Origin of the sequence: Nonomuraea solani (genome assembly GCF_900108335.1) — a bacterium.
Classification (GTDB): Bacteria; Actinomycetota; Actinomycetes; order Streptosporangiales; family Streptosporangiaceae; genus Nonomuraea; species Nonomuraea solani.
Map to the genome: position 1 here is coordinate 780,016 of NZ_FNVT01000004.1, position 56,405 is coordinate 836,420.

A 56,405-nucleotide genomic window follows, 5' to 3' on the forward strand; every position below is an offset into this window, starting at 1 on the left:
CCTGCAGTCCACCGCCCGCGTGACGCTGCTGCTGGTGGTCGCGCTGGCCAACCCGGTGGCCGCCATCTTCGGCGAGCACACGCTGACGCTCGGCGAGTTCGCCTACCGCTTCGACGGGACCAACCTGGTGCTGGTGGTCGGCGGCGCGCTGGCGATGGGCGTCGGCCTGCTGGCGCTGCGGCAGATGGACGACAGGAAGGGCGTCTCGCTGGCGGCCGACCTGCTCGCGGCGGTGCGCGGCGAGCAGTTCGCCACCAAGGCGGCCGAGCACGTGCCGGGGCTGTTCGTGGCGTTCGAGGGCGGCGAGGGGTCGGGCAAGACGACCCAGTCGCGCCTGGCCGCCATCTGGCTGCGCGACCAGGGCTATGACGTCGTGCAGACCCGCGAGCCGGGCTCGACCAAGGTCGGCATGCGGCTGCGGGCCATCCTGCTCGACGCGGCCGAGCGCGGGCTGTCGGCGCGCTCCGAGGCGCTCCTCTACGCCGCCGACCGTGCCGAGCACGTGGAGAAGGTGATCAGGCCGGCCCTCTACCGGGGCTCGCTGGTGGTCACCGACCGCTACGTGGACTCTTCGCTCGCCTACCAGGGCGCCGGCCGGGCGCTCGACCCCAAAGACGTCTCCAAGATCAACGCCTGGGCGACCGGCGGGCTCGTGCCGCACCTGACCGTGCTCATCGACACGCCGCCGGAGATCGGGCTGACCCGGCTGGGCGGGGCGGCCGACCGGATCGAGTCGGAGCCGCTGGAGTTCCACCAGCGGGTGCGCAAGGAGTTCCGCGCGCTGGCGGCGGCGGCGCCCGAGCGCTACCTCGTCGTCGACGGCACGCTGTCGCAGGACGTGATCACCCGACAGATCCAGGATCGGATCAGGGACATCCTGCCCGACCCGGTGCCGCGAGAGTCAGAAGACATCACGGGTACGATGCCCGCCATCCGCGACTAGCCTTACCCCGTGACGGTTTTCGATGACCTCGTAGGGCAGGACCAGGCGATTGCCGTGCTGTCGCGAGCCGCGGCGGCGGCGCGCGAGGTCGTCGGAGGCGGGCGCGGCGCGGGCATGACGCACGCCTGGCTGTTCACCGGCCCGCCCGGCGCCGGTCGGGAGGTCGCGGCCCGCGCCTTCGCCGCGGCGCTGATGTGCCCGGAGGGCGGTTGCGGCCACTGTGACCAGTGCCACCAGGTGCTCATCGGTTCGCATCCCGATCTGGAGTCCGTACGTCCCGAGGGCCTCTCCTACAGCGTCAAGCAGACCCGGGAGCTGATCCTGCGCGCGGCCGGCGCGCCGACGCAGGGCCGTTGGCGGGTCATCCTGTTCGAGGACGCCGACCGCGCCACGGAGTCGGCGGCCAACGCCCTGCTCAAGGCCATCGAGGAGCCGCCGCCGCGTACGGTCTGGCTGCTGTGCTCGCCCGCCCCCGACGACCTCATGATCACCATCAGGTCGCGGTGCCGCCTGGTCAACCTGACCACCCCCGGCGCCGAGGCCGTCGCCCACGTGCTGGCCACCCGCGACAGCGTGCCCTGGGAGACGGCCAGGTTCGCCGCCAGGGCCGCGCAGGGACATATCGGCAGAGCGCGGGCACTGGCGCTCGACGAGGGCGTCAGGCGGCGCAGGGAGGCGGTGCTGAGCATCCCGCGCTCGCTGACCGGCGTCGGCGAGTGCGTCTCGGCCGCCGAGCGGCTGGTGAAGACGGCGGAGGAAGAGGCGGCCGCCGCCACGATCGCGCTCAACGAGAACGAGACGTCCGAGCTGCGCAAGCTGTACGGGGAGGGGTCCACCGGCAAGGGGCTCAACCGGGGGCTGGTGCGCGGCGGGGCCGGGGCGCTGAAGGAGTTGGAGGACCGGCAGAAGTCGCGGGCCACCCGGATCAAGCGCGACTCGCTGGACTCGGCGTTGCTGGAGCTGGTGTCGTTCTATCGGGACGTGCTGGCGATGCAGTTCGGGGCCGGGGTCGAGCTGGCCAACGACGACATTCGCTTCGAGCTGGATCAACTCGCGAAGTCGTCCACCCCTGAGGAGACGCTGCGGCGCATCGATGCGATCATGCGGTGCAGGGAACGGCTGGCCGCGAACGTCAATCCGCAGATGGCCGTCGAAGCGATGATGCTGGCCCTGCGGTCCTGACAGGAGTGGGTTCGTGAACTGGTTATACGTTGCTGCCGTCGTGGCGCTCGGCGGGCAGTCGTTCGTGGCGCAGGATCCGGTGCCTTCCTCGGAGATCCGGGTCACGGACGAGTGGGGGATCAACGTCTTCCTGTGTACGCCGGCCGGCTACGGCTGTGGCAAGCGGTATGCCACCGCGGCGCAGAGGCGGAAGGTCGAGAGCCTTTTGACGAAGGTGCCGGGGGTCACCGACGTGCTGTTCGTCGATCGTGCCAGTGCCTACGCCTGAAGGGCGTGTTCTCTGTGTTCAACGAGAGGTGTCACCGCGCCCAGGTCAAGCTGTTCGTGACATACGGGATGAGCGGGGTCGACGGCAAGGTGTGCGCGCCGAAGCGGTAGCCGTGCGGGGTTGAAGATGACCGTGTGACCCGAGCAGCAGATGAGGTTCCCAGGCGTCTCTGTTACGTGGAAGCCGAACTACTCAGCCAACAACAGGCCCTGACGCGGCAGCGGGTCGATGTGGCGTCGATCTTCGCCGAGCATCATGTGGGGCTGGTGCGACTGGCCCTCATCATGGTCGGCGATCAGGCGACCGCCGAAGACGTCGTCCAGGACGCGTTCGCGCGCACGCACGCCGGCCGTGGCCGGTTGCGCGACGCCGACAAGGCGCTGGCCTATGTGCGCTCCGCGGTGCTCAACGGGTGCCGGTCGGTGCTGCGCAGGCGGGCGACGGTGTTCAGGAAGGCGGTGCCGTACGAGCCGCCCGTCTGGTCTGCGGAGAGCGCCGCGTTGCTGGGTGAGGAGCGACGCGAGGTCCTGGTCGCGCTGCGCGGGCTGCCCCGCAGGCAGCGCGAGGCGCTGACGCTGCGCTACTACTTCGAGCTCGCCGATCAGGAGATCGCCGAGACGATGGGCGTGAGCGCGAGCACGGTCCGGTCAACGATCGCGCGGGGGCTGGCGGCCCTCGGCCGAGTGCTTGGGGAAAATGCATGAACAGCCCGGTGGAAGACAGACTGCGCGAAGCCCTCAGTGAGGCGGGGGCGGCGGTGGACACCAGCGTGCTGAAGCCGCTGAGGGCGCCGGAGCGGCGGTTTCGGATGGATCTCCGGTGGGTGGCGGTGCCTGTGGTCGTGATGCTCGCGGGGGCGGCGACCGCGGCGGCGCTGGGCGCCAGGTCCGATGACGAGGATCGCGCCACGGCGGTGAGCCCGCCGACGACCGTGACGGCGAAGGTGTCCGTCTTCCTGTGCACCGGCTCGGACCTCGGGATGCCGCCGTGCAAGGCAGGTGCCGCCACCCCCCAGCAGACGAAGACGATCGAGCGCGCACTGAGGGAGTTGCCACAGGTCGAGCGGATGTTCTTCGTGAGCCGGACGAGCGCCTACGAAGACTTCAGGAAGAAATACGCCGCCAACAAGGTGCTCGTCGATCACGTCAAGGTGACCGACCTGCCTCCGTTGTTCAGTTTGCAACTCAAGCGGGGCGCCGATTCCAAGCAGATCCAGACATCGGTGGGAAGGATGGCCGGGGTCAGGGAGGTCGTGGATCATGCGGCCGCCGCTGCCGTGCGGCCCGAGAAGCCGAAGTGGCACCTCAACGTCTTCCTGTGCGGCAGCAAGGGGCCGGAGCAGCCGCCGTGCGCGGGGAGGAAGAAGAACGGCGCGGAGGGCAAGGCCATCACCAGCGGCGAGAGGGTGGCGCTCGAAGAGCTGATCATCGAGACGCCCGGGGTCGAGGAGTTCGTCTTCGAGACCCAGGCGGAGGCCTACAAGAACTTCAAGGAGTCGTTCGCGAAGAATAAGGAGCTCGTGGATGCGACTCGGTTGGGTGACATGCCGCAATCGTTCAGGATCAGGCTGAAGAAGGGCACCGAGTGGTCCGATCTGGCCGGTGAGCTGAAGAAGCAACCAGGGGTGGCCCAGGTCATCAGCGGCATATGCAGGGCCGACCTTCACTCGCTGTCGGTCGATTACGGTTTGGAGCCGCTACCGGAGGAGAAGGTGTGCCCCGTCATCAAGTGAGGCGGCGAAGATCCGCGCGCTAGCCCCTGACCTCCGGTGTACGGACACACGTAATGTGGCTACGAAGGCCGTAAGTAACCCCTAGGCCGTCAGGAGGCGAGCTCGAGCCCATGGGAATGATCATGGCCGTGAGCTTCACCCGCTACGGGAGGCTCTACTACCTCGATCCCGGCGAGCACACCCCCAAGGTGGGCGACAAGGTGCTCGTGCCGACGGACTCGGGTCCCGAGGTGGCGGAGTGCGTGTGGGCGCCGCAATATACGAGTGACGACATCGACGGGCTGCCGGTGTGCGCCGGCCCCGCGGGGGAAGACCATCTCACCCGCGACGAAACCAACAAACGCCGCAGGGCCGAGGCCCGGAGCGTGTCCAAACGATTGATCAAACGGCACACGTTGCCGATGAAGGTCGTCGGGATCGACTATCTCGACCAGGACAACGTCTATACGGTCTACTTCTCGGCGCCGCACCGGGTGGACTTCCGCGCTCTCGTGCGCGACCTGGCCCGCAACCTGCGGGCCAGGGTGGAGCTGCGGCAGATCGGGCCGAGGGACGAGGCGCGGCTCCAGGGCGGCATCGGCCCCTGCGGCCGTGACCTGTGCTGTGCCACGTTCCTGAAGGATTTCGAGCCGGTCTCGGTGCGCATGGCCAAGGACCAGGACCTGCCGGTCAACCCTCTCCGGATCGCGGGCGCGTGCGGGCGGCTCATGTGCTGCCTGAAATACGAGCATCCGCTCTACCAGGAGTTCCGTGCCTCGGCTCCCCGGGTGGGGGCCGCCGTGGAGACTCCTCAGGGGGCGGGGACGGTGGTGGGGCACAACGTACCGTCCGACTCCGTGGTGGTGCGGCTCAACGACGGCGGGCGGCGGTGCGCGTGTTCGAAGGCCAGCGTGTGCGGGCCGCGGAAGGCGTACGACTCGACGTACGGGGGTGAGGCGGGGGAGACGGTCTGACGGGCGCTGTGGCGGCGCGCGGCAGGTGTCGTCGGGCGGGTGCGGTCGCCGTGGCGATGGCGATGGTGCTCGCTTCCGGCTGCGCCGATCCGCGACCGTCCGGTCCGGTAGCCGGGGGACCGGCCTGGACGGACTGCGGTGACGGGTTCGAGTGCACGACCTTGCGGGTCCCGCTGGATCACGGGGCGCCCGGCGGTGAACGGGTGGAGCTCGCGGTGATCCGGCTGCCGGCCCGGGGCGGGCAGCGGATCGGGTCACTCGTCCTCAATCCGGGCGGGCCGGGCAGTTCGGGCGTCGAGTATGCCAGGGCGGCCCGGATCGTCGTGAGCGAGGAGATCCGGGAGCGGTTCGACGTCGTGGGGTTCGATCCGCGCGGGGTCGGAGGGTCGGCGCCTGTCGAGTGCCTGGGCGACGAGGAGCTGGACACGTTCTTCTCCCTGGACGCCAGCCCCGACTCGGCCGCCGAACGGACAGACCTGGAGACGGGGGCGCGTCGGTTCGCGGAGGGGTGCCGGCGGGGGGCCGGGCGGTTGCTGCCGTACCTGGGGACCGTCGATGTGGCGCGGGATCTGGAGTTGCTGCGGCAGGCGCTGGGGGACCAGAAGCTGACCTATCTCGGGAAGTCGTACGGGACGTTTCTGGGTGCGGTTTACGCGGATATGTTCCCTGGCCGGGTGCGTGCCCTGGTGCTGGACGGGGCGCTCGACCCGGCGGCCTCGCGGGCGCGGCTCAACTCGGACCAGGCGGTGGGGTTCGAGGAGGCGCTGCGGGCGTACGCGGCGGAGTGTTTGAGGGAGGCAGGGTGCCCGTTCAGAAGCCGGGACGTGGACGGCGCCGTGGCGGAGGTGGGCCGGCTCCTCCGGCGTACGGACGAGCGGCCCTTGCCCGGGGACGGTCGTCGTCCGGACGGGCGACCGTCGCCTGGGAGCGGGCGTCGCACGGATGGGCGACCGTCGCCTGGGAGCGGGCGTCGCACGGATGGGCGACCGTCGCCTGGGAGCGGGCGTCGCACGGATGGGCGACCGTCGCCCGGGGACGGCCGTCATAGGGATGGGCGGCCCCTACCCGGGGGCGGGCGGGAGGTGACGCAGGCGCTGGCCACCCTCGGCCTGCTGACGCCCCTCTACGACCGCGAGCTCTGGCCGGAGCTGACCGAGACCCTCCGCCAGGCGTTCCACGGCGACGGCCGGATGCTGCTCCACAACGCCGACCAGCTCATCGGCCGGGACGAGGACGGCACCTACTCCAACCAGAGCGAGGCCAACATGGCCATCAACTGCGTGGACGGCACCCATCCGGCCGACTACGAGCGGGAAGCGGCCGCGTCGTCGGCCCGGGCGCCCAGGTTCGGGCCGTCCATCATGTGGTCGTCCTTGCCCTGCGCCTACTGGCCGGCCCCGGCCACCTTCGACAGCCACCCCCTGACGGCCCACGGCGCCCCACCCATCCTGGTCCTCGGCACCAGGCGGGATCCGGCGACGCCGTACAGGTGGGCGCGGGCGCTGGCGGGAGAACTGGAGTCGGGCGTGCTACTGGGCTTCGAGGGGGACGGGCACACGGCGTACTTCAACGGGTCGCCGTGTGTGGACGGGGCGGTGGAGCGGTATCTGGTGACGGGGGCCGCACCAGAGGACGGGACGGTCTGTCCGGGGATCGGATGATCGAGGGAGCGAGAACCCCTAAGACTCCTGTAGACTCTTCCAAGCTGCTGAACAGCACGCCGCCTTAGCTCAGTCGGCCAGAGCACTTCACTCGTAATGAAGGGGTCTCGGGTTCGAATCCCGAAGGCGGCTCCAGCACTGAAGCCCTCCGCAGGATCGCGGAGGGCTTCTGCGTGTCTACGTTCCAGTTCTGGTTGTGACAGTCAAGGTCTTTCTGCGCGTCCTGGGGTGTCGTGCCAGACCTTGCCGCTCGTCGTGAGTCACCATCACGAGCCGGCGGTGTCGCTATCGGAAGACGCCCCCGTGGCTTGTCGCGGACCCGCGGCCAGGAGCCCCGGTAGCGGGTCCCGGCGCAAACGACCGCCCGGCGCCGTCCTGGCGGAAACGACCGTCCGGCGCCGGCATGTCCTCAGCAGGTGGCCAGACCTCACCGAAAACGACCCGTTGACCACACTGCTCTGGGCACGCATCGCGGGTAATGCAGGTGCATCGACGAACTGCGAGCCCTAGATTGCGTGGGGTGGATCTTTCACATCTCGGGACGCCGATCGGTCCGATGGTCCGTGTCCACGGCGGGTTCGCCAACCGGATGTACCGGCTCGACACCGACCAGGGGTCATTCGCGGTGAAGGAGTTGAACCTCCTCGATCGCCGCTGGGCCTACTGTGCCGAGGACGTGTTCAGGTTCGAACAGGCGGCCTTCGCCGCCGGCATCCCGATGCCGGAGCCGATCTCGGCCGGCCATCACACGCTCGTCCACCGGTGGGTCGAGGGCGAGAAGATGCCCGAAGCACCCGTGTCGCCGGCGTACGCGTTCGAGATCGGTGAGATTCTGGCGCGCATCCACGCGCTCGACGTCGCGTGGACCCACGTCTCGATCGAGGACCCGACGTCACGGGACTGGCCCGAACTCGCCGCGCGGGCGACGGCGACCGGACAGCCGTGGGCCGGCGAACTCACCTCCCAGGTCGAGACGTTCCTCGCAATTGCCGACTTCGTCGACACCTGTGAGCGCCCAGGCCCCGTCGTGCTGACCCACAAGGACATCCAACCGTGGAACCTCCTCGCACGAGAGGGCCGGCCGGTGGTGCTCGACTGGGAGCTCTCGGGGATGCTCGACCTGTCCAGTGAGCTCGGCTCGACAGCGCTGAGCCTCGCGAAGGGACCCGGCTTCGACGACGTCAAGCCTGCCATCTTCCGTTCGGTCCTCAACGGCTACGTCGCAGGAGGCGGAGTGCTGCCGCCGCCGGGTCCAAGCTGGTTCGTGTTCATGATCAGCGGCTGGCTGGGGCACACGAGGTGGAACATCCTCCGCTGCCTCGCCGGTGTCGAGCCCGGCACCGGCCCTGACCTCGCGCTGTCGCACGAGTCCGTGCGCAACGGAGTGCGCGGCCTCCCCGAACTGTTCGGCCGACTTCCCGAGCTCGAGGCGCTGCTCAGGTGACAGTGACCCGCTTCTGCGCTGGGTGCGCGGCGCGAGTTTGAAGCGCTGCTCAGGTGACAGCGACCCGCTTCCGCGCCGGGTGCGCGTCCCGAGTTCGAGGCGACAGTCGATGACCCCCACCGACACCGACACCTGCCTCGGGCCTGGTCAGACGCCAGAGGCGCGATCGGGATCGCGGGCGTCGCCTGGCGGTTGCGCGCTCCTGGCGGGTGCCGGCTGCGGCAAGTCTGCTCTTCGCTGTGCGGCCTGGTGCGGGGATCTCTTGTGGACCATCATGGCGCGATGAGTGTTCGCTATGACGATGTGATCGGTCCGCTGCGGGCGGCCTACGATGATGGTGCCGAGCGGCGTGACGCGAGCGGCAAGGCGGCGTGGAAGCTGGCGGAGCGGGAAGCGTTTCTGAGCCGTCTGCGGGGCCACGAGTGCGAGCGGCTGCTGGAGATCGGTGCCGGGACCGGTCAGGACAGTGCGTACTTCCAGGAGAACGGCAGGGAAGTGGTGGCTGTCGATCTGTCTCCCGCCATGGTCGCACTGTGCCGGGAGAAGGGCCTGGACGCCCGTGTCATGGATTTTCTGAGTCTCGATTTCCCGTCGGGTTCGTTCGATGCGGTCTATGCCGTCAACTGTCTTCTGCATGTGCCCAACCGGGATCTTCCCGCGGTGCTGGATGAGGTCCATCGGTTGTTGCGTCCTGGGGGGCTGTTCTTTCTGGGGGTGTACGGGGGCGGCAAGCTGACGGGAGAAGGTCCGTTCGAGGGGGACGATCATCGGCCTCCTCGGTTCTTCTCATTTCGGACTGATGACGAACTCAAGGGGTACGCGCGCGGAAACTTCGAGATCGTTGACTTTCATGCTGTGGGTGCGGATGAGGTCCGGTTTCAGTCGCTCACTCTGCGTCGGCCCAGGCCGAGCGGCTGACGGCCCGGGCTCTCGTGCGTCACGGTGATTCCCGCGACGCCTACTTCACGCTCTACCGGCGTTTCCTTTTTCTCAGGCCGGAAAGGCGGGAGCGGGCCGCCGTGGTCGGGCTTCGTCACGACGGATGGTCCGAAGAGAACGTGGCCGATCTGCTCGGCTGGGGTCACGGCGGTGGTCGCGCTCCTGGCCCTGGCGTCGCCGGAACTGCCTCAGAGCGTCGAATACCCGCCGCCTTCCCCGCCGTACGTGCGGCCCACCCTGCCCGTGGGCCTCCCGAAGGGCCCCATTCGGTACGCCTACCTCCCGGCCGACGGCGACTGGGTGCTCGTCACCTCCTCCGGCGCCCGCGGAACCATGCCCGGCCGGCATGGAGACGTCCTGAGAATCAGCCGGAACGGCCTGAGAATCGCTCACTACGCCTGAGGAACGCTCACCCTCATCGATGGGAGACGACCAGATCTGGCTGGACGGCTCCAAGACGGAGATCGACGTCGCCTCCGGCGGCCGCGTGATGCTGTCGGCCGACGGCACCATGTACGCCCACGCCTACGACCGGCGGCCGGAGGTGGACGTGGAAGGCTTCGACGGAAAGAGCCGCACCTTCACGATGAAGGACGACAACGTCCTCGCAGTGGAGGGCTGGGCCGGCTCATCCGGAGTGATCGTCAGAATGCACTACGGCGGCTACCGCCTGATCGATGTCAAAACGGGCAAGGTCAGCACCCTCGACGCCGACCATTCGCCCGTGGTGTTCGGCAAGCTCGTCTAGGGTCTGGCGCTCAGGCGGGCGTCGAGTTCGGCCTGCTGCTCCGGGCTGAAAGCGCGCCTGGGGAGAAAGGCCGCGGGCTGCCGCTTGATGAACAGCAGCCAGAACTCGGGCCCGGTCACGATCTCGTCGAACAGGGACCAGCGCATGGTGGTGGTGACCTGCTCGGTACGCCATTCGTAGTGGTCGTCGGTCATGTGAAGCGTGCCGGGCACACAGAGGTGGTCGATCTGCGGCCGGGCGGTCCGGCGAAGCGACCAGGTGGCCACGAAGGGGGTCAAGGCCGCGGTGACGAGCAGTCCGATCCCCACGGCGCTGCTGGTCGACAGCAGGAGGCTGATGATGCCCAGCGCCGCCGGCAGTGTCGGCAGCAGCCAGAGAAAGACCTTCAACCTCCGCTTCAGCGCCTGCTCGAACGCCCGCATCACTTCGTCGGGCGTGGGCCGGTAGTCCACGGTGAAATCCATCCTGCCGCCTTTCGCCGAGAACGCGGCTGCCAGGAATTCTGGAGGAGAGATCGGTTGATCGGCCGCGCGTGAGGAGATTAGCGTCGTTCACCGGCAACCCTGATATCCCAAGAAAGTCAAAAGAGGCAGTCATGTCCGTGACCCGAAACGTCCGGAGAAGCCTGGCGATGGCGTTAGCCGTCGTCCTGGCACTGACCATGACGTCGCAGGCCGGCGCCAATACGGTGCAGCCCAAGCGGCCGAACATCATCTTCTTCCTCGTTGACGACATGTCGGCCGACCTGCTCCCGTACATGGACACCGTCAGCGCCCTGGCCACCGACGGCACCAGGTTCACCGACTACTACGTGTCCAACTCGCTCTGCTGCCCCTCGCGGGCCTCCATGTTCACCGGCCAGTTCCCGCACAACACGGGCGTCGCCACGAACAAGGGCTCCGACGGCGGCGGCTATCAGGCGTTCCAGAAGCACGAGGGCCGTACGTACGCCGTCCCTCTCGACCAGGCCGGCTATCGCACGGGTTACCTGGGCAAGTACATCAACGAATATCCGGTCGCCACCGACTATCACGTGCCGGCCGGGTGGGACGAGTGGCATGTGGCGGCCGGGGGCGGATACAACGAGTTCAAATACCAGCTCACCCGCTACATCAGGGAACAGGGCCAGAAGCCGATCGACCCCGGTGGCGGCAAATATCTGGTGGACGAGCTCGGGCAGCGGGCGTGGACTTCATCGTGCGGTCCCGCGAATACGCGCCGGGAAAGCCGTTCTTCCTGCAGGTCGCGCCGTTCGCGCCGCATGCCCGCCTCGGCGTCAAGCCGGGCGACAAGGAGCCGCGCTTCCCGCCCGCGCGCCGCGACCGGCCGAAGAACCAGTTCCCGCACGGGGACTGCGGTGGGCCCGACTGCGCGGGCATCGACGTGACCAAGCTGCCCGCGTTCAACGAGGACACCGCCGACAAGCCCGCCTGGGTACGCCGCGCGCCCATCGGAGCCCCGCTGACCAAGGAGCTGCGCAAGGACTTCCGTGACCGGATCCGCATGGTGCAGTCGATCGACGACATGGTGGAGCGGGTCATGGGCACGCTGACGGACGAGGAGCGGCGCACCACGTACGTGGTGTTCACCAGCGACAACGGCTTCCACCTCGGCCAGCACCGCCTCCCGCGCGGCAAGTCCACCGCCTACGACCACGACGTCCGGGTGCCGCTGCTGGTCAAGCGCCCGGCGGCGGGACGGCAGGGTGACCTGGTGAGCTCGAACATCGTGCAGAACGTGGACCTGTTCGCGACGTTCCTCGACATGGCCGGCATCGAGCATCCGGCCCGCGACAAGCGCGACGGGCACAGCCTGCTGCCGCTCATCGAGGGGCACAAGGCGCCTGACTGGCGCGAGGTGGCCCTGATCGAGCACGTCAAGCCGAATCCGGCCGCGCCGGGCGAGCCGGACCCGGACGCCGAGGACCTCCAGGCGGACAACGCCGAGCCGCCCACGTACGAGGCGATCCGGACCGCCGGCGACCTGTACGTCGAGTATCAGGGCGACCCGAAGCCCGAGTACTACGACATGGTCGCCGACCCGAACCAGGAGTCCAACGTCCCGGACCACGCCAGGACGGCCGAGCTGAAGCCGGTGCTCGAACGGCTGGCGGGATGCGGCCGGCCGGGCGCGGCCGACTGCTGGACCGCCGCGCGGCTCAACTAACCGGTGCCCGGATACGCCAGGATTCCTCCATGCAAGGAGCCAAGCGGCAATTCGCCGAGCCGGAACAGGTCAAAGATCTCGCGAGGAAGGCGCTCGGCCGTGACCTCGTCCACGTCGAACGGCTGAAAGGCGGCAGTAAGAAGGGCGTCTACCGGCTGGAGTTCGACCGCGGCGACAGCGCGGTGCTCTATTCGTGGGCCGAGGACGAGAACTTCTGGGACACCGAGTCGCCCAGCTCCGGGCTGCGGTTCTTCGAGGCCGCACAGAGGCGCCTGCGGGAGATCGGCGTACGGGTCCCGCACCTCTACCACGCCGACGCCGGCAGGGAGCACTACCCTGCCGACGTCGCGCTGATCGAGGACGTGCGTACCGGATCGCTGGAGGACCGGCTGGCACGGGACCCCGAAGGGGGCCGGCGGGTGATGGACCGGCTCGCGGCGAGCCTCAGGGCGATGGCGGAATGCCGGTCACCGGAGCACGGCACGGTCGCCGCGGTCGAGAGCGGGCAGGGGCGGCGAGACTGCGTGGAGCTGGTGCTCGGCTGGGCGCTGAAGGACCTCGCCCAGGCGGCCGCGCGGGTCGAGCGGATCGGGCAGGTCGAACAGGAGCTGGGCGAGCGCGTCCGCGAGCTGGCCGCCGGCATCGAGGAGCGCGCCGACTACGGGCTCATCCACGGCGAGCTGGGGCCCGACCACGTGCTGGTGGACGATCAGGACGAACCTGTGCTCATCGACATCGAGGGCACGTCGTTCTTCGACGTCGAGTGGGAGCACGTCTTCCTGCGCATCCGCTTCGGCCCCGACTACGAGCACCTGCGGATCGACGGGCTCGACGAACGGCGGCTGACCTTCTACCGGTTGGCCCAGCACCTGTCGCTCGTCGCGGGGCCGCTGCGCCTGCTGGATGGCGACTTCCCGGACAGGGAGTTCATGATGGGAATCGCCAGGCACCACACGGAGCAGGCGCTCGCGTTCGTGTAAGGGCCCTTGCGCGAGCTGGCAGATTCGATTAGGAAGGTTTCCTATTAGTTAAGGAGCGGCTGGTGCGCGTAAGGCATGCGATGGCGGCCGTGGGCATCCTGCTGGCCGCCGCCTGCGGTCAGCGGCCCCAGGAGGCCCCGGTCAACGCCGAAGACGTGATGTTCGTGCAGATGATGGTCCAGCATCACCGGCAGGGCATCGAGATCGCCAGGGTGGGAAGCTCCCGCGCCACCAACGCCGAGCTCAAGAACCTGACCGCGGCCATCGAGAGCACGCAGCAGGACGAGGTCGAGATGATGCTGCGCTGGCTGCACTCCTGGGACCAGCCGCTCACCCCCGCCACCAGCGCGCACGACCACCATGGCGGCATGCCGGAGACCGACGTCAAGCGCATCCAGGCGCTGAAAAAGTCGAAGAACTTCGACTACGACGTGCTCAACCTGCTGATCGCGCACCAGGACGACGCCGTGCAGATGGCCGCCGGCGAGGTGTCGGGCGGGGCCAACCCGGCCGTCCAGCAGTGGGCGGCCCAGGTGCAGGCCTCCCGAAGGTCGCAGATCGACCTGATGATGGACCTCATCAAGAAGTAGCCAGAACATTCTGCTCGTAGACGTCCTTGGCATTAAGTGATTAGATCACTTGATATGTCCGAGGTAACGCGGCCCACGCTGTCCGACGCTCTGACCGAGCGCATGCTGGAGCTCATCCGCACCGGAGGGCACCGGCCGGGCGACAGGCTGCCCTCGACCAGGGAGCTGTCCCAGCGCTTCGCCGTCACCACCCCGACGCTGCGCGAGGCACTACGGCGGCTGGAGGCCACCGGGGCCATCGAGATGCGGCACGGCTCCGGCATCTATGTCGGGGCCGACATCGAGCGGCTGGTCCTGCCCAACCCGAACATGCGCGAGATGCACGGCGCCCAGCTCCTCGAACTGCTGGGCGCGCGGATCGTCATCGAGCCCCCGCTGGCCGCCATGGCCGCCGAGCACGCCGGCCGGGAGGAGCTGGCGGCGCTCAAGCGGGTGCTCGACGAGGCGGGCAGGCATCTGCGCGGCGAGGACGCGGAGCTGCACGACGCGAACATGTCCTTCCACCGGGCGACCGCCCGGATGGCGGGCAACAGCGTGCTGAACGAGGTCGTCGACTCGCTGCTCACCGTGCACGGACCGGAGCAGCGCGAGATCCTGCAGATCTTCGACGACCGGCGCCGCGACTACGACGAGCACCTGGCCATCCTGGAGGCCATCGAAGCACGCGACGCGGCGCAGGCCGAGGCGCGCATGCGGGCCCACCTGGTGGACGTGAAGACCGTTATAGAGCACAGGTTGCAATCCCCCCGATAGAACCAAGGAGGCCGGCCCATGTTCCGGTCACGTGTTGTCACGCTCGGCGTGGCGGCGCTCGTCCTGACCGCCTGCGGTGGCAATGGCGCCGCAGCGCCGCAGAAGAAGACCGAGCTGACGCTGTACAACGACAAGGGCGCGTGGACGAAGTACTTCGATGAGATGGGCGCCCTGTCCAAGCAGAGCATCGGCCTGGGCATGAAGCCGACGGGCTATACGGACTCCGCTCAGTACCAGGCGTTCATCAAGGCGTCGTTCCGCACGAACGTCAAGCCCGACCTGTTCACCTGGCAGACCGGGGGGATGCTGGAGGAGATCGTCAAACAGAAGCAGGTGGCCGACACCACGGCCATCTGGCAGGAGGCGATCAAGGCAGGCGACCTGTCGCAGGACCTGGCCCCCTATTACACGATCGGTGGCAAGCAGTACTGCGTGCCGATGAACGTCGCGTACTGGGGCATGTTCTTCAACAAGAAGGTCTTCGACAAGTACGGTCTGAAGCCGCCGGCCACCTGGGACGAGCTGATCACCGTGGCCGAGACGCTGAAGAAGAACGGCGTGAAAGCCTTCTACCACACCAGCGTGCTGTTCTCCTTCGTCTGGTTCGAGCAGCTCATGGCCGGTATGGACCCCGACCTGTACGACCGCCTGTCCACCGGCAAGGCGAAGTACACCGACCCGGGCGTGGTCCAGGTGATGGAGAAGTGGAAGACCCTCATCGACGCCGGATATTTCGTTAATCCGGGCGACAAGACGGACCCGGGTGACGTGCTCAAGAACGGCAAGGCCGCCATGGTCTCGTTCGGCACCTGGTTCAACACCAGCATGAGCCAGCGGAACCTGAAGCCGGGCACCGACTACGACTTCTTCGTCATCCCCAACGTCAACCCGGCGCTGCCGAAGACCTCGATGATCTTCGAAAGCGGGCCGCTGTGCTCGCTCACCAAGGCGGCCGACCCGGATGCCGGCCTGAAGTATCTCAAGTGGTGGACCACCTCGCAGGCCCAGGAGAAGTGGGCGACGAGCCGGGGCGACGTCAGCGCCAACCCGAAGGTGGAGATCGCCGACAAGGCCCTCGGCGCGGTCACCAAGGACGCCGGCGGCGGTAAGTATCGCCTGGTCAACCGCTACTTCGAGGCGACGCCGCCGCCCATCCTGACCGCCGCGCTCGACGGGTTCAGCAAGTTCGTCACCGAGCCCGGCACGTACAAGGAGGTCCTGGAGACGATCCAGAAGGCGGCCGACGAGTACTGGAGCACGCATCAGTGACCCGCGCGCCCATGCTCGGCCGATTCAGGTACGGCTACGTGGCGCCCGCGGCGCTGCTGGTCGCGGGGCTGCTGTACGCGCCCTTCCTGTGGACGGCCTACCTGAGCCTCACCCGCTACGACGGGCTTGAGCCGCCGGCCTTCATCGGCCTGGCCAACTTCACCAAGTTCTTCGACGACCCCGCGCTGCTCACCTCCACCCGCAACACGCTGTTCTGGGTGATCGGCACCATGGTGCTGCCGGTCGGGCTCGGGCTGCTGGTCGCGGTGTTGTCCTACGACATCAAGGGCGGCGCGTGGTATCGGGTGCCGTTCATGCTGCCGTACGCGCTGAGCGGCGCCGGCCTCGCCATGGTGTGGAGCCCGATCCTGTCGCATGACGGCATCGCCAACCTGCTCCTCGGCGTGGACACCGCGTTCCTGCAGGAGGCGCCGTACAACACGCTCGCCATGTTGCTGGTCTGGACGTGGCAGCAGCTCGGCGTGAACACGCTGCTGTTCGTGGTGGGCCTGCAGTCGATCCCGAAGGAGCCGATCGAGGCCGCGCGGCTCGACGGGGCCTCGGGGTGGGGGCTGTTCCGGCACGTGATCTGGCCGCTGATGCGCCCGCTGACCGCCGTCGTGGTCGGGCTCGCGCTGGTGGCCAGCCTGAAGACGTTCGACATCGTGTGGGTGATGACGCAGGGCGGCCCGGGGCGCAACTCCGAGACGCTGGCGGTGACCATGTACAAGGAGACGTTCGTGGCCAGCGACTACGGCTACGGCTCAGCGGTCGCGGTGATGCTGACCGTCGTCACGGGGCTGGCCTCCTACCTCTACCTGCGCAGGCAGGTGACCGCCACGTGATCAGGCGCGCCGTGCTCATCGTGCTCGGGCTGATCTGGCTCGGGCCCACCTACCTGCTGCTCGTCAACGCCTCGCGGCCGGCCGACGCCTACGATCCGGGCCGCGCGTGGGTGCCGTCCGGCGACTTCGCGCTGCTGGAGAACTTCGGCCGGGCCCTGGAGAGCGCGAACCTGACGCAGAGCCTGGCCAGCACCGCCCTGTACAGCGTCGTCTCCCCGCTGCTCGGAGTGATCATCGGGGCGCTGGCCGGGTACACGATCGTGGTGCTGCGGCTGCGCGGCGGTTTCTGGTGGTTCCTGCTGATCTTCGGCGGCACCGTCTTCCCCACGCAGATGCTGCTCGTGCCGCTGTTCGTCGGCTACAGCGACGCCGGTCTGTACGACAGCCGCGTCGGCATGATCCTCGTCTACACGGCCGTCAACGTGCCGCTGGCCGCGTTCGTCCTGCGTAACTTCTACAGCGGCGTGGCCTTCTCGATCTTCGAGGCCGCGCGCATGGACGGCGCCTCCACCTGGCGCATCTTCTGGCGGATCTACCTGCCGATCTCGTTCAGCGCGCTGATGGCCGTGTTCATCCTCGAGTTCACCTTCATCTGGAACGACCTCATCTTCGGCCTGACCCTGACCCAGACCGAAGAGGTACGGCCCGTGATGACCGCCATCGCGGGCCTCATGAGCGACGTGTACGCCGGCACCCCGGTCCCCGTCGGCCTGGCCGCGGGCCTCGTGGTCTCGCTGCCGACGGTCGTGCTGTTCCTCGCCACCCAGCGCCTCTTCGCCAGGGGCCTGTCTCTAGGGAGTGTGTAATGACCAGCCGGTTGCTCCAGCGCAGCCTGGGAAGCCCCGACTACGACGGGATCAGGCAGGCGCTGCGCGACGACACCTCGACGCCGGTCATCCGCGTGCGCGGGCTCGAAGTGCGGGTCGCGGTGCTGCCGCTGTTCACCCACGACGGCCGCCAGGCGGTCCGGGTGTCGAGCACCGAGCCGCTCACCCACGTGCTCGTGGGGGTGGACAGCGCGTCCGGCACCGACGTGACGCTGCTGGTCCCCGAGGTGGACGCGCCGCGCGTGCTGACCCTGGAGTGCCGCGACGACGCCGGGGTGATCGGCAGCGCGCCGATCACGGTGACGCCGCAGCGCAAGTGGAGCGTGTTCGTGGTGCACCACTCGCACCTGGACATCGGCTACACCGACCCGCAGGGCACGGTGCTCCGCCACCACCTCGACTACCTCGACGCGGCGGTACGGCTGGCGGAGGAGACCGAGTCCTGGCCGGACGACGCCAAGTTCCGGTGGACGGTCGAGTCCTCGATGCCGGCGCTGAAGTGGCTCGACGCCCGGCCCGCCGAGCGGGTCGAGTCGTTCGCCCGGCTGGCCAGGGCGGGCCTGATCGAGGTGACGGCGCTGCCGTTCCAGTTGCACACCGAGGCGTGCTCCACCGAGGAGCTGCACCGGCAACTGCGCTTCACCCACCAGCTCGAACGGCGGTTCGGCTTCGCCACCAAGTCGGCCATGCACACCGACGTGCCGGGGGCGGTCGTCGGGCTGGTGGACGCGCTCAACGCGGCCGGCGTGCGCTACCTGGCCGCGGCCCACAACTGGGCGGGGCGCTCGGTGCCCTATCTGCACGGCGGTGACAAGCTGACCAGGCCGTTCCGGTGGCGGGCGCCGAGCGGGAACGAGATTCTCGTGTGGTTCACCGACACGCCGCACGGCATGGCGTACATGGAGGGCAACACGGTCGGGCTGACCGACTCCTACGAGCTGGCCGACGACCTGCTGCCGCGCTACCTGTCGGCGCTGGCCACGCGGGGCTACCCGTACGGGCCGGGGACGTTCGGGTGGCAGGGGCCTGACGCGCCGCGGGAGCCGTACGAGCTGGACGCGCTGCACCTGCGCGTGCAGGGCGCGCACGCCGACAACGCGGGCCCGTCGATCGTGCCGGCGTCGATCGCGCGCCGCTGGAACGAGGAGTGGGCCTTCCCGCGCCTGCGCTCGGCCGTCAACAGCGACTTCTTCGAGCACGTCGAGGAGCGCTACCTCGACCGGCTGGCCGTGCACGAGGGCGACTGGACCGACTGGTGGGCCGACGGGCTCGGCTCGGGCGCGCGCCCGCTGGGCTACGTGCGCCGGGCGCAGTCGGCGCTGCGGGTCGCCGAGACGCTGCACACGCTCGCGGGCGTGGACGCCACCGAGCAGATCGACGCCGCCTACGACAAGGTCGCGCTGTTCAACGAGCACACCTGGGGCGCGGCCAACCCGTGGGAGGACGCCGAGGAGGCGGGCGACTCCGGCGGCCTGCAGTGGACGCGCAAGTCCTCCGGCGCCTACGACGCCCAGGACGACGCGGCCGACCTGCTGCACGCCGCGACCCGCAGGTTCGGCGCGGCGCTGTCGGAGGTGGGCGCCGAGGGCGGCGCGCTGGCCTCGTTCGCCGTCTTCAACCCCGGCACCCGGGAGCGGACCGACGTCGTACGCGCGTTCCTGCCGAGAGACGTGGTGGGCGCGGACGTGCCGATCGCGCTGGTGGACTCGCGCACCGGGCGGACGCTGCCGCACCACGAGGAGTTCGTGGACCCGGTGGACTGGCCGACCCGGCCGATCGGGCGGCACATCCACGCCCTCGTGCCGGACGTCCCCGGCTACGGCTACGCGCGGGTGGACGTCGTTCCAGGTGAGAGCCAGGCCCCCGAGCCGGTCGACCTCGACCTGGGCACGATGATCGAGAACGAGTTCTACCGCGTGACGTACGACGTCCGCGAGGGCTACATCAGCTCGATCTTCGACAAGCGCGCGGGCCGCGAGCTGGTCAACGGCGAGGCCGCCGCCGGATTCGGCCAGTACGTCTACGACCAGTACGCCACCGCCCCGCACTTCAACCACCTGTCGGGCCACGTCGGCGCGCACGACCGCACCCTGCTCGGCGACCGCGCCATCGGCACCCACGCCACCGTCACCAAGACCGAGCGCACCGCCGTCGGCGAGAAGCTGGTCGTGGAGCTGCGGGGCAAGGGCGTCGACTGGATCCGCACCACGATCGAGCTCCACTACGGCGTGCCCCGGGTCGACCTGACCTACCGGCTCGCCAAGCAGGGCACCCCGGCCAAGGAGGCCGTCTTCCTGGCCTTCCCGTTCGCCGCGAGCGCGCCCACGGCCTGGGAGCTGACCGGTGGCGTGGGCGGCCCGGACGTGCCCAGGGTGCCGGGTTCGGCCGAGTACATGCTGCCGATCAGGCACTGGATCGCCTTCGAGGACGCCGAGCTGACCGTCGCCTGGGTCACCATGGAGGCGCCGCTGGTGCAGCTCGGCACCATCCACATGCCGTACGCGCCGTTCCCGCCGACCCTCGACCAGGAGGACGGCACGGTCTACTCGTGGGCACTCAACAACATCTGGGACACCAACTTCCCCGCACAGCAGCAGGGCGAGACCACGTTCCGCTACGCGGTCGGCTCGGAGGCGGGCGTCCAGGGGCGGCGGCTCGGCGCGTCGACGGCCTCGGGGCTGACCGAGCCGTTCGTGGGCGCGCTGATCACCGACAGCCCGGACGTCTCCGAGACGTACGTGAGCGTCGACCATCCCGACGTCCTCGTCACGTCGATCGGCCGGGCGGGTGACGAGCGGGTGGTGCGACTGCAGTCGCTGGCCGCCGAGCCCGTCGAGGTGACCGTGAAACTGGCGGGCCTGCGCTCGGCGCGCGACCTGGAGGTCGTGGACGAGTCGGTCAAGGTGGCACTGCCGGCCTGTGGAGTGGCCGTCGTTTGGGGGACGTGCGCGTGAAGATCGTCGATATCCGGGCCACGACGGTCGCGGTTCCGCTGGAGGCGCCGCTGCGGCACAGCAACGGCGCCCACTGGGGGCGGTTCATCCGCACGATCGTCGAGGTCGAGGCCGACAACGGGCTGGTCGGCCTGGGGGAGATGGGAGGAGGTGGGGAGAGTGCGGAGGCGGCGTTCCGCGCGCTGGTGCCGTACCTGAAGGGTCATGATCCGTTCCAGTTGGAGGCGCTGCGCTTCAAGATCGCCAACCCGACGGCCTCGCTCTACAACAACCGCACGCAACTGCTGGCCGCCATCGAGTTCGCCTGCATCGACCTCATCGGCCGGCACCTTGGGGTCTCCGCCAGTGACCTGCTCGGCGGGCGGATCCGCGACGCGGTGCCGTTCGCCTCCTACCTGTTCTTCCGGTACGCCGCCGACGGCCACCCCGAGATCCGCACCCCCGACCAGCTCGTCGAGCAGACCGCGCGGCTCAAGGCGGAGCACGGGTTCACCGTGCACAAGCTCAAGGGCGGGGTGTTCCCGCCCGACTACGAGCTGGAGTGCTACCGGGCGCTGGCCGAGGCGTTCCCGCAGGACCGGCTCAGGTACGACCCCAACGCCGTGCTGTCGGTGGCCGAGGGGCTGCGCTTCGGCCGGGCCATCGAGGGGCTGAACAACGACTACCTGGAGGACCCCGTCTGGGGGCTCGAAGGGCTCAGGATCGTGCGCGAGCAGGTCAAGGTGCCGCTGGCCACCAACACGGTCGTGGTCAACTTCGAGCAGCTCGCCTCCAACGTGCTGCGCCGGGCCGCCGACGTGGTGCTGCTGGACACGACGTTCTGGGGCGGCATCAGGCCGTGTGTCAAGGCGGCGGGGGTGTGCGAGACGTTCCAGCTCGGGGTGGCCGTGCACTCGTCGGGGGAGCTGGGCATCCAGCTCGCGACCATGCTGCACCTGGGCGCGGTGCTGCCGAACCTCACCTACGCCGCCGACGCGCACTACCACCAGCTCAGGGACGACGTGATCGAGGGCGGCAAGCTGGCCTACGCCGACGGCGCCATCGCCGTGCCGTCAGGTCCCGGGCTGGGCGTGCGGCTGGATCGCGAGCGGGTGGCGCGCTACGCCGAGCTCTACCGGGAGCTGGGTGGCTATCCCTACGACCGCGATCCGGGACGGCCCGACTGGTACGCGACCGTCCCGAACGAGCGCTTCGCGGATCCGACCGTAGAAATCACCCCATAAGTTAAGCGACATGTCTGAAGAATCGAAGCCTGCCGCTCCTGCCGACAACCTGGTCACGACCTCGCACGTGCTGCCGTCCGGGCAGAGTTACACCGCGACCACCGGGACCATGGTGCTGCGCGAGGAGGTGTTCACGGACGGCAAGTTCGAGGGGTTCCGGCCCAAGGCCGAGATGTTCCTGACCTCGTACACGCTGGACGGGGCCGAGCCGTTGAACCGGCCGGTCACGTTCGCCTTCAACGGCGGGCCGGGGTCGTCGAGCGTGTGGCTGCACCTGGGCGTGCTCGGGCCGCGCCGGGTCGTGATGGGGGACGCGGGGGCGCTCCTGCCTCCCCCTTACGGGCTGACCGACAACGAGGAGACCCTGCTGACGGTGAGCGACCTGGTCTTCATCGACCCGGTCTCGACCGGCTACTCGCGGGCGGCCGAGGGTGAGAAGGCGGAGCCGTACCACGGCTTCACCGGCGACCTGGAGTCGGTCGGCGAGCTCATCAGGTTGTGGACCACCAGGAACGGGCGGTGGATGTCGCCGAAGTTCCTGGCGGGCGAGTCGTACGGGACCGTCAGGGCGGCCGGGCTGGCCGAGCACCTGCAGTCGCGCTACGGGATGTACCTCAACGGCCTGATGCTGATCTCCTCGGTGCTCGACTTCATCACCGGCGAGTTCAACGAGGGCAACGACCTGGCCTACGCCCTCTATTTGCCGACATATGCGGCCATCGCGCATTATCACGGGCTGCACGGTGACCGGCCGCTGGCCGAGGTGCTGAGCGAGGCCGAGCAGTACGCCGAGCGCGACTACCTGTGGGCGCTGGCCCGCGGCAACCGCCTCACCGCCGGGGAGCGCTCGGCCGCGGTCACCAAGGTCGCCGCGCTGACCGGGCTGAGCGAGGACTACGTCGACCGGGTCAACCTGCGGATCGAGCACATCCGCTTCTTCACCGAGGTGCTGCGCTCGCGCCGGCTGACCGTCGGACGCCTCGACGGCCGCTTCACCGGCTGGGACGCCGACGCCGGTCGCGAGCACTTCGCCGCCGACCCCAGCATGGACGCGATCATGGGGCCCTACAGCGCCGCGCTCAACCACTATCTGCGTTCCGAGCTGGGGTTCGCCAACGACCTGCCGTACGAGGTGATCACCTCGCGGGTGCAGCCGTGGTCGTACAAGGAGTTCGAGGGCGCGCACATCCAGGTGGTCGACAAGCTCGGCATGGCCATGCGGGCCAACCCGCACCTGCGGGTGCACGTGGCCTGCGGATACCACGACGGCGCGACCCCGTACTACGCGGCCGAGCACGCGCTCGCCCACCTGCCCGTGCCCGCCGAGCTGGCCGGCAACATCGAGTTCAAGTACTACGAGGCCGGCCACATGATGTACGTGCACGAGCCCACCCGGCTGAGCCAGTCAGCCGACCTGGCCGCCTTCGTGCTCGGCCAGCAGACGTGAGGCCCGGTTCAGGCGCTGTCTGAGGTTGGCGCGGAGTGCGTCGAAACGGCCGGCGTTGTCGCGGATGACGGCCCGCTGCAGTTCGGCGTCCGCCGCGTACCAGGCCGCGACCAGGCCCGACGACCACTTGCAGGTGGTGTCGGCCGTCGCCGTCTGTTTCTCGTCCTCGGTCACGGCCGGCTCGTCCAGGTCCCAGCGGCCGTCGGCGATGGCGGCCTCGGGAGCCGGGTAGGAGTGCCCGGCCTGGCTCATGCACGACTGCCAGCGCTTGACCGCGGCGGTCACCGACGGGTGCTTGGCGGCCTGTTCCAGCGTGAGCGAGTCCTGCAGGGACAACCACGGCCAGTCCGCCTTGCGGGCGCCCTTGTCCAGGACGAGCGTCGCGCGGTCGAGGCAGCCCCGGTCGGCCGCGGTGCCGTACAGGCGGTGGCGGGTGGGCTTGGGCAGTTTGCCGGCCCAGGCGCCGGTCGTGTCGGGAGAGGGCGGCCTGGCCAGGTGGTAGCCGTGGAGCCTGGCCGCCTCGGTGTCGGCGACGCCGTAGCGGCGGGAGTTGCCGGGGTCCACGGCGGCGATGGTGACGGGGTCCTCGGCGGGCGGCTTGATGGTGATGCCCTGCTTGCGCATGCACCGCACGACGAGGTGGTTGTGGGCGTTGCCCAGGACGGCCCGCTGCTCGGGAGTGCTCTTGTAGGCGTCGAACGGCAGCACCAGCTCCGACACCGAGGCGACGCCCCTGGCGGGCGTCGGTGGCGCGGGCTCGTCGATGCCACAGGCCGCGGCGGTCGTCATCAGCAGCAGCGTGCTCGCGAGGACACCGCGGCAGCCGGTTTCCGGCGGCCAAGCCCGGAAACCGGCACTCCCGTTATTACTCAGCGGCACCAGATGTCGATCGCGCTGGTGCGGTTGTTGCCGATGGCGTTGTTCGCCAGGAAGCCGTCGTTCGAGTTGTGCGTGAATGTGCTGTGGGCACCGGTGTAACCGGCGTGCTGCCAGAGGGTGGCACTGCAGCCGACACGGTTCCTGACCGAGCTGGACTCGTTGTTCATGCTGTGCCAGGAATTGCTGAAGTCCCAGTTCAGCCAGTTGTTGTCGGCGAGGTTGGAGTCGTCCTTGACGAAGTCCCGCCAGTGGTCGACCTGACCGCGGTTGTAATCGAATCCGGCATAAAGGCAGACGCGACCGCCGTAGCAGGTCGAGCGGGGGCTGGCCACCGCGGCGGCCGCGGGGACGACCACAGTGAACATCGCCGCCGCCGCGACGAATCCGGCGGCCTTCTTGGATAGCCTCACAGGTCTCTCCTCGATCGGTGAGTCGTTTCGACCTCGTAACTTAGCGTGCCGAATCGAATGCGAGTTGTTATGACTCGCCGATTCCCAATAGGGCTCCGCGCCCGGGAAGGGTCGCGTGCCCCGGCCCGCCGACTCACTCGTATCAGTGTTATGACCTGGGACTTCGTCGCATTGACGCAATTCTTGGCGCTAATGGAGGAACCCGTGGCCTGCGCTCGACCTATTCGGGAAGCGCCGCCGGATTCTGCGCCAGCAATCCGCCGTCCACGCGGTGCTCGGCGCCCGTGATGAACGATGATCGCGGCCCGGCCAGAAACGCCACCAATTCGGCCACCTCTTCCGGGCGGCCCACGCGGCCCAGCGGATGGGAGCGGCCCCACTGCGCCACCTGCTCCTCCTGCGACAGCTCGCCCCGCCACAAATCCGCCGCCCAGCGCAGCATGGGGGTGTCGACCGAGCCGGGGCAGACCACGTTCACCCGGATGCCGTCGGCGGCGTGGTCGAGCGCCATCGCCCTGGTCAGGCCGTTGAGCGCGGCCTTGCTCGCCGTGTAGGCGGCGACCTGGGCCTGGGAGGAGAACGCCTGCACCGACGACATGATCACGATCGAGCCGCCGCCGCGCGCCCGCAGCTTCGGGATCGCGGCCTGGCAGGCGAGGTAGACGCCCTTGAGGTTGATGTCGAGCACCTCGTCCCAGACGTCCTCGGGGGTGTCCTCGACGGTGCCGTAGCGCTGCACGCCCGCGCAGGTCACCACGATGTCGAGCCCGCCGAAGCGCTCCACGGCCAGGTCCGCCAGGGCGCGCATCTCGCCGGCTCGGCGCACGTCGGCGATCCGGCCGAGGACGCGCTCGCTGTCCAGCTCGGCGTCCTTGTCGACGCCGCAGAACACCACGGAGGCGCCGTCGGCGGCCAGCCGGTCCACCACCGCCCGCCCGATTCCCATCGAACCGCCGGTGACCAACGCGACTTTCCCGGCAAACTCGCTCACGCCATTACCTCCGCGCGCACTTTCAGTATTTTCGTCTCGTGCGGGTCCAGGATGAGGGCCGTGCCGTTGGCCACGGCGGCGGCCAGGCCGTCGGTCGGCATGCTGGAGAAGGGTTCGAGCCCGACCGTGTAGGCCCGCCCCCACCAGGGATAGCCGGTGGACGCCCCGAGCTCCTGCCACATCCACAGGTACGGCAGCAGCGTCGCATCCCATTCCACCCGCATACCGATATCCCCTGAAATTTCGTACCAACCCTCCGTGAAGCCGGTCAGGTACACGATGTCGCTCGGCGACCCCGGCGCCGGCACCACGCTCAGGTCCGTCTCACCGCCGCCGTCGGCCGGCACGATGGGCCATTCCCACGGCCCGCCCGCTTCGACCCTGCGCCGTGGCGGGTTGATCGCGCTCTCGTGCGGGATCACGCGGACGCCCTCCGGCAGCCGGATCCTGGCCCCCGGGCGCAGGAACGGCAGGCCGTACACGATGTGCTGGCCCCACATGGCGTGCAGCGGCAGGCCGGACTCGTTGGTGGCCCGGCCCTCGATCTCCAGCGCCGCCGTACCGGAGCGCAGCCGGAAGACCTTCTCCAGCCGGTACGGCAGCCGCCGCGTCCGCACGCTGAGCCGGACGGCGACCTCGTCGGGGGTGTCGGCCACGACGTCGCACTCCCACGGCAGCCCGGCCACCTCGCCGTGCTGCGCCAGCCGCGCGCCCCGATATTCACTGGGCGCGCCCCCGCTGGGGAAGATCTCCTGCCAGCCGCCTTCGTAGTGGTCGATGAACTGGGCGACGTCGTCGGACGCGCCCTGGAGATGCTCACGCGGGTCGCGCAGGCCCTGGGGCGAGAGCCAGACGAAGTCCATGTCCATGGGCTTGTACAGGAACTCCACCACGTCGCCGCCCTTGCCGGGCACGACCGTCACGCGCAGCCGTTCGTTCTCCAGCACGACCGCCCGCAGCCCGTCGATCGTGACGTGCCGCAGCCGCGCCGCCCAGTTCCGCCTCACTGGAAGGTCACGTTCAGGAATCGGGGCCGGTAGATGGTGACGTCGCGGTAGTGGTCGGTGTTGACGAAGCTGTTGACGTTGTACGACACCACGAGCCCGTTGCCCGTGATCTCCGGGTGGGCGTGGGCGTTGTAGGTGAAGATGTTCCCGCTGGTCTCGGGGGTGGTGTAGACGTGCTGCTTGCCGGTGAAGGGGCCGAAGGGCGAGCACGAGGAGTAGGCCACGATGTTGGCGCTCAGCACCTCGGTCGTGTCATGCGTGATCAGGACATATCCGGATCCGACCTTGCTGACGCTGTACTCGTTCGCGACCCCGTCCATGATCCGCGCCGAGTCGGCCTCGTTCGGCGACCAGGTGACGCCGTCCGCCTTGAGGTACTCCCAGCTTCCGAGCAGGCTCTGGCCCTTGACCCGGGCGATGTGCATGTACTTCGGCGAGCCGAGGTCCTCGACCCCGTAGATGTAGGTGTAGCCGCCGTCCTTGAGGAGCCCGGAGGCCCAGGAGATGCCGTGCGCCGACGGGAGGTCGTGCACGCTGATCGGCCGGTTCAGCCGTCCTGGCGCGAACCTGGCCACCACGTTCCGGTGCCAGCGCCAGTCCCACATGCCGGTGCCGAACCGCTCGTACTCCTGGTAGGTGACCTCCACGACGCCGCCGGCCAGCGTCGCGTCGCCCGCCCAGTACCAGTGCTTCTGGTCGCGGGGCGGCATCACGGCGGTCGGCTTGGCGGTCGTGCCGTCGTGGATCGTGGCCAGGCGGCCGTTGCGCTCGACGGCGAAGGAGTTGTTCAGGAAGACCGTCGTGCCGCCCTCCTCGACCACCGGGGGCCGGGAGCCGTCGGAGTTGACCTGGCCGAGGAAGGTGTCGGAGAAGACCCACAGCTCCTCGCCGCTCGGCAGCTTGAGCGAGTAGGTGCCGTCGGCGCCGGTCCAGTCGTCCAGGCGGCTGTTGTCGTTGCCGTAGTTGGTGAACAGTCTCGTGAGGCGGGCGTCGGTGGTGGTGCTCTTGACCGTCGGCCCGCACGCGGCGGCGGGCCTTTCCGCGGTGGTGACCTGCTGTTCCTGCGCGGTCGGGACGGGTCTGGGGGGAGCGGCCCAAGCCGGCTGCGGGACGGCCGTGAAGCCGAGCAACGCGATGGCGAGGGGTGCCAGGGCTGAGCGGAATCGCGTCATCACACGTCCTAGAGGGAGAAGTTCCCTACAGTTCTAGTCATTAGATCACTTACTGTCTAGGGCCCGGGTGAGCGCGCGAAAATCCGGTGACCGCACGGCGGACGGGCGGCTACCCTGCCGGGGTGGGACACGCAGAAGTAGGACATCTGACATACGTGCTGCCGGACGGGCGGCCGTTGCTCAACGACGTGTCCTTCCGGGTCGGCGACGGCGTCAAGGCGGCGCTCGTCGGGCCCAACGGGGCCGGCAAGACCACGCTCATGCGGCTGCTCGCCGGTGACCTCCAGCCCGTCGAGGGCAGTGTCGCCAGCTCGGGCGGGCTGGGCGTGATGCGGCAGTTCATCGGCAGTGTGCGCGACGGCAGCAACGTCCGCGACCTGCTGCTGGGCGTCGCGCCGCCGGCCGTGCGGCAGGCCGCCGCGCGGCTCGACGAGGCCGAGCTGGTCATGATGGAGCGCGACGACGAGAAGACGCAGATGCGTTACGCGCAGGCCATCAGCGACTACACCGACGCCGGTGGCTACGAGATCGAGGTGCTCTGGGACACCTGTACGGTGGCCGCGCTCGGCGTCTCCTTCGAACGCGTGAAATATCGCGACGTGTCCACGTTGTCGGGCGGCGAGCAGAAACGGCTGGTCCTGGAGGCGCTGCTGCGCGGGCCCGACCAGACGCTGCTGCTCGACGAGCCCGACAACTATCTCGACGTGCCCGGCAAGGAATGGCTGGAGCAGCAGCTCAGGGAGACGCCCAAGACCGTGTTGCTGGTCAGCCACGACCGCCAGCTCCTGGCGAACGCGGCCGACCGCATCATCACCGTCGAGTCCGGAAATATCTGGATTCATGGCGGCGGCTTCAGCACGTACGCCGAGGCTCGCAAAGCCCGCAACGAGCGCCTCGACGAGTTGCGCAGGCGCTGGGATGAAGAGCACGCCAAGCTCAAGGCCCTGGTCAACATGCTCAAGAACAAGGCCCGCTACAACGACGGCATGGCCGCCGCCTACCACGCGGCCCAGACCCGGCTGCGCAAGTTCGAGGAGGCCGGGCCGCCGGAAGTGGCGCCGAACGACCAGAACATCAAGATGCGCCTGCGCGGCGGCCGCACCGGCAAGCGCGCGGTCATCTGCGAGGGGCTGGAGCTCACCGGTCTCATGCGCCCGTTCGACCTTGAGGTCTGGTACGGCGAGCGCGTCGCCGTGCTCGGCTCCAACGGCTCCGGCAAGTCCCACTTCCTGCGCCTGCTGGCGGACGAGCCGGTGACCCACGACGGCGTGGCCCGGCTGGGCGCCCGCGTGGTGCCGGGCCACTTCGCCCAGACCCACGCCCGCCCCGACCTGCTCGGCCGCACCCCGGTCGAGATCGTCATGACCGAGCACGCCCGGCTCAAGAACGAGGCCATGAAGATCCTGGCCCGCTACGAGCTGGCCGGGCTGATCGCCGAGCAGCGCTTCGACACGCTGTCGGGCGGCCAGCAGGCGCGGCTGCAGATCCTGCTGCTGGAGCTGTCCGGGGCCACGCTGCTGCTGCTCGACGAGCCGACCGACAACCTCGACCTGGCCAGCGCGGAGGCGCTCCAGACGGGCCTGGAGGCGTTCGACGGCACGGTGCTGGCGGTCACCCACGACCGCTGGTTCGCCGCCGACTTCGACCGCTACCTGGTCTTCGGCTCCGACGGCACGGTCTACGAGTCGCCCGACCCGGTCTGGGACGAGACCAGGGTCGTGCGGCCCCGTTAAAGACTTGGTAGGGCTGGCGCGTGTCCCACGCCAGCCGTGCCCATGTACGGGTTATCACGGCAAAGTGATCCCGCGTAGCCGAACCGTCAGCCTCCTCGCACTCGGGGCGATCTGCCTCTCCGGGTGCGCGAGCGAGGAACAACCGGTCCAAGAGCTCAAACCGCTCTCTCTCAAGGAACAAGCCTCGAACATCGTCAAGTCCGCCGACGGATACGCCGTCAACTGGGCGGGCGTGCTCAGCAACGCCAATCCGTGGCATTTCGGCGAGCATGTGGTGGCCACGATCGTCGGGCATGATGCCAAGGGCGCCGAGGTGGTCAGGATGGACCAGCCGCTCGACGCCGTGCCGCCGGGCGGCTCCCTGGCCTTCACCGGCCAGGCCAGCGCCACGGTGAAGCCGGCCAAGGTGACGATCCAGTACCGTCCCGCGCAGTGGCGCCCTGCGGCCAGGATCGCGTCGGCGTTCCAGGCGTTTCCCATTTCCCGTGTCCAGACAATGCGCCAAAAAGACCACACATACCTTATTACGGGATATGTCGATAATCCGTACCAAATATCGGCGAGCAGCCTTGTGGTGAACGCGTTGTTGCGCGACAAAGCGGGCAAACTCATTGGCGGCGGTAGCACGTTCGTGGACGACGTCAAAGCGGGCAAGCCACCGCGCTTCATCCTCACGGTGAGCGGCCTGCCGGCCGCCGCCACGGTCGCCAAGACCGAGATCACGGCCAGGACCTGGGGCTCCACCGGGCGTCCCTTCGAGGATCTGGCCCTCGCCGGCGCCGTGCCCGTGCACACCGTCAAGCCGACGTCCGAGCCGTTCGCGGTGGACCGCAGCACTCAGGTCATATCCGAGCACAAGCAATAAATCAGCCCTATTATTCGTACGCGATAGAGAGACCAACTCATGCCATCGGCGCGGAAACGGTAGAACTACAAGTTACCGATCCATTACCCTCGGTCACATGAATGACCGCGTCCTGGTCGATGCACTCCGCGCCCGTGATCCAGGCGCCCTCGCCGCGCTTTATGACACGTACGCGGAGAGCGTCTACCGCTATTGCTGGTCCCTTCTCCTCAGCGACGACAGCGCCCAGGTGGCGCTGCGCGACACGCTGATCGCCGCCGAGGCGCACGCGGGCGCGCTGGCCGACGCCGACCGGCTCCGCACCTGGCTCTACGCGCTGGCCCGCGCCGAGTGCCTGCGCCGCCGGGCCGCCGCACCGCCCGGCGCCGCGGAGGCCCTGGCCGAGGCGCCCCCGCTCGACGACCCCGCCGACGCCGACCTGCGCGTCATGGCGTGGCACGCCGTGCGGAGCCTGCCCATCGGCGCCCGCGAGGTCCTCGAACTCGTCCACCGGCACGAGCTGACCGTCGCCGAGCTGGCCCAGGTGCTCGCCGTCCCGGCGCGGCAGGTGGAGCAGGTCCTGGAGGAGGCCCGCGAGCGGCTGGGCGACGCGATCACCGCCGAGGTGCTGGCCGGGAAGGCGTCCTACGACTGCCCGCAACGGGCCCGCATCCTGGCCGGGTTCGCCGGGGAGCTGACCTCGGAGATGCGCGAGCACCTGGTCAGGCACGTGGCGCGGTGTGAGGTCTGCACGCCGCACCGCTCCCGCCAGGTGTCGGCCGCCAAGATCTTCGAGCTGCTGCCCGTGGCCGCGCTGCCCGACTCGCTGCGCATCAGGGTGATGAGCTGCTTCATCGACCCGGAGCTGCTGCCCTACCGCCGTTACGTCGCCAGGCGTACGAGTGCCCTGGGCGCCGCCGGGTTTCCCGTTCGCGCGGAGAAACAGGTTCGAAGGTGGGCTCAGGCGCTGGCGGGCGCGCTGGCGGCGGTCGCGGCCGTGGTGGCGATAGCAGTGATCTTCGATCAGATCGGGAGGGAGAACGGTGGTCTCTCTGGGGTGGCGACAGCCGCGTTTCCCGCGACGGGCGAACCGCCCGGCATCCGCCTGCCCTGGCAGGCCGATCCACAGGACGTTCCGTTGACCGTGGAGCCCATTCTCGACAGCACGGCGACGCATCCCATCGGGGTGACCGGCTCGCCGACGGCCGCGCCGCCTCCCGCCGTACCGTCCCAGGCCGCCGACCAGCCCGCGGCCCCACGCTCTGACCCTCCCTCCGCCCGGCCATCGGGCCGGCCCGCCGGCCGGCCCGTTCCGGCCGGTGACCCGCCGCTCTCGCACGACCCCGAGCAGCCCGATCACCCCGACCATCCCGAGCCGGAGCCCGAGCCGCCGGCCGAGGAACCCCCTTCGGCCACCCCTTCCCCGACCCCCACGCCCTCACAAACCCCCACGCAAACCCCCACGCAAACCCCCACGCCGACCGCCACGCCCACCGAGCGGGCCACGCCCACCCCCACGGAGGAGCCCTCGTCCACTCCGTCGGATCCCTGAACGGCCGACTACGTTACGTAAGTGAATTACCGGGAACCGTGTGCATAGAGTGACTATCGGTTTCCGGGGGGACCTATGCGCGCATTTCGGGCCGGGCTCCTCGTGGGCTGCCTGCTCGTCGCCCTGTGCCCGCCGGTCGAGGCCGACCCGCACCCGTCCTCGCACGACGTCGAAGAGGCCCGCGAGGCCGTACGGGACCGGTCGAAGCGGTTGGGCAAGGCGAACGCCGACCTGGCCACGGCCCAGTCACGGCTCGACCAGCTCGCGGCCGAGGTGGAGCGGCTGGTGGAGGCGTACAACGGGGAGGTCGTCCGGCTGCGTCAAGCCGAGCAGGCGCACGCGCTGGCACAGACCCGGCTGGCGGCGGCCGACGTGGAGGTGGAGCGCGCCCGGCAGGGCGTGGCGCTGATGGCGGCCGAGAGCTACATCGGGCTGTCGCCGATGAAGCCGATCGTCGGCATGATCATCGACGATGGCGGCGTGGACGGGTTCCTGCACCGGGCGGGCACGCTCGGGCATCTGAGGAACGAGCGGTCGGCCGTCCTCGCCAGGATGCGCGACGCCCAGGAGGTCGCGTCCATCATGCGTACGCAGGCCGCGGGCGCCTACGCGGCCCGGCAGTCGGCCTCGGAACGCGCCCGCCAGGCCAAGCTCGCCGCCGAGGCCGCGGTCGCCGGCCAGCGGCGTGACACCCAAGAGCTACGGGCCCGTACGCGGAGCCTCCAGCGCCGGGTGGACGCCGCCCGCAGCCGCGCGGAGCTGCTGGCCAGGCGGCGGAACGCGGCGCTGGCCGGGCTGGTCACCGGCGGCTCGTCGATGGGCGACATGGCCGCGAACTGGGCGCTCACCCAGCTCGGCAAGCCGTACGTGTGGGCGGCCGACGGCCCCGAGACCTTCGACTGCTCGGGGCTGACGATGCGGGCCTGGGAGAAGGCGGGCGTACGCCTCGACCACTGGACGGGCACCCAGTGGACCTCGGGCCCGCACGTGCCGCTTGACCAGCTTCGCCGCGGCGACCTGCTCTTCTTTGCCCACGTCACCGCCGACCCGTCGACGATCCACCACGTCGGCATGTACGTGGGGCGGGGCCAGATGGTGCACGCGCCGCAGACCGGCGACGTGGTGCGGGTCGCCTCGATCTGGCGCGGGGACCTGGTGGGCGCCACCAGGCCCCGCTAGAGGCGACTCAGTGGTGGCCCTCGTCCTTGGCCCGGCGGAAGGAGCGCTCGATCTCGGCCTCGGCCTCGATGCGCCCGACCCAGTTGGCGCCCTCGACGGACTTACCGGGCTCAAGGTCCTTGTAGACCTCGAAGAAGTGCTGGATCTCCAGCCGGTCGAACTCCGACACGTGATGGATGTCCTGAATGTGGTGCATTCGCGGGTCGGTGGACGGCACACAGAGCACCTTGTCGTCCCCGCCCTTCTCGTCGGTCATCCGGAACATCCCCACCGCCCGGCACGTGATGTAGCAACCGGGGAACGTCGGCTCCTGCAGCAACACCAGCGCGTCCAGCGGGTCGCCGTCCTCACCGAGCGTGTGCTCGATGAAGCCGTAGTCGGCGGGGTACTGCGTGGAGGTGAACAGGAGCCGGTCAAGCCTGATCTTCCCGGTCTCGTGATCCACTTCGTATTTGTTCCGTTGCCCCTTGGGAATCTCAACGACAACGTCGAACTCCACCGCGGTTCCTCCGCTCAGGCCCCCGGGCACCCCCGGCTGGGCGTTAATGTCTCGTAGGCGAACACATGGAGAGAGGGCAGGCGACGTGGCGCGGCACGACCGGTGGGTGATGCTGACCACTCTCGCCGTGCTCCAAGCCCTGACGATCGTCACCGGCGTTTACGCGATGACCACCGACTTCAGCCTGGGCGCACTGACGAGCGGGTCTTCACCGACCAAGCCGACGGCGTCCCCGGCGGAAGGATCTTCCCCCGTCCCCGTGGTCACCTCGGGACCTGTGCTGGCCCAGCTGTCGGCGAAGTCAGGAGACGGACCTCTCCCGACTAAGGGTACTTTGACGCGGCAGCTCACCAGCGCCCTGGGTGACAAAGCGCTGGGTTCCCGGGTGGGAGCCGTCGTCATCGACACCGTCACGGGGGAGCAGCTCTTCGCCGCCAACCCCGACCTCGGCATCACGCCCGCCTCCACCACCAAGATCGTCACCTGCGCCGCCGCCCTGTCCTCTCTCGGGCCTGACGCCCGGCTGTCCACCAGGGCCGTCCAGGGGGCCAAGCCGGGCACCGTCGTCCTCGTCGGGGGCGGTGATCCCTTCCTGGCCGGGCCGTCGGCGAAGGTGACCTACCCGAAGCAGGCCTCGCTGGCCACGCTCGCGGCCCGCACCGCCGCCACCCTCAAGGCCCAGGGCGTGCGCAAGGTCACGTTGTCGTACGACAGTTCCCTGTTCACCGGCGCCACCAAGGCCCCCGGCTGGAAGACCAACTACATCCCCGACGGGGAGGTGGCGCCCACCTACGCCCTGACCATGGACGAAGGCCGCCAGAACCCTCCTGCCCGGAGCCCCCGCGTCGCCAACCCGCCCCAATTCGCCGCGGCCGCCTTCGCCAGGCTGCTCGCCAGGCAGGGCATCGGGGTCTCGAAGTCCATCCGCCCCGCCAAGGCCGCCGCCGGCGCCGCCGAACTGGGCAAGGTGGACTCGGCGCCTCTTTTCTCGCTCGTCGAGCACACGCTCACGGCCAGCGACAACGACCTCGCCGAGGCGCTGCTCAGGCACGTGGCCATCAAGGAGGGGCAGCCGGCGACGTACGAGGGCGGGGCCAAGGCCGTGATCGCCGTGCTGCAGCGGCTGGGCGTCGGCCAGAACATCGCGCTCTCCGACGGCAGCGGCCTGTCCATCCGCAACCGCATCAGCCCGAACGCCCTGGCCAAGATCCTCGCCATGTCCGGCTCCGCCGGCCACCCCGACCTGCACGCGATCGCCTCGGGCATGCCGATCGCGGGCTTCTCCGGCACGCTGGGCAACGGCCGCCGCTTCACCGGCGCCGACAGCAAAGACCAGGTGGGTCTCGTACGCGCCAAGACCGGCACCCTCAACAACATCAACACGCTGGCCGGGATGGCCACCACGAAGGACGGGCGGCTGGTGACGTTCGCCTTCCTGGCCGACCGGGTTCCCGCCAACGCCGAACCCGTACTCGACCGGCTCGCGGCCACGGTCGCGCGTTCCTGACGCCGCTCCTTCGCAGCCTCCACCAGAACCACGTACGGTGGACGGTATGCAGGTGATCGACTGGGATCTGGCCGTCACGACCGGTACGCGCCTGGTGCGCCCCGGTCCTCAGGTGAGCCGGGAGGAGGCCAGGCAGGCCGTCACCGAGCTCCGCACCTTGTCCCGCGAGGCCGAGGGCCACGTGCGCGACTTCACCAAGATCCACACAGAGACCGCGCCGCAACCCGCGACCATCGTGGACCGGCCCGGCTGGATCAAGGCGAACGTCGAGGGCTTCCGCGTGGTGCTCGAACCGCTGACGCAGCGCATGGGGAGCGGCCCCAACCCGCCTCCCGCCATCGTCACGGCCGTGGGCTCCCGCATCACGGGCGTCGAGGTCGGGGCCGTACTCGCCTTCCTCGCTTCGCGCGTACTGGGGCAGTACGAGCTGTTCCTCCCCCCTGACCCCACGGGCCAGGAGGCCGCCGGGCGGCTGACGCTCGTCGCGCCCAACATCGTCCACGCCGAACGCGAGATGGGCGTCGACCCGCACGACTTCCGCCTGTGGGTCTGCCTCCACGAGGAGACGCACCGGGTCCAGTTCACGGGCGTGCCGTGGCTGCGCGAATACGTGCGCTCGCAGATGACCGAGTTCCTCCTCGCCTCCGACCTCGACCTCCCGACCGTGCTCGAACGCCTCCGCACCGCCGCCGACACGGTGGCCGACGTGGTGCGCGGCGGCGAGGGCAACCTCATCGACGCCATCCAGTCGCCCGCCCAGAAGGAGATCCTCGACCGCCTGACCGCCGTGATGACCCTCGTCGAGGGCCACGGCGACTTCGTCATGGACGCGGTCGGGCCGTCGGTGGTGCCGTCGGTGGCCGACATCCGCAACAAGTTCTCCCAGCGCCGCGAGGGCGGCTCCCGCCTCGACCGCACGGTCCGGCGGCTGCTGGGCATCGAGGTCAAGATGAAGCAGTACGCGGAGGGCTCGGCCTTCGTCCGCAAGGTCGTGGACCGGGTGGGGATGGACGGCTTCAACAAGATCTGGACCTCCCCGGAGACCCTGCCCACCACCCAGGAGATCGCCGACCCGGACGCCTGGATCAGCCGCGTCATCGGCACCCCGGCCCTCCCGGCCTGACCACCCACGCCCTTCCTCCGGTTTACCGGGCGGGAGGAAGGGCCCCGGCACCACCACCACGAGAGGCCCGCGCTGCCGGCACGGGCAGCCCACCCGACAGCACGCCAGGCACATGGAGCGCCGCTCTCCCCGGCCACCACTTCGGCTCCGACAGGGCGCCGGCCGCGAGAGGGGCGCAGGTAGGACGCCGCCTCTCCAAACGCCGCGTCGGCGGGACATGGTGCGGCCCGGCCCGGCATTCGTGCACGCCCCCGGCCACCCGACCACCCCCGACCACCCCCGGGCACCCGCGACAATGGCTGTTGTGGGCCCACATCCAGCCGTAGCCGACGTTCGCAGGGCGGTGCGTGAGGCGCTGGCCGACATCGAAGGGGGCGCGCTGGTTCTCGTCGCCTGCAGTGGCGGGGCCGACTCCCTGGCGCTGGCGGCCGCCCTGGCGTTCGTGGCCCCCCGGGCCGGGCTGAAAGCAGGGCTGGTCACCGTTGATCACCAGCTCCAGCCCGGTTCCGCCGAGCGGGCCCGGACGGTCGCCGACCTGGCGGCGCGCGAGCTGAAGCTCACCCCGGCCGAAGTGCTCACCGTCACCGTGGGCACCGAGGGCGGTCCCGAGGCGGCGGCCAGGGAGGCCCGCTATGCGGCACTGGCCGAGGCCGCCGACCGGCTCCAGGCGGCGACCGTGCTGCTCGGCCACACCAGGGACGACCAGGCGGAGACCGTGCTCCTGGGTCTGGCCAGGGGCAGCGGGGTGCGCTCCCTCTCCGGCATGGCCGCGACGACAGGCCGCTACCGCCGCCCCCTCCTAGACCTGCCCAGGGCCACCACCGTGGCCGCCTGCCAGGCCCAGCGGCTCACCCCCTGGGACGACCCGCACAACGAGGACCCCCGCTACACCAGAGTCCGCGTACGAAGGAAGATCCTGCCCACCCTGGAGGAGGAACTCGGGCCAGGAGTGGCCGAGGCGCTCGCCAGGACCGCGAGAATGGCGCGCGAAGACGCGGACGCGCTCGATGAGTGGGCCGAAACGGCGTACCGAAATTGCGCTCTAAGCGATATTGACGGCGCGGTGAAGCTGGCCGTGACCGACGTGGAGAAGCTACCGGACGCCGTCAGGCGAAGAGTGCTGCGCCGCGCCGCAATCGCCGCCGGAGCACCCTCCGGAGCCCTTTCCGCGACCCACGTGCTGGCCGTGGACCGGCTGGTCACACGGTGGCACGGGCAGAAAGCCGTCGATCTGCCCGGGGGTCTGTCCGCTGTCCGGCGATATGGCACGCTGATACTCGCCATCAGTCCCATCCCGTAAGGAACCACAGGTGGACGCAGCCGACATGGGCAATGACCTGGAAAAGGTCCTCATTCCCGAGGACGAGCTCCAGGCCAAGATCAAAGAGCTTGCCGGCCGAATCGACGAGGACTACGCGGGCCAGGACGTGCTGCTCGTGGGCGTGCTCAAGGGCGCCGTCATGGTGATGGCCGACCTGGCCAGGTCGTTGCACGTCCCGGTGCAGATGGACTGGATGGCGGTGTCGTCCTACGGCGCGGGCACCAAGTCATCCGGCGTCGTACGCGTGCTGAAAGACCTCGACACCGACATCTTGAACCGGCACGTTCTCATCGTCGAGGACATCATCGACTCCGGCCTCACCCTGCACTGGCTGCTGGAAAACCTGAAGTCGCGCAATCCGGCCTCGCTGGAGATCTGTGCCGCGCTGCGCAAACCCGATGCGGTGAAGGTGCCGATCGACGTCAAATACGTCGGCTTCGACATTCCCAACGAGTTCGTCATCGGTTATGGGCTCGACTACGCGGAGCGATACCGCAATCTGCCGTTCATCGGTACTCTCGCTCCGCACGTATATAAGTAGCGTTCCCGGCCACGGCCGGGAACATCGCGCAACGTGACGTACGTTGATAGGGCAAGGCCGGTGTAGCGGGCGGGTCCCTCCGTGCGCTCTGCCGGTGTACCTTCGGACTCCGGGAGGGTGACCAAGCGTCCCCTTCGGGTAGTCAGAAGTCGCGGTGTCGGATGCCGCGGCCCCGGGGCAGCCCGGGGTTCCAGGCCATGGTCAGGAAGGGACGGGCCCGCAAGGGGTTCCGCATCGGATGGATCTCAAGCGATTTACACGTGGGCCACTGCTGTGGATCCTGGGCATCGTCGTGCTTCTCCTGCTCGTCACCCAGCTATGGAGTGGCGGCGGAAATTTCAAGACGGCCGACACGTCCTTGGTCCTTCAGCAGATTCGCGCCGGAAACGTCAGCAACGCCAAGATCGTTGACAAGGACAACCGGATCGAGGTGACGCTGATCAACCCCGTCCAGGTGAAGCAAGGCGACACCCCGACGAAGTTGATCCAGTCCGACTGGGTGACCGGTTACGGCAGCAAGCTGACCGACGAGCTCCAGGCGCAGGTCGACGCCAAGAAGACCAAGAGCTTCACCACCGAGGTGCCCCAGGAGAACTTCCTGGTCAGCCTCCTGGTGAGCTTCCTGCCGATCGTCATCATCGTGCTGATCTTCCTGTTCATCATGAACCAGATGCAGGGCGGCGGCTCGCGCGTGATGAACTTCGGCAAGTCCAAGGCCAAGCTCATCACCAAAGACACCCCCAAGACCACGTTCGCCGACGTCGCGGGTGCCGACGAGGCCATCGAGGAGCTCCAGGAGATCAAGGAGTTCCTGCAGGCCCCGGCCAAGTTCCAGGCGATCGGCGCCAAGATCCCCAAGGGCGTGCTCCTCTACGGCCCGCCCGGCACCGGTAAGACCCTGCTGGCCCGTGCGGTGGCCGGCGAGGCGGGCGTGCCGTTCTACTCGATCTCCGGCTCCGACTTCGTCGAGATGTTCGTCGGTGTCGGCGCCTCGCGAGTGCGCGACCTGTTCGAGCAGGCGAAGGCCAACGCCCCGGCGATCATCTTCATCGACGAGATCGACGCCGTCGGCCGCCACCGCGGCGCCGGCCTGGGCGGCGGTCACGACGAGCGCGAGCAGACGCTCAACCAGCTCCTCGTCGAGATGGACGGCTTCGACGTCAAGGGCGGCGTGATCCTCATCGCCGCGACCAACCGGCCCGACATCCTCGACCCGGCGCTGCTGCGTCCCGGCCGGTTCGACCGGCAGGTCACCGTAGACCGTCCCGACCTCGAGGGCCGTAAGGGCATCCTCAAGGTCCACGGCCGCGGCAAGCCGTTCGCGCCCGACGTCGACCTCGACGTCATCGCGCGCCGTACCCCCGGGTTCACCGGCGCCGACCTGGCCAACGTGATCAACGAGGCGGCCCTGCTGACCGCGCGGGCCGACCAGAAGCTCATCTCGATGGACACCCTCGAAGAGGCGATCGACCGCGTCATGGCAGGGCCCGAGCGCAAGACGCGGGTCATGTCCGACAAGGAAAAGAAGATGATCGCCTACCACGAGGGCGGTCACGCGCTGGTGGCGCACGCGCTGCCCAACTCCGACCCGGTCCACAAGATCACGATCCTGTCCCGCGGCCGCGCCCTCGGTTACACGATGACGCTGCCGATGGAGGACAAGTTCCTGGCCACCAGGTCGGAGATGATGGACCAGCTCGCGATGCTGCTCGGCGGCCGCGCGGCGGAGGAGCTCGTCTTCCACGAGCCCACCACGGGCGCCTCCAACGACATCGAGAAGGCCACGGCCGTGGCCCGGCGCATGGTGACCGAATACGGCATGAGCGAGCAGCTCGGCGCCCGTAAGTTCGGCTCCGGCCAGGCGGAGGTCTTCCTCGGCCGCGAGATGGGCCACGAGCGCGACTACTCCGAGAAGATCGCCTCGACGATCGACGAAGAGGTCCGCCGGATGATCGAGACGGCGCACGACCAGGCGTGGGACATCCTGGTCAAATACCGCGACGTGCTCGACAATCTGGTGCTCGAGCTCATGGAGAAGGAGACCCTCTCCCGCGAGCAGGTGCTGCAGATCTTCGCGGCCGTGGTCGTCAAGGAGCACCGCCCGTCCTACGCCGGTTACGGCAAGCGGCTCCCCTCCGACCGCCCGCCGATCCTGACCCCGAAGGAGCAGTCGGCCAACGGCTCGCTCACCTCGGGCCACCAGGATGCCCTTCCGTCCGGAGATAGTGCGTGACCCAGCACGACGTCGACCTGGGGCGGATCGAGAAGGCCGTCCGCGAGATCCTCTACGCCATCGGCGAGGATCCCGAGCGTGACGGCCTCCTCGAGACGCCCTCCCGGGTCGCCCGCGCCATGGCCGAGCAATACTCGGGGCTCGGGCAGACACCGGAACAGGTGCTCAACAAGGTCTTCGACGTCGATCACGACGAGATGGTGCTCGTCCGTGACATCGAGGTCTACTCGACCTGTGAGCACCATCTGGTGCCGTTTCACGGCCTGGCGCACGTGGGCTATATCCCCAACGAGAAGGGCCAGGTCACGGGGCTGTCGAAGCTGGCCCGGCTGGTCGACGTGTTCGCCCGCCGGCCCCAGGTCCAGGAGCGCATGACCTCGCAGATCGCCGACGCGCTCATGCGGGTGCTGGAGCCCCGCGGGGTCATCGTGGTCATCGAATGCGAGCACCTGTGCATGACCATGCGCGGCGTACGCAAGCCGGGCGCCAAGACCGTCACCTCGGCCGTTCGCGGAGACTTCCGCACCAGCGACAAGACCCGATCAGAGGCGATGGCGCTGATCCTGGGCCGCTGAAGACCGAACGGGGTACCCGCGATGTCATCACCTGTGGGGAAGCGCCTAGGCTTGGCCCATGACTAGCGTGCCGATCAACGTGCCCGGAGGTGCGGACCGGTGCCTCGTCATGGGTGTGGTCAATGTGACGCCCGATTCGTTCTCCGACGGCGGTCTCTGGTTCGACGAGGCGGCCGCCATCCGGCACGGCCTTGAGCTGGTCCAGGAGGGCGCCGATCTCGTCGATGTGGGCGGCGAGTCCACCCGGCCGGGTGCTGCCAGGGTGTCGCTGGAGGAGGAGCTGGCCCGGGTCATCCCGGTGATCAGGGCGCTCGACGCCGAGGGCGTGCCGGTCAGCGTCGACACGATGCGGGCCGAGGTCGCCAAGGCCGCGGTCGAGGCGGGCGCGCGGCTCGTCAACGACGTGAGCGGCGGGCTGGCCGACCCCGAGATGCCGCGCGTGGTGGCCGCGACCGGCGTGCGATACGTCGTGATGCACTGGCGTGGCCACAGCCATGACATGGAGACTCGCGCCGTCTACACCGACGTGGTGACGGAGGTGCGCGAGGAATTGAGCAAACGGGTCGATCTCGTCCTGGCGGAAGGCGTCACGGAGGAGCAGATCGTGCTCGACCCCGGGCTCGGGTTCGCCAAGAACGCCGAGCACAACTGGGCGGTGCTGGCCGGGCTGCCGCAGCTCGCGGACCTGGGCTATCCACTGCTCGTCGGGGCGTCGCGCAAGCGTTTCCTCGGGCGGCTGCTGGCCGATCCCGACGGCACGCCCCGGCCGTTCGACCGGAGCGACGACGCCACCCTGGCCGTGACCGCGCTGGCCGCGCACGCGGGCGCCTGGTGCGTACGCGTACACGAGGTAGGTCCCAACGCCGATGCCGTGCGCGTGGCGGCCGCATGGAAGAGAGCCGGAGCCAACACATGAGCGTCGACACCGCCGCGATCGAGACGGTCAACCAGGAGTTCTACGCCGCGATCGAAAGCGCCGATCTCGACAAGATGACCGAGATCTGGGCCGAAGACTCCCCTGACGAGCAGGTGAGTTGTGTGCACCCGGGCTGGACCCTGCTGACGGGCCGGTCGGAGGTGCTGCGGTCCTGGGCGCTGATCATGGCGAACACCACCTACATCCAGTTCGTGCTGACCGACGTCAACACGACCGTGCTGGGTGACGTGGCCGTCCTGACCTGCGTCGAGAACATCCTGACCGCGGGGGAGGAGGGGGAGGCCAGCTTCGCCGCGGGCAAGGTGGTGGCCAGCAACGTCTACCTCCGTACCTCGCAGGGCTGGCGCCTGTGGATGCACCACGGTTCGCCGGTGCTCCAGGGAGACGACGACGAGGAGGAGGAAGGCGAGCTTGAGCGCTGATCGCATCGCTCTCAAGGGCCTGCGGGCCAGGGGGAGACATGGCGTGCTCGCTGCCGAGCGGGAGCTCGGGCAGGAGTTCGTGGTGGACGCGACGCTGTTCCTCGACACGTCGCCGGCCGCGGCCGGCGACGATCTCACCAAGACCGTCCACTATGGGGAGCTGGCCCAGGCGCTGGCCGCCGTGGTCGAGGGCGAGCCGGTCGAGCTGATCGAGACGCTCGCGCAGCGGCTGGCCGACGTCTGCCTGGCCAGCGACCTGGTGCACAAGGTCGAGGTGAGCGTGCACAAGCCGGCGGCGCCGATCCCGCTGCCGTTCGACGACGTGGTCGTGACGATCGAGCGGAGCCGCGTATGAAGGTCGTGCTCGCTTTCGGCAGCAACCTGGGGCGCCGGTTCCAGACGTTGCAGGGTGCCGTGGACAGTCTGTTCGACGCTCCTGGGCTGGAGTTCGTCAGGGCGTCCCCCGTCTACGAGACCGATCCGGTCGGTGGGCCGGGCGGGCAGGATTCCTACCTCAACGCGATCGTGGTCGCCGAGACCTCTCTCGACCCGCGCACACTCCTGGAGCGGGCGCTGAGCATCGAGAACGCCTTCGGCCGCGAACGCGCGGAGCGCTGGGGGCCGCGCACGCTCGACATCGACCTGATCGTGGTGGGCGACACCGTCTGCGACGACCCCGACCTCACGCTGCCGCATCCGCGCGCGCACGAGCGCGCGTTCGTGCTCGTCCCCTGGTTCGAGGCCGACCCCGAGGGCACGGTGCCGGGGCACGGCCGGGTGTCGGAGCTGCTCGAAGGGCTCGACAGGCAAGGGGTACGCCTCCGCGAGGACCTGAGACTGCAGAGGCCGGATTGAAGCCCACCCGCCCTGGCCACCTGGCCGGCATCGTCGTCATCGTCGCCCTGCTCACGTGGGCGGTGATCAACCCGATCTACTCCGATCTGCCGCTCATGCCGTGGACCGCGATCCCGACGGTGCTGCTGCTGGCTCTCGGCGAGGGCTACAGCGCCTGGGTGACCAAGGCGCGGATCGCCAGGAAGCCCGACACCAAACCGGTGGAGCCCCTGGCGGTGGCCCGGCTGGCGGCCCTGGCCAAGGCGTCGGCGTACGTGGGCTCGGCGTTCGGCGGGGTGTTCGCCGGGTTCATGCTCTACACGATGCAGATCCTTGACCGGGAGACGCCGCGTGGAGAGTTTTTCACCGCGACGGGCTCCTTCCTGTCCTGCCTCGCCCTGATCGGCGCGGCCCTCTACCTCGAACACGCCTGCCGCATCCCGAAAGACCCCGAGGATCACAATCCCAAGTAGTGCGAGACGGCGTGCTCGATCTCGGCCGGCTCATTTCGCCCGTGGATGAAGGACGTGTCGATGGTGCGCGTCTGATCGACGAGACTCTCGCTCCAAGAGACGAGGTTACGCCCCTGTTGAACTTCTGTCGTGCGATTGTGCGACAGGGGCGCGGCGGCCGAAGAGGTAGATGACCGGAAGGGTGCAGATGAGCGGGCCCAGGATGGCGATCGGGCGCTCCAGCCACCATCGCAGGTCGGGCGGGATCCGGTCGCCCAGTGAGCCGAACAGCCACCACGACACCCCCAGCGCGATCGCCATCCCCGTCGTGTGGAACAGGAACAGCGGCAGCGCGTACCGGTTGATGAAGGCGTTGACCCGCTGCCAGCCCGGCCGCTCCAGCACCCGCTCCATCGACGGCCGCAGCACCTCCACCAGCCCGATCTGGAACAGCAGCAGGGCCACGATCACGAACGTCGGCGGCGCCATGTTGGACCACTTGTCGCCGGGCACGCCCACCATCGACCCCGGGTAGATGCCCGAGTAGACCAGCCCGAACAGGGCGAACAGGCCCGTCCACAGCAGGGCGATGTCGTAGCGCCTGGGCAGGATGACGACCCGGTCGTAGAAGAAGCCGGCCTGGTGGGCCAGCCCCCAGATGATGATCATGTTGAGCCAGCCGGCCCACTCGATGCCATAGCGGAAGCGCACCACGTCCACCACCAGTGCCGCGCCGGCCAGCCAGATCAGGGTCAGCACGTCGTAGCGCCGGTGCAGCCAGAGGGCCACCGGCAGCAGCGCGATCAGTACGAGGTAGACACCGAGAAACCACAGCGGGCTGAGCACCAGCAGCACCACCCGCCACATCCAGTCCACCTCGAACGTGTACGTCACCACCGCCCCGATGACGACCCACACGCCGGACAGGAACAGAGCCGGTAAGGCGAGCGCCCGGATGCGGCGCCAGACGAACGCGCCGATGCCCACGCCCCGCGTCTTGGCCCGGTCCCAGGACAGCAGGTGCACATGGCCGCCGACGTAGAAGAACAGCGGCAGCACCTGCAGCAGCCAGGTGAGGATCCACAGCCCGGAGGTGAAGCCCAGCGGGCTGGTGGGCTCGGGGCCGTGCGGCTTCCACTGCAGGATCGTGAAGGCCCAGTGCCAGACCACGACCACGATCAAACTCAGCGCGCGGAGCCAGTCGACGTATTTGTCGCGCTCTTGGGGGTTCACTTGTCGATGTCACCCACCACGAAGAACATCGAGCCCAGGATGGCCACCATGTCCGCCACCAGGTGCCCGGGCAGCATCTCGCGCAGCACCTGGATGTTGCTGTAGGAGGCGGAGCGCAGCTTGAGCCGCCACGGCGTCTTGTCCCCCCTGGAGACCAGGTAGTAGCCGTTGATGCCGAGCGGGTTCTCCGTCCACGCGTACGTGTGCCCCTCCGGCACCTTCAGCACCTTCGGCAGCCGCTGGTTGATCGGCCCGGGCGGGAGCGAGCGCAGCCGTTCGACGCAGGCGCCGGCCAGGTCGAGTGAGACTTTGAGCTGCTCGAACAGGATCTCGAACCGCGCGTGGCAGTCGCCCGCGCTCCGGGTGACGACCTTCACCGGCAGCTCGGGATAGGCGAGGTACGGCTCGTCGCGGCGCAGGTCGAAGTCCACCCCGGAGGCGCGGGCGATGGGGCCGCTGACGCCGTACTGCATGATCTGTTCGCGGGAGAGCACGCCGACGCCCCTGGTGCGCGCGAGGAAGATCTCGTTGTGCAGGATGAGGTTCTCGATGTCGGGCACCCGGCGCCGGGTCTCGGCCACGGCCTCGGCCACCCGGTCGAGCCAGCCGAGCGGCAGGTCCTCCTTGAGCCCCCCGACGCGGTTGAACATGTAGTGCATGCGCCCGCCGGAGATCTCCTCCATGACGGCCTGGATGCGCTCGCGCTCGTTGAAGGAGTAGAACAGCGGCGTCATCGCGCCCAGTTCGAGGGGATAGGAGCCGAGGAACATCAGGTGGTTGAGCACCCGGTTGAGCTCGGCCAGCAGCGTGCGCGCCCACACGGCCCTGACCGGCGGCTCCATGCCGAGCAGGCGTTCGGCGGCGAGCACCACGCCCAGTTCGTTGGCGAAGCCCGACAGCCAGTCGTGCCGGTTGGCCAGCATGATGATCTGACGGTAGTCGCGGACCTCGAACAGCTTCTCCGCGCCCCGGTGCATGTAGCCGATGATCGGCTCGGCGGTGGCGATGCGCTCGCCGTCGAGCGTCAGCCGGAGCCTGAGCACCCCGTGCGTGGACGGGTGCTGGGGGCCGATGTTGAGGATCATGTCCTCGGTGGCCAGCTCTTTTGCGCCCGCACCGATTCCGACCACGCGTTCCGTCATATGGGCCATGCTGCCACCGTCCCCATTGATGATCCAGCATGGGGGTTGGTCAAGACATGGTATGAAAGCGCATCCCGAAGACGGACATGGGGAGGAATATCGGGAACGGGGGGAGAAAGCACCATGAACAGAGTTGCATTTGACGTCGCGGCCCTGATCGCCCGGATCGTGACCGGTGTGATTTTCGTGGCTCACGGCTGGCAGAAGTGGCAGGCCGGTCTTGGGGCCACCACGCTGGGCTTCAGGGAGATGGGGATCCCGCTGCCCGAACTGGCCGCCGGGTTCGCGACCGTCGTCGAGACCGTCGGCGGCATCTTCTTGATCCTCGGCCTGCTGGTCCGGCCGGTGGGGCTGCTGTTGCTGGTCAACATGCTCGGTGCGATCGCGTTCGTGCACGGGGGCAACGGCATCCTGTCGGCGAACGGCGGCTGGGAGTTCCCGGGCGCGCTCGCCGTGCTCAGCCTGCTGTTCCTGGCGCTGGGCGGCGGACGTATCGGGCTGGACGGCATCTTCGGCGCGATGTACCGCAGGCGCTCGGAACGCCACGCGGCGGAGGACGAGGCGGTCGTCCGCTCTCACCGCCGAACGAACCCACAGGCCGGAGGGCCCACGACGCCCACGCAGACCACCGCGGAGCGGCCGGACGTTCCCCGGCAACCTACCTCAGGGAGAGTGAACGACGAGGACATGCGAGACATCGACGCCCTCGTCTCCGACGAACCACCACAACACCGCAAGCCGCCGAACCGCTGAATCGGCGAGGAGGCCTCAGGAGCGGGCCACCAGGTCCCGCAGCGCCTCGACGAGCCGGTCCACGTGCTCCTGCGTGCTCCCGATCCCGATCGAGGCCCGCACCGCGGAGGCCGTGTCGTCGTCGCAACCACCGTCGGCGGTCTCCAGCAGATGCCGGACGAACGGATGCGCGCAGAACTTCCCGTCGCGCACCCCGATGCCGTATTCGCTGGACAGCGCCTCGGCCACCTCGCGCGCCGAGTATCCGGCCACAGTGAAGGACACGATGCCGACCCGCGGATGATCATCCCCCCACAGTGACAGCTCCCGCACGCCCTCGATCGAGGCCAGCCCGGCCCGCAGCCGGGCGATCAGCCGCTCCTCCTCGCGGACCAGCGCGGTCCAGCCGGTGGCGGTGAGCGCGTCGCAGGCCGCGGCCAGGGCGATGGCGCCCAGCACGTTGGGGGTGCCCGCCTCGTGACGCGGCTCGGGGTCGTCGTGCCACTCTGCGCCCTCCCCGGCGGAGCCGACGGAGCGCACCGCGCCCCCGCCCTTCAGGTACGGCTCCCCCTCGGCCAGCCAGTCTCGCCGCCCGATCAGCACCCCGGCCCCGAACGGCGCGTACAGCTTGTGCCCCGAGAAGGCCACATAGTCCAGGTCGAGCGCGGTCAGGTTGAGCCGCCGATGCGGTACGAGCTGCGCCGCGTCCACCAGGATCCTGGCCCCGTGCCGGTGCGCGATGTGCGCCAGGGCCGCGATGGGCCACAGCTCGCCGGTGACGTTGGAGGCGGCGGTGACCACGAGCAGCTTCGGCCCCTCGATCCCGGCCAGCGCCTCGTCGGCGGCGCGGACGGCCTCGCCGGGGAAGGCGGGCGGCGCCAGCCGTACGGACCGCTCCCAGGGGAGGAGGGAGGCGTGGTGCTCGGTGTCGAAGACCACGGCGGTCGTGCCCGCGGGCAGGCAGCCGGCCAGCAGGTTCGTGGCGTCGGTGGTGTTGCGGGTGAAGATCACGGCGTCGTCGGTACGGGCGCCGACGAAGGCCCTGACGGTGTGGCGGGCCTGTTCGTACCGGGCGGTGGTGAGCTGGGAGGCGTAGCCGGCGCCGCGGTGGACGCTGGAGTAGGCCGGGAGCGCGGCGGCGACGGCGGCGCTGACCGGCTCCAGACAGGGCGCGCTGGCGGCGTAGTCGAGGTTGGCGTAGCCCACCAGCCTGCCGCCCTTGACCGGCACTTCGAGGTCGGCGCCCAGCACGGCGGGAATGGGCCGGGAAGTGGCGACGGCGGGGGCGGCGGTCGTCTCAAGGGCCGGGATGGCGTTGAAGATCGTCAGCGTGGACATGGCGAAGCTCCTCGGGTCATCGGACCCCTGGGAACAGCCACGGAGCCCGCGCTTGCCCGCCACACCTCGTGACGGACCAGGTCTTCACCCGGGGCACCCCGCCGCGGACGCGAGGGTTGCCGGCCAGCTAGCCGGGGCTTGTCGCTGGCACTCATGACCTACGTTCGAGACTATATACCAACACGAAACCTGCTCATCAACCTGCCGCCCCGACGAGGTGCGTGGCTTGCACCGTAGCGGCGGTCTGCTTGACAGATGCGACCTCTTGGTGGATTCGGCAAGCCGCGAACTTATGCGACTCCTGACTCGTTGCTACCGGAAACCCGTCAGCCATGAGTTATGGAGGTGCCCAGATGTTGGACTGGGTGGCCGACCCGCAGATCTGGATCGGCTTCTTCACCCTGGTCGCCCTGGAGATCGTGCTGGGGATCGACAACATCATTTTCATCTCCATCCTTGCCGGGAAACTGCCCCCCGAACAGCGGGACCGGGCACGGGTGCTCGGTCTGGCGGCGGCTCTCATCAGCCGGCTGCTCCTGCTGCTGGGGCTGTCGTGGGTGGTCCAGCTCACCGAGCCACTGTTCACGGTCCTCGGCCACGCGATCTCGGGACGTGACCTGATCCTGCTGCTCGGCGGGCTGTTCCTGCTGGGCAAGAGCGTCACGGAGATCCACCACAGCATGGAGGTCGCGGGCGACAAGAGTGGCAAGCAGGCGGCCGCCGCCTCCTTCGCCTCCGTGATCGTGCAGATCATGATCCTGGACGTCGTCTTCTCGCTCGACTCGGTCATCACCGCCGTCGGCATGGTCGACGAGCTCGGCGTGATGATCGCCGCCGTCGTGGTGGCGGTGCTGGTGATGCTGTTCGCCTCCGGGCCGATCAGCAGGTTCGTGGACAGCCACCCGAGCATCAAGATGCTGGCTTTGTCGTTCCTGGTGCTGATCGGCGTGGTGCTCGTCGCCGAGGGTCTCGACCAGCACATTCCCAAGGGCTACATCTACTTCGCGATGGCGTTCTCGGTGGTCGTGGAGCTGCTCAACATCCGGGTGCGCGGCAGGAACAACAAGCGGCAGGCAGAGGTCACTGAGCAGGAGGATCCCGCTTCTAAGATGAAATAGTGCGCTTTGATCCTTGGAATCCGGATTTCGTGGCTTACCCGTACCGGGTCTATGACGAGCTGAGACGCGACGCGCCCGTCTGCTACTTCGAGCCGACGGGCCAGTGGCTCATCTCCCGGCACGCCGACGTGAACGCGCTGCTCAGAGACCGCCGCCTGGGGCGGTCCTACCTGCACGTGGCCACGCACGAGGAGTTCGGCAAGCCGCCCGAGCCGGAGTTCCAGGAGCCGTTCTGGCGCGTGATCAGGGCGGGCATGCTCGACGTGGAGCCGCCGGTGCACACCAGGCTGCGCCGGCTGGTCTCCAGGGCGTTCACGCCGCGCATGGTCGAGTCGCTGCGCCCCCGCGTCCGGGCCATCGCCACGGGCCTGGTCGAGGCGTACGTGGACAAGGGCGGCGGCGACCTCATCGCCGAGGTCGCCGAGCCGCTCCCGGTGACGGTGATCGCCGAGATGCTCGGCATCCCCGGCCAGGACCGCCACCTGCTGCGCCCCTGGTCCGCCGACATCTGCGGCATGTACGAGCTCAACCCCTCCCCGGACGCCCAGCACACGGCCGTCCGCGCGGCCTCGGAGTTCGCCGGCTACCTCAAGGACCTGGCCGCGTGGCGGCGCGCGAACCCCGGCGACGACCTGGTCAGCGCGCTCGCCCAGATCGACGAGCTGACCGAGGACGAGTTGGTCGGCACCTGCGTCCTGCTGCTCAACGCCGGCCACGAGGCCACCGTGAACGTCACCGGCAACGGCTGGTGGTCGCTGTTCAGGAACCCCGCCGAGCTGGCCAGACTGCGCGCCGACCGCGCGCTGCTGCCCACGGCCGTCGAGGAGCTGATGCGCTGGGACACGCCGCTGCAGATGTTCGAGCGCTGGGTGCTGGAGGACATCGAGGTGCACGGCGTGCGCATCCCGCGCGGCGCCGAGGTGGCGCTGCTGTTCGGCTCGGCCAACCGGGACGAGGCGGTGTTCGAGGACCCCGACCGGCTCGACGTCGGTCGCGCCGACAACCCGCACATCTCCTTCGGTGCCGGCATCCACTTCTGCCTGGGCGCGCCGCTGGCCCGCATCGAGCTGATGGAGTCGTTCGGCGCGCTCCTGGACCGGGCGGCCACACTGGAACTGCGGCAGGACCCGGCCTGGAAGCCCGGCTACGTCATCAGGGGCCTGGAGTCGCTCGATCTCACCGTCGCCGGCTGACCCGGGCGAGGCCCAGCGTCGCCGGCCGAGCCGGCCGGGGTTCACCGTCGCTGGGTGAGCCAGCCGAAGCCGCCGAGCCCCGACGGATCGATCAGCTCGCCCTCCTCCGAGGCCCGCGCCAGCGCCTTGAGATAGCCGCGCGGATCTACCTGGGCCAGGTCGAGCGGCGGGCGGGCGCCGGTGATGCCCAGCTCCCGCAGCGCCTCGCGCTGTGTGGACAAGGTTGTGGATGAAGCACCGGCCTTCCGCCCGGCGTCCGCGCACGAGTCGAGCGCCACATGGGCGGTGATGTCGCAGGTCCCGTCAGGTACGGGCGCCACGACCGCCCCGTCGCGGTAACCGGTCAGCGTGCCGTGCAGCGGACGGTTGTCCACAGGGTGTGCATAATCGACCGCCACGGCCCGGCCTTCGGTGAGGCGTACCAGGACCGAGGCCCACGCCTGGTCGCGCGGCCGGCCGATCTCGGCCCGCGCGCCCACGCGGGACAGCGGCCACCACCGCTCCAGCCAGGCGCGGTCGGCCGGCCGCAACGGCCCGCCGAGACGCTCCTCGCCCGTGTGCACGTTGACCATGACCACCCGTGGCCCGTCGGCGGTCTGCTCGACCACGTCGAGCGGCACGTTGTCGAGCCACTCGTTGGCGATCGCCAGCCCGGTGATGTCGAGAGGCAGGCTCCTGGACCACTCGACCCGCTCGGGCAGGTCATCCGGCCTGGGGGAGAGATCGACGGCGGTGACGCGCAGCCGGTCGCGCAGCGCGGGCTTGGCGATGGACAGCACCTGGGTGACCAGAGCTCCGTCGCCCGCGCCGATGTCGACCAGGTCGAGCACGTCAGGCGTGCCGAGGTCGGAATCCACCTCCGCCAGCAACGTCAGGACCGCTTCGGCGAAGGCCGCCGAGGCACTGACGGAGGTGCGGAAGTGGCCTGACGGCCGTTCGCGGAGGTAGAAACCTTCGTCGCCGTACAGCGCGCGCTCCGTTGCGGCGCGCCAGGTGAGCCACATGCCTGGACTATCTCATGACTCGCGCTCGATACGCACCGTCGTCGAATGACTACTCAATGTGGCGAAGTTGCGGTAGCGTTTACCCGTTGTCATCGAACAGTCGCGTTCCGCCAACCCCCAATTGGCGGGCCGATCGTTCCCGCGCAGAAAAGCACCTGCGGCCCCAGGCCGCGAAACTGAGAGGAGCCCTCGTGCTGAAGAAGGTCATGGTCGTCACCGGAGCCGTCGCCATGCTGTCGCTGGCCGCCCCGGCGCACGCCGACATCACCAACGGCACCGGCGGCGTGATCTCCGGCAACCAGCTCTACTTCCCGATCACCGCCCCCGTCAACGTCTGTGGCAACGCCATCTCCGTCATCAGCGTGGTCGGCGGTGCGGTCGCGGGTTGCAAGGGCGGCGCCGTCGCCAACGTCAACAGGTACTGAGTCATGGATGAGCCCGGGCCGGCGCAGGCCGGCCCGGGCTCGGTCCTCCGGCCGGTCCGTCGGCGAACGGCGCGGCCGGCGCACCTCCAAGAGGTCGCACTCTTCACGGGCGTCGGGTCCGATCAGGACTCGGCGCCCGCCGCATGCATGAACCCCTCTCCTCATCTCTCCCGACAGGGGGTGCACTATTTGTATGCCCTTGTCGCTTTTGTCGTTAACTCAACGCGCGGCAAAACACCGGTCACGAACGCAGTCGCGCGTGCCCGTTACCCTGGTCGGCAGTGCCGTTATGTCTACAGGGGTGTGACGTCATGGACGCAGGGGATCGACCGGCACGCCTGACGGTCGGCGTGCTCGGGTCGGGCAAGGTCGGTTCGGCCCTCGGTGCCGCGTTGGCGCAGGCGGGACACCGGGTGGTGGCCGCGAGCGGAGTGTCGGACAATTCGCAGCGCTGGGCCTCCGAGCGGCTCGGCCTGGCGACGTCCAGACCGGACGAGGTGGTGGCCGCGGCGCAGCTCATCCTGCTCACCGTGCCCGACGACTCACTGCCCGACCTCGTCAACGGGCTCGCCACCACAGGCGCCGACCTGCGGGGCAAGATGCTGGTGCACACCAGCGGGGCCTACGGACTGTCCGTGCTCGAACCCGCCGCCAGGGCCGGCGCGCTGCCGCTCGCGCTGCATCCGGTGATGACGTTCACCGGCCGCAACGACGACCTCAACAAGCTCACCGGCATCTCCTACGGCGTGACCGCGCCCGACATGCTGCGCCCCGTCGCCGAGGCGCTGGTGATCGAGATGGGCGGCGAGCCGGTCTGGATCGCCGACGCCGACCGCCCGCTCTACCACGCGGCGCTGGCCCAGGCGGCCAACCACATGGTCACGCTCGTCGCGGAGTCGTCCGACCTGCTGCAGGGCATCGGGGTCGAGCACCCGGGCCGGATGCTGGGCCCGCTGCTCGGGGCCGCGCTCGACAACGTGCTGCGGCTGGGCATCGCCGGGCTCACGGGTCCTGTGGTGCGCGGCGACGCGGGCACCGTGCGCAAGCACGTCGACGCGCTGATCCTGGCCGCCCCCGAGGCCGCCGACGCCTATGTCGCGCTGGCCCGGCTCACGGCCGACCGGGCGCTGGCCGCCGGGTTGCTCAAACCGGAGGAGGCGGAGCGGCTCCTCGACGCGCTGGGGGGCAATATATGGACCTGACCGTCGCGTAGGAAGGGCATCCATGGATCTGATCGTCGCCAGGAACCGGGAAGACCTGGTCAAAGCACGCCGTGCCGGAACGGTGGCCCTGGTGCCGACCATGGGGGCGCTCCATGAGGGCCACCGGTCGCTGATCAGGCAGGCCCGCGTCCGCGCCGATCAGGTCGTGGTGAGCATCTTCGTCAACCCCCTGCAGTTCGGCCCAAGCGAGGATTTTTCCCGCTATCCGCGGACGTTCGACGCCGACCTCGACGTGTGCCGGGCCGAGGGAGCCGGTGTGGTGTTCCACCCGGCCGCCGAGGACATGTACGCCCCCGACCGCCAGGTCGCCGTCTCCGCCGGTGCGATGGGCGGCGTCGTCGAGGGCGCGTTCCGGCCGGGGCACTTCGACGGCGTGCTCACGGTCGTGCTCAAGCTGTTCAACCTGGTCCAGCCCGATCTCGCGGTCTTCGGCCAGAAGGACGCCCAGCAACTCGCCCTGATCCGCCGCATGGTCGCCGACCTCGACCTGCCGATCGCGATCCTGGGCGCGCCGACCGTACGCGAGCCCGACGGCCTGGCCCTGTCCAGCCGCAACCGCTACCTGTCCGACGACGACCGGCGGGTGGCGCTCGCGCTCTCGCGGGCCCTGCGGGCGGGCGCCGCCCGGCTCGCCCCGGCGGAGATCCGCGCGGCCGCGCGGGAGGTGCTCGACGAGGCCGGTCCCGCGCTCGACGTCGACTACCTGGCCCTGGTCGATCCGGCCACGTTCACGGAGGTGAACGAGACCTACGCGGGCCCGGCGGTGCTCGCGGTGGCCGCCAGGGTCGGTGCCACCCGGCTGATCGACAACGTCACCCTCACCTTGAATCCCGCCTGAGGCGAATTACCGTCAAGACATGACGGACGAGGAGTTACGGGACGAGCTGCTCCGGCGCATGGAGATGGACCAGGCGATGCGCGACCCGGCCAAGGGCATTCCCGGTGACAGGCGGCTCGCGCGGCTCCAGCGGCTCGACGAGGGCAACACCGCCTGGCTCTACTCCGTCGTGGTCACGCGTGGCTGGCCGCTGATCTCGCAGGTGGGGGAGCGGGCGGCGCGGGCGGGGTGGCTGCTGGCGCAGCACGCGACCTCCTCCGAGGTGCAGCGGCTGTTCCACAAGGTGATGGCCGACGCCGTGGAGTCGGACGAGGCCTCGCCGCGCGACTTCGCGTACCTGGAGGATCGTGTACGCGTGCGCTCCGGCCGCCCCCAGCTCTACGGCACCCAGTGGCACGACGGCGGGAACGGCCTGGAGCCGATGCCGATCGAGGAGCCCGACCTGATCGACGAGCGGCGCAGGGCCGTGGGACTGGAGCCGTTCGCCGACTACGAGGCGTTCATCAAGAAGAGCGACGGCCTCTGACCCCCCGGGGCATGCGCACGCCGCCTCAGGCGTTATCGTCATATTGACGAAATCATCCTGAGTAAGGAGAGCCCGATGAGCGCACCGGCGATTCCCCTGCGTCTGACCGCTCCCGCACCCGGCTGGACCGTCGAGGCGGACGTGGTCGTGGTGGGCTCCGGCATCGCGGGCCTGACCGTGGCCCTGCGCTACGCCGAGCTGGAGCCGGCGGCGAAGATCCTGGTCGTCACCAAGGACGTGCTCTCGTCGGGCTCGACCCGGTGGGCGCAGGGCGGGATCGCCGCCGTGCTCGACCCGCGTGACACCCCCGAGGAGCACCTGAACGACACGCTGCTCGCGGGCGTCGGGCTGTGTGACGTGGGGGCGGTGCGCACGCTGGTCACCGAGGGCCCCGACGCGCTGCGGCGGCTGATGGCGCGCGGCGCCCGGTTCGACCGGACCCCCGACGGGGAGCTCCAGCTCACCCGCGAGGGCGGGCACCGGCGGCGCCGGATCGTGCACGCGGGCGGCGACGCCACCGGCGCCGAGGTGCAGCGGGCGCTCGTCGAGGCCGTCCGCGCCGGGTCGATCGAGGTGATCGAGCACGCGCTGGTGCTCGACCTGCTGAAGGACGCCAAGGGCCGGGCCAGGGGCGTGACGCTGCACGTCATGGACGAGGGCGCGCGTGACGGGGTGGGCGCGGTGCACGCCAGGGCGGTGGTGCTGGCCACCGGCGGCATGGGCCAGGTCTACGCCGCCACCACCAACCCGGTGGTCTCCACCGGCGACGGCGTGGCCCTCGCGCTGCGGGCCGGGGCCGTGGTGCGCGACCTGGAGTTCGTCCAGTTCCATCCGACGGTGCTCTGGCTCGGCGAGGGGTCGACGGGGCAGCAGCCGCTGATCTCCGAGGCGGTCAGGGGCGAGGGCGCGTTCCTGGTCGACCACGAGGGCGAGCGGTTCATGACCGGCGTGCACGAGCTGGCCGACCTGGCGCCGCGCGACGTCGTGGCCAAGGCGATCATGCGGACGATACGCGAGACCGGCCGCGACCACGTCTTCCTGGACGGCCGCCACTTCGGGCGCGAGAAGTGGGAGACCCGCTTCCCGACGATCTACGCCGTCTGCCGCGAGCACGGCATCGACCCGGTCACCGAGCCGATCCCGGTGTCCCCGGCGGCCCACTACGCCAGCGGCGGCGTCCGTACGGACCTGCGCGGCCGTACCTCCATCGACGGCCTCTATGCCTGCGGCGAGGTCGCCTGCACCGGCGTGCACGGCGCCAACCGGCTCGCCTCGAACTCCCTGCTCGAAGGGCTCGTGTTCGCCGAGCGCATCGCCGAGGACGTCCACGCGGCGGCTCCCAGGCCCGGCGACCCGGTCGCCGGGCACGCCGCGTCCGGGCTGGTGGACCCGAGGGCCAGGGCCAGGATTCAGGGCCACATGAGCACCGGGGCGAGCGTGCTGCGCAGCCGCGAGTCGCTGGTGGCCACCGCCAGGGCGCTGCGCGACGCCCGCTGGACCCCCGTCGAGGTGCCGGCCTGCACCGAGTCCTGGGAGGCCACCAACCTGCTCACCGTCGCCACCGTCCTCACCGGCGCGGCGGCGGCCAGGCTGGAGACCCGGGGCTCACACTGGCGCGAGGACTACGGCACCCGCGACGACAACGAATGGCTGGGTCACCTGGACGTGACCCTGACCGAGGAGGGCCTCCGCATGACGTACACGCCTCATGGCGACGCGATGCCGCCGCGCCTGGCGCAGGAGCTCACCGCCGCCGGGCTGGACCCGGCCGAGGTGGACGCGCTGATCGGGCGGGCGCTGGAGGAGGACCTGCAGGAGGCGGGCGACGTGACGAGCCTGGCCACCATCCCCGCCGAGCAGCGCGCGGCGGCCGACGTGGTGGCGCGCAAGGACGGCGTCGTGGCGGGGCTGGCGGTGGCCGAGGCGGTGTTCGTGAAGCTGGGCGCGGCGCGTACCGAACGGCGGGCCAAGGACGGCGAGCGCGTGCGGGCGGGCGACGTGCTGATGACCGTGGAAGGGCCGGTGCGGGCCCTGCTGACCGCCGAGCGCACCGCGCTCAACCTGCTCACACACCTGTCCGGGGTGGCCACGCTGACCGGCAGGTGGGTCGAGGCGATCGCCGGTACGGGGGCGCGCGTGCGCGACAGCCGCAAGACGCTGCCCGGGCTGCGGTCGCTGGAGAAGTACGCGGTGCGCTGCGGCGGCGGTGTCAACCACCGGATGTCGCTGTCGGACGCCGCCCTGATCAAGGACAACCACGTGGTGGCGGCCGGCGGGGTGGCCGAGGCGTTCAGGGCGGTCAGGGAGCGTTACCCCGACCTGCCGATCGAGGTGGAGATCGACCGGCTCGACCAGTTGGAGGCCGTGCTCGACGAGGGTGCGGAGGAGATCCTGCTGGACAACTTCACGATCGAGGACACCTCGCAAGCCGTACAAGTCGTGAAAAATCGGGCGAAAAACAGGGTTGCGCTTGAAGCGAGCGGGGGATTGACCTTGGA

General features: G+C 69.4%; 55 protein-coding genes, 1 tRNA gene, 1 pseudogene and 1 riboswitch (2 of these 58 only partly in view). Of the genes and pseudogenes, 46 read left to right on the forward strand and 11 right to left on the reverse strand.

Annotation, left to right across the window (positions count from 1 at the left end; translation table 11 throughout):
- From tmk to C4V41_RS19415, 12 genes are all read left to right on the forward strand, one after another.
- Positions 1 to 943, forward strand: the 3' end of a protein-coding gene (gene tmk, locus C4V41_RS19355) for a dTMP kinase (protein WP_103957250.1). It extends 1,100 nt beyond the left edge of the window; only the last 943 of its 2,043 coding nucleotides appear in the window; its start codon lies off the left edge, out of view; the stop codon is at positions 941 to 943.
- A 9-nt stretch (positions 944 to 952) separates the two neighbouring features.
- Positions 953 to 2,125 carry a DNA polymerase III subunit delta' gene (locus C4V41_RS19360; RefSeq protein WP_103957251.1) on the forward strand — a complete coding sequence of 391 codons (1,173 nt, stop codon included), beginning with the start codon at positions 953 to 955 and terminating at the stop codon, positions 2,123 to 2,125.
- 13 nt (positions 2,126 to 2,138) lie between these two features.
- Positions 2,139 to 2,393: a hypothetical protein gene (locus tag C4V41_RS19365; RefSeq protein WP_146103712.1), complete on the forward strand. Its 255-nt coding sequence runs from the start codon at positions 2,139 to 2,141 to the stop codon at positions 2,391 to 2,393.
- A gap of 176 nt (positions 2,394 to 2,569) precedes the next feature.
- A complete protein-coding gene (locus tag C4V41_RS19370; protein ID WP_146103713.1) occupies positions 2,570 to 3,097 on the forward strand; it encodes a SigE family RNA polymerase sigma factor in 528 nt (175 codons plus the stop codon).
- 8 nt (positions 3,098 to 3,105) lie between these two features.
- On the forward strand, positions 3,106 to 4,125 hold the full coding sequence (locus tag C4V41_RS19375) for a permease-like cell division protein FtsX (protein ID WP_103957253.1): 1,020 nt from the start codon (positions 3,106 to 3,108) through the stop codon (positions 4,123 to 4,125).
- Positions 4,126 to 4,235: 110 nt separating this feature from the next.
- On the forward strand, positions 4,236 to 5,078 hold the full coding sequence (locus C4V41_RS19380) for a PSP1 domain-containing protein (RefSeq protein WP_407670009.1): 843 nt from the start codon (positions 4,236 to 4,238) through the stop codon (positions 5,076 to 5,078).
- 56 nt (positions 5,079 to 5,134) lie between these two features.
- Positions 5,135 to 6,739, forward strand: a complete 1,605-nt coding sequence (locus C4V41_RS64265) for an alpha/beta hydrolase (protein WP_235030251.1) — start codon at positions 5,135 to 5,137, stop codon at positions 6,737 to 6,739.
- 58 nt (positions 6,740 to 6,797) lie between these two features.
- Positions 6,798 to 6,874: transfer RNA gene (locus C4V41_RS19395), tRNA-Thr, on the forward strand.
- Positions 6,875 to 7,259: 385 nt separating this feature from the next.
- Positions 7,260 to 8,183, forward strand: a complete 924-nt coding sequence (locus C4V41_RS19400; RefSeq protein ID WP_103957255.1) for a phosphotransferase family protein — start codon at positions 7,260 to 7,262, stop codon at positions 8,181 to 8,183.
- A 282-nt stretch (positions 8,184 to 8,465) separates the two neighbouring features.
- Positions 8,466 to 9,101 (forward strand): class I SAM-dependent methyltransferase, encoded by a 636-nt coding sequence (locus C4V41_RS19405; protein ID WP_103957376.1) that lies wholly within the window; start codon positions 8,466 to 8,468, stop codon positions 9,099 to 9,101.
- Positions 9,102 to 9,272: 171 nt separating this feature from the next.
- Entirely contained in the window at positions 9,273 to 9,524 is a 252-nt protein-coding gene (locus C4V41_RS19410) for a hypothetical protein (RefSeq protein WP_103957256.1), read from the forward strand.
- Between the two features lie 19 nt (positions 9,525 to 9,543).
- Positions 9,544 to 9,870, forward strand: a complete 327-nt coding sequence (locus C4V41_RS19415) for a hypothetical protein (protein ID WP_103957257.1) — start codon at positions 9,544 to 9,546, stop codon at positions 9,868 to 9,870.
- Here the strand turns inward: C4V41_RS19415 and C4V41_RS19420 are convergent.
- Positions 9,867 to 10,334 carry a YcxB family protein gene (locus tag C4V41_RS19420; RefSeq protein ID WP_103957258.1) on the reverse strand — a complete coding sequence of 156 codons (468 nt, stop codon included), beginning with the start codon at positions 10,332 to 10,334 and terminating at the stop codon, positions 9,867 to 9,869. The two genes, C4V41_RS19415 and C4V41_RS19420, sit on opposite strands and share 4 nt — an antisense overlap.
- Positions 10,335 to 10,531: 197 nt before the next feature.
- On the opposite strand from C4V41_RS19420, the pseudogene C4V41_RS65345 reads away from it, so the two are divergent.
- The 11 genes and pseudogenes from C4V41_RS65345 to C4V41_RS19475 form a co-directional block, all read left to right on the forward strand.
- Positions 10,532 to 10,867 (forward strand): annotated as a pseudogene (locus C4V41_RS65345) (sulfatase-like hydrolase/transferase); the annotation flags it as partial.
- Between the two features lie 200 nt (positions 10,868 to 11,067).
- On the forward strand, positions 11,068 to 12,036 hold the full coding sequence (locus tag C4V41_RS19430) for a sulfatase-like hydrolase/transferase (protein WP_268808622.1): 969 nt from the start codon (positions 11,068 to 11,070) through the stop codon (positions 12,034 to 12,036).
- A gap of 29 nt (positions 12,037 to 12,065) precedes the next feature.
- A complete protein-coding gene (locus C4V41_RS19435) occupies positions 12,066 to 13,016 on the forward strand; it encodes a phosphotransferase family protein (RefSeq protein ID WP_103957261.1) in 951 nt (316 codons plus the stop codon).
- Between the two features lie 62 nt (positions 13,017 to 13,078).
- Positions 13,079 to 13,606 (forward strand): DUF305 domain-containing protein, encoded by a 528-nt coding sequence (locus C4V41_RS19440; RefSeq protein ID WP_146103714.1) that lies wholly within the window; start codon positions 13,079 to 13,081, stop codon positions 13,604 to 13,606.
- Positions 13,607 to 13,660: 54 nt separating this feature from the next.
- Positions 13,661 to 14,359 carry a FadR/GntR family transcriptional regulator gene (locus C4V41_RS19445; RefSeq protein WP_103957263.1) on the forward strand — a complete coding sequence of 233 codons (699 nt, stop codon included), beginning with the start codon at positions 13,661 to 13,663 and terminating at the stop codon, positions 14,357 to 14,359.
- An 18-nt stretch (positions 14,360 to 14,377) separates the two neighbouring features.
- Positions 14,378 to 15,628: an ABC transporter substrate-binding protein gene (locus tag C4V41_RS19450; protein ID WP_103957264.1), complete on the forward strand. Its 1,251-nt coding sequence runs from the start codon at positions 14,378 to 14,380 to the stop codon at positions 15,626 to 15,628.
- On the forward strand, positions 15,625 to 16,473 hold the full coding sequence (locus tag C4V41_RS19455) for a carbohydrate ABC transporter permease (protein ID WP_235030229.1): 849 nt from the start codon (positions 15,625 to 15,627) through the stop codon (positions 16,471 to 16,473). Before C4V41_RS19450 ends, C4V41_RS19455 begins: the two co-directional genes overlap by 4 nt.
- A complete protein-coding gene (locus C4V41_RS19460) occupies positions 16,470 to 17,279 on the forward strand; it encodes a carbohydrate ABC transporter permease (protein ID WP_103957265.1) in 810 nt (269 codons plus the stop codon). The genes C4V41_RS19455 and C4V41_RS19460 overlap by 4 nt, the downstream gene beginning before the upstream one ends.
- Complete coding sequence (locus tag C4V41_RS19465) at positions 17,279 to 20,254, forward strand: glycoside hydrolase family 38 N-terminal domain-containing protein (protein WP_103957266.1); 2,976 nt, start codon at positions 17,279 to 17,281, stop codon at positions 20,252 to 20,254. The genes C4V41_RS19460 and C4V41_RS19465 overlap by 1 nt, the downstream gene beginning before the upstream one ends.
- Positions 20,251 to 21,477, forward strand: a complete 1,227-nt coding sequence (locus tag C4V41_RS19470) for an enolase C-terminal domain-like protein (RefSeq protein WP_103957378.1) — start codon at positions 20,251 to 20,253, stop codon at positions 21,475 to 21,477. The genes C4V41_RS19465 and C4V41_RS19470 overlap by 4 nt, the downstream gene beginning before the upstream one ends.
- A 10-nt stretch (positions 21,478 to 21,487) precedes the next feature.
- Positions 21,488 to 22,924 carry a S10 family peptidase gene (locus C4V41_RS19475; RefSeq protein WP_103957267.1) on the forward strand — a complete coding sequence of 479 codons (1,437 nt, stop codon included), beginning with the start codon at positions 21,488 to 21,490 and terminating at the stop codon, positions 22,922 to 22,924.
- Here the strand turns inward: C4V41_RS19475 and C4V41_RS19480 are convergent.
- The 5 genes from C4V41_RS19480 to C4V41_RS19500 all read right to left on the reverse strand — a co-directional run bounded on the left by C4V41_RS19480 (position 22,883) and on the right by C4V41_RS19500 (position 27,383).
- Positions 22,883 to 23,713: a hypothetical protein gene (locus C4V41_RS19480; protein ID WP_103957268.1), complete on the reverse strand. Its 831-nt coding sequence runs from the start codon at positions 23,711 to 23,713 to the stop codon at positions 22,883 to 22,885. The two genes, C4V41_RS19475 and C4V41_RS19480, sit on opposite strands and share 42 nt — an antisense overlap.
- Before the next feature lie 80 nt (positions 23,714 to 23,793).
- Positions 23,794 to 24,213, reverse strand: coding sequence for a peptidase inhibitor family I36 protein (locus C4V41_RS19485; RefSeq protein WP_103957269.1), 420 nt, complete (start codon positions 24,211 to 24,213; stop codon positions 23,794 to 23,796).
- Between the two features lie 220 nt (positions 24,214 to 24,433).
- The gene (locus C4V41_RS19490) at positions 24,434 to 25,204 is read right to left on the reverse strand and encodes an SDR family NAD(P)-dependent oxidoreductase (RefSeq protein WP_103957270.1); all 771 of its coding nucleotides are present in this window, start codon (positions 25,202 to 25,204) and stop codon (positions 24,434 to 24,436) included.
- On the reverse strand, positions 25,201 to 26,211 hold the full coding sequence (locus C4V41_RS19495) for a DUF4432 family protein (RefSeq protein WP_103957271.1): 1,011 nt from the start codon (positions 26,209 to 26,211) through the stop codon (positions 25,201 to 25,203). Before C4V41_RS19495 ends, C4V41_RS19490 begins: the two co-directional genes overlap by 4 nt.
- Entirely contained in the window at positions 26,208 to 27,383 is a 1,176-nt protein-coding gene (locus tag C4V41_RS19500; protein ID WP_103957272.1) for a DUF4185 domain-containing protein, read from the reverse strand. The genes C4V41_RS19495 and C4V41_RS19500 overlap by 4 nt, the downstream gene beginning before the upstream one ends.
- 122 nt (positions 27,384 to 27,505) lie before the next feature.
- On the opposite strand from C4V41_RS19500, the gene C4V41_RS19505 reads away from it, so the two are divergent.
- From C4V41_RS19505 to C4V41_RS19530, 4 genes are all read left to right on the forward strand, one after another.
- On the forward strand, positions 27,506 to 29,116 hold the full coding sequence (locus C4V41_RS19505; RefSeq protein WP_103957273.1) for an ABC-F family ATP-binding cassette domain-containing protein: 1,611 nt from the start codon (positions 27,506 to 27,508) through the stop codon (positions 29,114 to 29,116).
- A gap of 64 nt (positions 29,117 to 29,180) precedes the next feature.
- Positions 29,181 to 29,981: a hypothetical protein gene (locus C4V41_RS19510; RefSeq protein ID WP_103957274.1), complete on the forward strand. Its 801-nt coding sequence runs from the start codon at positions 29,181 to 29,183 to the stop codon at positions 29,979 to 29,981.
- A 97-nt stretch (positions 29,982 to 30,078) separates the two neighbouring features.
- Entirely contained in the window at positions 30,079 to 31,512 is a 1,434-nt protein-coding gene (locus C4V41_RS61900; RefSeq protein ID WP_160150333.1) for an RNA polymerase sigma factor, read from the forward strand.
- A 75-nt stretch (positions 31,513 to 31,587) separates the two neighbouring features.
- Complete coding sequence (locus C4V41_RS19530) at positions 31,588 to 32,691, forward strand: C40 family peptidase (protein ID WP_103957277.1); 1,104 nt, start codon at positions 31,588 to 31,590, stop codon at positions 32,689 to 32,691.
- 7 nt (positions 32,692 to 32,698) lie between these two features.
- On the opposite strand, the gene C4V41_RS19535 is transcribed toward C4V41_RS19530, so the two are convergent.
- Positions 32,699 to 33,190: an inorganic diphosphatase gene (locus C4V41_RS19535; protein WP_103957278.1), complete on the reverse strand. Its 492-nt coding sequence runs from the start codon at positions 33,188 to 33,190 to the stop codon at positions 32,699 to 32,701.
- 85 nt (positions 33,191 to 33,275) lie between these two features.
- Between C4V41_RS19535 and dacB the strand changes: the two genes are divergently transcribed.
- The 11 genes from dacB (at position 33,276) to C4V41_RS19590 (ending at position 43,156) form a co-directional block, all read left to right on the forward strand.
- Positions 33,276 to 34,697, forward strand: a complete 1,422-nt coding sequence (gene dacB / locus C4V41_RS19540) for a D-alanyl-D-alanine carboxypeptidase/D-alanyl-D-alanine endopeptidase (RefSeq protein ID WP_103957279.1) — start codon at positions 33,276 to 33,278, stop codon at positions 34,695 to 34,697.
- 46 nt (positions 34,698 to 34,743) lie between these two features.
- Complete coding sequence (locus C4V41_RS19545; protein ID WP_200824075.1) at positions 34,744 to 35,820, forward strand: zinc-dependent metalloprotease; 1,077 nt, start codon at positions 34,744 to 34,746, stop codon at positions 35,818 to 35,820.
- Between the two features lie 295 nt (positions 35,821 to 36,115).
- The gene (tilS, locus tag C4V41_RS19550) at positions 36,116 to 37,120 is read left to right on the forward strand and encodes a tRNA lysidine(34) synthetase TilS (RefSeq protein ID WP_103957380.1); all 1,005 of its coding nucleotides are present in this window, start codon (positions 36,116 to 36,118) and stop codon (positions 37,118 to 37,120) included.
- 10 nt (positions 37,121 to 37,130) lie between these two features.
- Positions 37,131 to 37,682: a hypoxanthine phosphoribosyltransferase gene (gene hpt, locus C4V41_RS19555; protein WP_200824076.1), complete on the forward strand. Its 552-nt coding sequence runs from the start codon at positions 37,131 to 37,133 to the stop codon at positions 37,680 to 37,682.
- A 238-nt stretch (positions 37,683 to 37,920) separates the two neighbouring features.
- A complete protein-coding gene (gene ftsH / locus C4V41_RS19560; protein WP_103957280.1) occupies positions 37,921 to 39,915 on the forward strand; it encodes an ATP-dependent zinc metalloprotease FtsH in 1,995 nt (664 codons plus the stop codon).
- Positions 39,912 to 40,490 carry a GTP cyclohydrolase I FolE gene (folE, locus tag C4V41_RS19565; protein WP_103957281.1) on the forward strand — a complete coding sequence of 193 codons (579 nt, stop codon included), beginning with the start codon at positions 39,912 to 39,914 and terminating at the stop codon, positions 40,488 to 40,490. The genes ftsH and folE overlap by 4 nt, the downstream gene beginning before the upstream one ends.
- A gap of 58 nt (positions 40,491 to 40,548) precedes the next feature.
- Positions 40,549 to 41,406 carry a dihydropteroate synthase gene (gene folP, locus C4V41_RS19570; protein ID WP_103957282.1) on the forward strand — a complete coding sequence of 286 codons (858 nt, stop codon included), beginning with the start codon at positions 40,549 to 40,551 and terminating at the stop codon, positions 41,404 to 41,406.
- Positions 41,403 to 41,849 (forward strand): nuclear transport factor 2 family protein, encoded by a 447-nt coding sequence (locus tag C4V41_RS19575; protein ID WP_103957283.1) that lies wholly within the window; start codon positions 41,403 to 41,405, stop codon positions 41,847 to 41,849. The genes folP and C4V41_RS19575 overlap by 4 nt, the downstream gene beginning before the upstream one ends.
- Positions 41,839 to 42,204 (forward strand): dihydroneopterin aldolase, encoded by a 366-nt coding sequence (folB, locus tag C4V41_RS19580; protein WP_103957284.1) that lies wholly within the window; start codon positions 41,839 to 41,841, stop codon positions 42,202 to 42,204. The genes C4V41_RS19575 and folB overlap by 11 nt, the downstream gene beginning before the upstream one ends.
- Entirely contained in the window at positions 42,201 to 42,704 is a 504-nt protein-coding gene (gene folK / locus C4V41_RS19585) for a 2-amino-4-hydroxy-6-hydroxymethyldihydropteridine diphosphokinase (RefSeq protein ID WP_103957285.1), read from the forward strand. Before folB ends, folK begins: the two co-directional genes overlap by 4 nt.
- Positions 42,701 to 43,156 carry a DUF3180 domain-containing protein gene (locus C4V41_RS19590; protein WP_103957286.1) on the forward strand — a complete coding sequence of 152 codons (456 nt, stop codon included), beginning with the start codon at positions 42,701 to 42,703 and terminating at the stop codon, positions 43,154 to 43,156. Before folK ends, C4V41_RS19590 begins: the two co-directional genes overlap by 4 nt.
- Positions 43,157 to 43,261: 105 nt before the next feature.
- On the opposite strand, the gene C4V41_RS19595 is transcribed toward C4V41_RS19590, so the two are convergent.
- Positions 43,262 to 44,368 (reverse strand): acyltransferase family protein, encoded by a 1,107-nt coding sequence (locus C4V41_RS19595; RefSeq protein WP_103957287.1) that lies wholly within the window; start codon positions 44,366 to 44,368, stop codon positions 43,262 to 43,264.
- Positions 44,365 to 45,510 carry an NADH-quinone oxidoreductase subunit D gene (locus C4V41_RS19600; RefSeq protein WP_103957288.1) on the reverse strand — a complete coding sequence of 382 codons (1,146 nt, stop codon included), beginning with the start codon at positions 45,508 to 45,510 and terminating at the stop codon, positions 44,365 to 44,367. The genes C4V41_RS19595 and C4V41_RS19600 overlap by 4 nt, the downstream gene beginning before the upstream one ends.
- 123 nt (positions 45,511 to 45,633) lie before the next feature.
- Between C4V41_RS19600 and C4V41_RS19605 the strand changes: the two genes are divergently transcribed.
- Positions 45,634 to 46,263, forward strand: a complete 630-nt coding sequence (locus tag C4V41_RS19605) for a DoxX family protein (RefSeq protein WP_103957289.1) — start codon at positions 45,634 to 45,636, stop codon at positions 46,261 to 46,263.
- Between the two features lie 15 nt (positions 46,264 to 46,278).
- Here C4V41_RS19605 and C4V41_RS19610 read toward each other — a convergent pair whose 3' ends face one another.
- A complete protein-coding gene (locus tag C4V41_RS19610; protein ID WP_103957290.1) occupies positions 46,279 to 47,580 on the reverse strand; it encodes an aminotransferase class V-fold PLP-dependent enzyme in 1,302 nt (433 codons plus the stop codon).
- A gap of 43 nt (positions 47,581 to 47,623) precedes the next feature.
- Positions 47,624 to 47,739: riboswitch (SAM riboswitch) on the reverse strand.
- Positions 47,740 to 47,933: 194 nt separating this feature from the next.
- Between C4V41_RS19610 and C4V41_RS19615 the strand changes: the two genes are divergently transcribed.
- Both C4V41_RS19615 and C4V41_RS19620 read left to right on the forward strand, forming a co-directional pair.
- A complete protein-coding gene (locus tag C4V41_RS19615) occupies positions 47,934 to 48,698 on the forward strand; it encodes a TerC family protein (protein WP_103957291.1) in 765 nt (254 codons plus the stop codon).
- Entirely contained in the window at positions 48,698 to 49,891 is a 1,194-nt protein-coding gene (locus tag C4V41_RS19620; RefSeq protein ID WP_103957292.1) for a cytochrome P450, read from the forward strand. The genes C4V41_RS19615 and C4V41_RS19620 overlap by 1 nt, the downstream gene beginning before the upstream one ends.
- 41 nt (positions 49,892 to 49,932) lie before the next feature.
- On the opposite strand, the gene C4V41_RS19625 is transcribed toward C4V41_RS19620, so the two are convergent.
- Positions 49,933 to 50,895: an SAM-dependent methyltransferase gene (locus C4V41_RS19625; RefSeq protein WP_103957293.1), complete on the reverse strand. Its 963-nt coding sequence runs from the start codon at positions 50,893 to 50,895 to the stop codon at positions 49,933 to 49,935.
- Positions 50,896 to 51,086: 191 nt separating this feature from the next.
- On the opposite strand from C4V41_RS19625, the gene C4V41_RS19630 reads away from it, so the two are divergent.
- The 5 genes from C4V41_RS19630 to C4V41_RS19650 all read left to right on the forward strand — a co-directional run.
- Positions 51,087 to 51,320 carry a chaplin family protein gene (locus C4V41_RS19630; protein ID WP_200824077.1) on the forward strand — a complete coding sequence of 78 codons (234 nt, stop codon included), beginning with the start codon at positions 51,087 to 51,089 and terminating at the stop codon, positions 51,318 to 51,320.
- Positions 51,321 to 51,631: 311 nt separating this feature from the next.
- Entirely contained in the window at positions 51,632 to 52,522 is an 891-nt protein-coding gene (locus C4V41_RS19635) for a Rossmann-like and DUF2520 domain-containing protein (protein ID WP_103957294.1), read from the forward strand.
- A gap of 22 nt (positions 52,523 to 52,544) precedes the next feature.
- Positions 52,545 to 53,381, forward strand: coding sequence for a pantoate--beta-alanine ligase (panC, locus tag C4V41_RS19640; protein ID WP_103957295.1), 837 nt, complete (start codon positions 52,545 to 52,547; stop codon positions 53,379 to 53,381).
- 19 nt (positions 53,382 to 53,400) lie between these two features.
- Positions 53,401 to 53,907, forward strand: coding sequence for a DUF6624 domain-containing protein (locus tag C4V41_RS19645; RefSeq protein WP_103957296.1), 507 nt, complete (start codon positions 53,401 to 53,403; stop codon positions 53,905 to 53,907).
- Between the two features lie 75 nt (positions 53,908 to 53,982).
- Positions 53,983 to 56,405, forward strand: partial view of an L-aspartate oxidase gene (locus tag C4V41_RS19650; RefSeq protein ID WP_103957297.1) — the 5' portion only. 103 nt of this gene lie beyond the right edge of the window; only the first 2,423 of its 2,526 coding nucleotides appear in the window; it begins with the start codon at positions 53,983 to 53,985; the stop codon falls past the right edge of the window.

Excerpts from the sequence above, each read along its gene's own strand:
- C4V41_RS19415 (WP_103957257.1), top strand. The coding sequence starts at position 9,544 with ATGGGAGACGACCAGATCTGGCTGGACGGCTCCAAGACGGAGATCGAC.
- C4V41_RS19405 (WP_103957376.1), top strand. The coding sequence starts at position 8,466 with ATGAGTGTTCGCTATGACGATGTGATCGGTCCGCTGCGGGCGGCCTAC.
- folK (WP_103957285.1), top strand. The coding sequence starts at position 42,201 with ATGAAGGTCGTGCTCGCTTTCGGCAGCAACCTGGGGCGCCGGTTCCAG.
- C4V41_RS19450 (WP_103957264.1), top strand. The coding sequence starts at position 14,378 with ATGTTCCGGTCACGTGTTGTCACGCTCGGCGTGGCGGCGCTCGTCCTG.
- C4V41_RS19500 (WP_103957272.1), bottom strand. The coding sequence starts at position 27,383 with ATGACGCGATTCCGCTCAGCCCTGGCACCCCTCGCCATCGCGTTGCTC.
- C4V41_RS19475 (WP_103957267.1), top strand. The coding sequence starts at position 21,488 with ATGTCTGAAGAATCGAAGCCTGCCGCTCCTGCCGACAACCTGGTCACG.
- C4V41_RS19605 (WP_103957289.1), top strand. The coding sequence starts at position 45,634 with ATGAACAGAGTTGCATTTGACGTCGCGGCCCTGATCGCCCGGATCGTG.
- panC (WP_103957295.1), top strand. The coding sequence starts at position 52,545 with ATGGATCTGATCGTCGCCAGGAACCGGGAAGACCTGGTCAAAGCACGC.
- C4V41_RS19600 (WP_103957288.1), bottom strand. The coding sequence starts at position 45,510 with ATGACGGAACGCGTGGTCGGAATCGGTGCGGGCGCAAAAGAGCTGGCC.
- ftsH (WP_103957280.1), top strand. The coding sequence starts at position 37,921 with ATGGATCTCAAGCGATTTACACGTGGGCCACTGCTGTGGATCCTGGGC.
- C4V41_RS19530 (WP_103957277.1), top strand. The coding sequence starts at position 31,588 with ATGCGCGCATTTCGGGCCGGGCTCCTCGTGGGCTGCCTGCTCGTCGCC.
- C4V41_RS19545 (WP_200824075.1), top strand. The coding sequence starts at position 34,744 with ATGCAGGTGATCGACTGGGATCTGGCCGTCACGACCGGTACGCGCCTG.
- C4V41_RS19445 (WP_103957263.1), top strand. The coding sequence starts at position 13,661 with ATGTCCGAGGTAACGCGGCCCACGCTGTCCGACGCTCTGACCGAGCGC.
- C4V41_RS19465 (WP_103957266.1), top strand. The coding sequence starts at position 17,279 with ATGACCAGCCGGTTGCTCCAGCGCAGCCTGGGAAGCCCCGACTACGAC.
- C4V41_RS61900 (WP_160150333.1), top strand. The coding sequence starts at position 30,079 with ATGAATGACCGCGTCCTGGTCGATGCACTCCGCGCCCGTGATCCAGGC.
- C4V41_RS19610 (WP_103957290.1), bottom strand. The coding sequence starts at position 47,580 with ATGTCCACGCTGACGATCTTCAACGCCATCCCGGCCCTTGAGACGACC.
- C4V41_RS19575 (WP_103957283.1), top strand. The coding sequence starts at position 41,403 with ATGAGCGTCGACACCGCCGCGATCGAGACGGTCAACCAGGAGTTCTAC.
- tilS (WP_103957380.1), top strand. The coding sequence starts at position 36,116 with ATGGCTGTTGTGGGCCCACATCCAGCCGTAGCCGACGTTCGCAGGGCG.
- folP (WP_103957282.1), top strand. The coding sequence starts at position 40,549 with ATGACTAGCGTGCCGATCAACGTGCCCGGAGGTGCGGACCGGTGCCTC.
- C4V41_RS19615 (WP_103957291.1), top strand. The coding sequence starts at position 47,934 with ATGTTGGACTGGGTGGCCGACCCGCAGATCTGGATCGGCTTCTTCACC.
- C4V41_RS19645 (WP_103957296.1), top strand. The coding sequence starts at position 53,401 with ATGACGGACGAGGAGTTACGGGACGAGCTGCTCCGGCGCATGGAGATG.
- C4V41_RS64265 (WP_235030251.1), top strand. The coding sequence starts at position 5,135 with ATGGCGATGGTGCTCGCTTCCGGCTGCGCCGATCCGCGACCGTCCGGT.
- C4V41_RS19435 (WP_103957261.1), top strand. The coding sequence starts at position 12,066 with ATGCAAGGAGCCAAGCGGCAATTCGCCGAGCCGGAACAGGTCAAAGAT.
- C4V41_RS19480 (WP_103957268.1), bottom strand. The coding sequence starts at position 23,713 with ATGACGACCGCCGCGGCCTGTGGCATCGACGAGCCCGCGCCACCGACG.
- C4V41_RS19380 (WP_407670009.1), top strand. The coding sequence starts at position 4,236 with ATGGGAATGATCATGGCCGTGAGCTTCACCCGCTACGGGAGGCTCTAC.
- C4V41_RS19420 (WP_103957258.1), bottom strand. The coding sequence starts at position 10,334 with ATGGATTTCACCGTGGACTACCGGCCCACGCCCGACGAAGTGATGCGG.
- C4V41_RS19635 (WP_103957294.1), top strand. The coding sequence starts at position 51,632 with ATGGACGCAGGGGATCGACCGGCACGCCTGACGGTCGGCGTGCTCGGG.
- C4V41_RS19625 (WP_103957293.1), bottom strand. The coding sequence starts at position 50,895 with ATGTGGCTCACCTGGCGCGCCGCAACGGAGCGCGCGCTGTACGGCGAC.